This window comes from Candidatus Poriferisodalis sp., assembly GCF_965262965.1.
Taxonomy (GTDB): Bacteria; Actinomycetota; Acidimicrobiia; order Acidimicrobiales; family Poriferisodalaceae; genus Poriferisodalis.
This window is the reverse complement of sequence record NZ_OZ253573.1, coordinates 3,501,444-3,558,478: the sequence shown is the minus strand read 5'-3', so window position 1 is coordinate 3,558,478 and position 57,035 is coordinate 3,501,444. Positions and strand designations below refer to the sequence as shown.

Genomic DNA, 57,035 nt, shown 5'->3' with positions numbered 1-57,035 from the left:
CTCGCGGGGATTGTCTTGCGGAAGGGAGTGCGGCAGATCCTCGGATCGCCATTGCCCCACCGTCAGTTCCTGTCGAGCAGATGCGTTGTAGTCAGCTACGAGAGTTGCGCGTTTGAGCAGCAGCCCTCGGCACTCTGTTCGCTCTCGAGAATTCATGTCGTCGGGCTCGGCTGGATACACCTGCAACTTGACGTCGAGCGCTTCGATCTGCTCGTCGAGGTCGTAGAACAGCTCATACGCCGTGGTGCGGTAATTCCCACGGTTCACGGCGACGATTTGCTCTGTCCGGCCGGCCGGTTCAGCCCAAAGTCGAGGGGCGAAGATCCCGAACAGAGGACCTCCGACCACGATCACGACTGCTGCTACTGCGATCCAGACCTTGTACTTGCGCTTCATTCGCCCTCTCCTTGTCGGCTTCTCGCATCGGCGTCGATGTGTGGCGGTTCCCAATCCCAGATGCGCGGCTTGCCGCGGGCCGGGACCGGCTCATCTAGCGGTTCGATGTCCTCGAGCAGCCACACCCAACGGCCGACCGAGTAGTCGCCGAGGCCGTCGGTGTTGAACTGCACCAGCGCATCGGTGGGCTGGCCGGTGATCGATCCGCAGATCACCTCGTTGTAGAAGTGCGGCTCCCGGGCATGGGCTTCGTCCTGGCGCTCGAGCACTTGCACGCAGCCGCGAAGCCGGGCCGTCGCCACAACGGCGCCGTAGGCCATTTCGCGCCGCAGGGCTTCCAGGTCGCTGAGCGAGCAGCAAATGCCTGGTGCGTGACCCATGATTCGACAGAGCTCAGCGATTGTTGGCTTGCGCACTCCGGCGTGAATGCCGAAGCGTGCACCTCGCATTTCCTGCGGCGCCGGCACTGAGCATGCCTCTCGGGTCTTGTGCCCACCGGCAATGAGGAAGACGTGCGGCTGCGGCAGGGTGATCACCTTCATTGCGACACCTCGGCGGCGGTCTTGATGCCCGCTTCGTCGCGTAGCTTCGTGGCCGCGTTGCGCATCAGTTCGGACAGTTCGGTGGGATCCATTTGGTCCTGCAGCGTTCCGATCTCGTCCACCAGAATTCCTGCCGACGGCCATCGTCTGTGCTGCGGCGCGAGAGCGAGCATTGCCAACATCGCGACCTGAGGCACCTCGTTCGCTCCGAGATCCATGATGCGGCCGAAAACCCGCCCTTCGATGGCGCCGTCGGATGAGCGCTCCCGCTCGTCGACCACGTTGCCGAGCACGGTCGCTGCCACGGCCAACGCCTCGGTGTCGTGTGTGAAACGGAGCGCCTTGAAGCGGCCGACCACGATTTGGTTGACAAGCGGTGCGTTGAGCCGGCTCATGCGGTGTTGATCCCAGTCGCTGCTGTCTCGTTGGCGACGAGTCCTCGCAGCCTGAACGCCGTTTGTCGCAGACGCATCGAGAGTGACCGGTGCGTCATTGTCTGCTGCAGCCGATCCACCGCATCTGTGAGCGTCCCCAGCGGAGGCCAATCGCCTTCGTCGTAAACGAGGACTGCGAGCATCGCCACGCGGGGCTGCTCTCCTCGCAGGCAATCGAGAATCTGGCAGCTGAGCGGAGTCTCAGGCAGTCTCAGTTGGAAGCGTTCGGCACGGTTGTCTGCGATGACTCCGAGGGCAGTCGCCGCCACGCGCAAGTCCTCGATGGTGTGCTTTGCTCGCAGCTCCGCCAGACGCACGACGGAAATCGTGGCCCTGCCGCATCTGGTGGGGATCGAGGAATCCAAGGCGTCCGCCGGCCAGTCCTCGGGCCCGTAAGTCGGGAGCCCACGTTCTTTCGTGATGCGCCGGCATTCGCGCACAGCATCGTCTCCCATGCACATCCAAGCCTCCGGGCCGCTGTCCAAGGCGAAGCGTTGGCGCCGCGAGGTGGTGCTGCCGCATGCGGCACACGGTTCGGGTTTGGCAGGCGATTCCGGCACGGGCCGAATGTAAGAACCGCCATCACCTGGCAACCCAGATCGGCGCGCCGGCGTGGCCGGGATGATGGCTTCATGGCAACAACAACCCAGGCTCAAATCGCCGACGACTGTGCTTGTCGCAGCCGACAAGCCGTCCTGGTACGTCGTCACAGTCCTGCCGAGCGACGGAGTGGCTCAGCGCCACTCGACCTACGAGGCCGCTCGCCGCAATTGCAGCTTCACTGAGTGAACGCCAGCGGCGTGATGTGTGCCCACCAGGTGAACCGGTGGCAATCCTCTCGACTTCCGACGGGAGCAGTTGATGTCTGAGAGCGGAGCGCGATGAGACCCCAGAAGTCGTTGGCCTCTGTCGTGATGATCTGCCGGGCACCCACCGAGGATGACCGCCGCCGAGTCCTGGTCACCTCGGTCGACACCAGCCGGCCCGCCGTTGCGATCGTGTACGAAGATGGCCACATCGCACTTGCAGCCGAGCTGACCGATTTCGTGAATGTGCGTCCCGGCGAAGTCGAACCGCCGGTGTGATGGCGGACTCGCGACGAGACTCGCGACCGACGGGAGTGCGCCGCTGCACCGAAGCGAACTGTGATCTGCCCGTCTTCCCCACCGGTCTCACTGACCTGACAACGCGCCACCGATTCTGTGTCCGTCACGTCTGCCGGTTCGGCGACTGCGATGAACGGAACCTCGGCGGCGCGGCCGACTGGGTGTGCAGAGAGCATCTGGCGGCGTGGCAGGCCGACCGGCGAATGGCAGCGGCTCGTTTCGAGTCGCTCTACGCCGATCAGATCTTTGAGCGACCGCCGCGTCGAGGTCGCACGGGCCGCCCGCCAACAAGAAACCGAGTGGCTCCCGGCGGCCATTGATGAGAGCCACGGGCATGCGTGGCCTGGATCAAGCGGCGGTTATGTGCTGGTTAGGTCCGGGTCTTCGTCGGGAGCGGTCGGCGGCTGGTTCGCCCGAGAGCGGGACGTTCGCCAGTCCTGCACAGCCCGCTCGGCGACTGTCGAAGCCACAACGAACGGCCACTGGTCGTCATCTCCCAGGCACACATCGTCGTCTCCTCCCAGGCTCGGAGGCGGGTACTGGAGCAACGTGCCCGCGTACACCGCCGCATAGAGGAGGTTTTCGCCCAAGGTCTCGATCAGTTTCTTGGGCGACATCTCGGCCTCGCCACTCACGGCGCTGTCCGCTGCGACATCCAGCCGAGTATGACAACCGATTCCCGAGCCCTGCCCCTATGCCATCGAAGCGGGCCGAGGCCGGGCCCGTGTTGTGTGCCAGCCGCTCACTTCGGATTCGGTGATCACGGAATCTTTGATCTCTTCGCCGTGCTGCAAGCTGACCCTGCGCCTGACCTCGGTGTTGTCCAAGATGGTGCCGTTGCCGACATCGCAGGCCCCGTCCAAGCAGCTCTTGTTGCGCATCTCGGCGCCGTCGGACAGCGTGGCGAATTGACGCACGGTGCTCTCCCCTGAAACCTTGCTGCCTCGGAGGACTTTCGCTCGGTCCATGAGAATGCACTTCTCGATCACGACGCTGCCGTCGCGGACCTCGCTGGTGCGTCCGAGGCTGTTGTCGAAAGTGCTGCCCCCGGTGATCTGGGTGTCGTCGGAAAGGATGCTGCCCCGGGCTGTGCTGGCCTCGATAAGGCAGTGATGGTTGAGATTGCACTTTTCGACTGTCGACCCGGCGACGACACGGCATTCGTTCATCAGCTCGCTCGCTTCGACGGTGCTGCCGCTTCTGATCTCGCAAGCGCCTGATGCTTGGCTGTCGATCATCGTGCTGCGGCCGGCGAGAGTGCTGCCGCGCTCCAGCCGCGACCCGTCCATGGTGCTCCCGGAACGCACTTCGCTGCCGTTGGCGACGAGGCTGCCGTTGAGCACCTTGCTGTCGTTGAGCACGCGGCTGTTCTCGTCCACCCAACTGTCGGTCGAGACGATGCAACCCGGCTCGACAAGGCCGCCTTGGTCGCCGGCCTGGACGTCGAACTCCGGCAGGTCGCGTGCAGCCACGATCTCAAGGAGGTACGTGTCATTCTCCGACTCGACCAGATTGTGGCATTCAACCTCGGCCTGGGCTGCCTCATCCAACTGTGATGTCTCGCTCTGCGCAGCGGCCAGGGCCGTCCGGGTCGCCGTTGCTGACCGGGCTGCCTGCCCCTCCGCAGATTCGCCGCCGCCCGCCGAGTGCGCATAGCAGAGCCCCGACGGGTCGGTGGTTGTGTTCTCGCATTGACGTGAACCGCCTCCCACCTTGTGGCTGCACCGCACTGCGGTGGCGTTGCTGGATCTGCGTGCCATGCGGGCACCTCTCATTCAGTCGGCGAAGGGGAGAATGCCGAACTCGGTATCCGATCAGCTCAGATGTTCAGCGGTCCTGACGTTCCGCACTTCGGACAGCTCTCATCACCGCCGTACAGCACCAGATCGGCGCAGTAATCGCAGCCGGGAGTGTTGAGCGTGGGTGAGACGGCGGGCGCGTCCGCCACTGTTGGGCCACCGGCAGACTCAGCCGCCAGCGCCGCTACGGCGACGGTGCCTTCGGCTTCTTGCTCGAGTTGGGCTCTTGCTTCGGTCAGCTTTTCGATCAGTCGGACGATCTGGGAATGGTCGAGATCAGCCCCAGGCTCCCATCCCCATGAGCCACGACGCCCGACCAGAATGTGTATCTCCCCGAGCGCCGGCGGTCCCAACTGGACGAAATTCTCGTCACATTCGCCGCCACCGTGGATCTCGCACTTCTGGGCAGCCGATGGATCAGGACAGATCTTGTCCGCGAGCCAACTGATTTCCGAGCGTTGCCCAATCTCAATCGTCGACATGACTGTCCTCTCACGAGCGGATGTTCTGGGTAGGGCCGAGAGTAGGAGCTTGCACCTGGACGACAAATGGGCTCACGCGCCTCGCCCTGGGCCGGGGCTGGGGATCGATTCACGAATCTGCCGGGGCTTCTGCACAACGGTGCTCGGCTCGTTCGCGTCCCGCTGCGGTGCGTGCCTCGAGGGCTCCTTGGGAGTCGCCGAGGTTGAACCGGTGGCGTTTCCCGAGCCAGCCGCAATGGCTGCACGGACCAGCTTGGACTACGCAGTCAAGATCTCGGCCCCGCCGTCTCTGAGGCTTCGGAGGGCCGCTGTCGCTCATGCGCCGATCATCGTGATGCGAGCCTCAGTGCGGCAGGCGCCACAGAGGATGCTCGCTGGAAGGCCAAGTGTCGCACAGCGGACCTCCGCATCCGCCTGAGGCCCCCTGCACCCGCTCGCTTCACCCCAGCGGGCCGACGCCGATCATGCAAGTTGCAAGCGGCAGTGCAACCTGTCCTGCGAGCAGGTGCCGCGGTATCGCCTTCGATACTTCAAAGCGTTTGAGACTTACTGATTGCGCATTTTGGGTTTCAAAGTATTGCAAAGCGGCATGCCTCCAGGCTCGCCCAACTGCGCATCGGCAGAGGTCGATCAGCCGGGTCGTGCCAGCGCGACAGCCGCGACCCAGACCCGCGACCAGAGTTCGTTCTTCTCGGCAGTGAGCATGAGCCCGCAGCGGGCAAAATCCAGCGGCAGGTGCGCTTCTTGCATCTGTCGCCAGCCGCTGGGGCCTTCGGCCGTGTCCCAGTCAGCATCGGCCGGGATGGGCAGACGCAGATAGCCGCGCCCGTCGACCGGCACGACCCTTCGCTGGCGGCCGCACGTGTCGCCGGGGGATGCCATCTGCGGGCCGTGGTACGGGCACCGCAGTTCCTGACGTGCCGGCGGCTCGTCAGGCGGGAGGTGCTCCGCGAGACCCGGCAGCATCGGATCGGGGTTGTGCTTCACACCCCGCGAGCCTGAGCGGCGGGGCACCTGGCACTGCCGCCGTTGTCCTGTCGGCTCATTGGCTTGCCGTGGTCAATCCGATCCCGACGGCAACGACTCTTGCGGCTCCCACAGAGTCGCGCTCCAAGCTGAGCCCATCACCGCCATGGAGGCGCCGTTCCACGCACTTGGCGCCGGCGCGTGCGGCGCTGAGGATTGCTTCGGCTTCGCTGCGGAAACCACGACGTGATCGTGAGCGGCGGGTGGTCTCCCTCTGATCGTGCGGCGTGCCCACCCAATGCCATCCTTCGTAGGAGTACCGGCCTTCGTAATAGACCTGCACGTCCCATCCGTCGCTCAGCGGCGGTATCCGGAAGTCAGCGTTGCGGCGACGGTTGTGCATCACGAGGCAACGACCAGATTCGCCTCGTCCGACGGTGCGTCGCGCCGGATCTTGCCCGAGTCAGTGACACGGCCGGCGAGAGTCGCCGTTCCTCGAGTCACCCTGGCTCTGGCAACGACCTCGTGGTTCGAGAGCCAGACGCTCGAACGCAAGCACTGGAAGCTCGGGTGCGGATGCTCGATGGGGCGGAACCTCAGCACGCTGCGGCAGTAGCACTGCAACTCGCCGAAGTGCACCATCAGCCCGTTCCAGCCGTGCTCAACGTCGGCCTCGTCGACGATGAGCTGGCGGCTGAACCTCTAAAACGCGAAGAGCCGAAAAACTTCGTGTACTTAGAGGCCGCGCGGATTGGCCATCCACGGGTTGGCTGGTTCCCCGGTGTATTGGTCGGGTTGTCCGAACAAGACAACCCGTGGAGGCCGGTTTCATCATGCGCGCTTTGGAGCCTGAGGTGGTGGATGTGATCTGGGCGGCGGTGGAGCCGATGCTGCCGGTGCGGCCGGTTCGTGACCTTGGCAGGGGGCATCGGCCCCGGATATCGGACCGGCTGTGCTTTTGGGGGATCCTGGTGCGGCTGGCCACGGGCTGCTCGTGGCAGTGCGCGGAGGCGCTGCTGGGATGGCAGGTGTCGGACACGACGCTGCGGTCGCGCCGCGACGAGTGGGTCGCTGCGGGCGTGTTCGAGCGGATCGCGGCCGAAGCGATCGCCGCCTATGACCGGATCGTGGGTCTCGACCTCGATGACGTGTGCATCGACGGGTCCACCCACAAAGCTCCCTGCGGTGGGGAAGGGACCGGCAAAAGCCCCGTTGACCGGCGCAAATCAGGCTGGAAGTGGTCGATCGCGATCGACGGGGCGGGGATCCCGCTCGGGTGGGCCGCCGCGGGCGCGAACCGCAACGACATCATGCTGTTCGACCCGACCGTGGCCGAGATCGAACGGCGGGGGCTGCATCACGACACCGAGACCTTGCACCTCGACCGCGGCTACTGGGGCGCCCGCGTCGACCGGTCAGCCGCCGCGGCGGGCATCTGCGATCTGGTGCGGCCCCCCAAACGCAGACCCGGCCACGACGGCCCCGCAGAACCGGTCACAGCGCCGCTGGGGCTGCGCTGGCGCGTCGAGCGCACCAACTCATGGCTGTCCAACTACGGCCAGCTTCGACGAAACACCGACCGCAAACCCGAGCACCGCCTCGCCCAACTCGCCCTCGCCGTCGCCTTGATCATCACCATCAAACTCATCGACCACCGCAACCGCTGGCAACCCCACAACCGCCCAATCCGCTAACGCTCTTAGCAGGTGCGAACTTCAGCGGCGACGCTGTCACGTCGCCTCGCGCTGTCGGCTCGGCGTCAGCCACGGTGAGCGCCGGTCGCGGCTCGGCAAGGGCCTCGATTGCGGACTCGACGATCGCCTCGACGTCGGCTCGCGACATTCCCGGCGCGGCAGCGACCGGCGTCGCCGTCTCAGCGGTCGCCGCCGACGTCTGGGTGCCATCGCCCGCGCGGCCATCGTCGCCGCTGCACGCAGCGGCCATGATGATCACCACGACGACAGCGGATGCTGTCAACTTGCGAAACAAGAGCTTCCCTCCTCGCTGGGGCTCGGTGCCCTCCCGGATCGGGCCCACACCGCAGACATCACCGCGAGCGTGCCCACCGGGGCCGAACCGCACTCGGCCCCAACCCCCGACTGAGGATCACGGCCGCGGCCCACGGCGCACCAGATCAGCGGCCGAGCCGAAGCGCTGCGATGTGGCTGCGCCGGTCGGGCCTGCTTAGGCGCCGCCGACTCTCGATTCGCCCTTAGTGACCTCGGCTGAGCCAGCGATAATCTCGCCGTTGTAAATCCGATTTCCGTCGCTGTCGCGGAACAGCGTGCTGCCAGCAGTCTGGCCTGACCAGATGCCTGAGTCATGAAGGGGCCAGGCGATGGGGTCGGCTAGGAACAACTTGTATTTGGCGACGTTGCCTGGGCGCGATCTCTGGTTGTCGACCTCGTCGAGATCGTCGTTGCCGCTCAGATAGACGTAAAGATAGCCGGATACATCGGCATCTATGGCTTGCTGAACGGTGATGCCACTGGGCAGATCGAAGTCGCCGTCAAATTCGTTGTTCTCCCCGAGGAACTTCTCGAGGTAGTCGAGGTCGTCGATGAGATTGAGCGAGCTGATCGTGTTGTCGCTCACATCCAGCCACTTAAGGCGGGTGAGGGCGGACACGTTGAGAGCGTTGCCGTCGATGCTGTTGTTGCTCAAGTCCAGACGTTCAAGCGCTGTCAGGGATCCCAAGTTAATGTCGTCGATCCTGTTGTCCTGCAAGTACAGATTCTTGAGCGACGTCAGGGCGGACAAGTTGATCGTGTTCGTACCAGACAGATTGTTGCCGCTCAAATCCAAATATGGGAGCGCAGTAAGGCTTGCAAGCGGTGAGAGGTCGTTGGATTCAAGGCTGTTTCCGCTCAGATTCAAGTATGTGAGATCGGTGGCGGCGTAAATGCCACCGATACTTCCGATGCCCCTATTACGGGCATCGAGGCGGGTAAGGGTCGCCATGTCGCCCTCAGTGATGTCAGCTAGAGAATCGGTGCCCCGGCCCAACGCCTCATCAACCGCGGCCCGAAAATTGAGACTGTTAAAGACGACCACGTCATCCGGCGCCGCCGCTGCGGGCCCGGCGACCGTCGCAACCGCAAACAGGAGCAGCGCTACCCCTCCCCCCCCCAATACGCAACCACTTTCTCATGGCGAACCCTCTCCTAGGACCGGGCAACGAGCTGAGGTGCCCATCGACCACAGACGACACATTATCAATGTCAATCATACTTAGATGAGTACTATCTCGATGTCCGAGGGGTGAGCGGTCGCAAGCGGCCGTTGAGCGGGCACGACAGCGGTGGCGGTGGGTCTCGTTGTGCCGGCTGGGGCACTCGCGTGCGCGATGAGCGATGACGAACTGGATCATCGGTGCGCTGCGGCGCCCAATGGGAAGCGACGGTCAGAACAGCGTCGTGTCCTCACCCGACATCGCCCGAGCGTAAGCGGCCAGCGCGCTGGGTGCGTCGCGGTGCGCGGCGCTCGGCACCGGCTCAGCATTGGGCAGCCCATCGGCGAAGGACCAACTGAGGCGGTGGAGCGCGCACGGGCCGTGCGTCGCCAACGCCGCACGGTGCACAGGGGCCGGGTAGCCCTTGTTCGACTCAAATCCGTAGGGCACGAAGTCGGCCGCCAACCCCGCCATGATCCGGTCGCGTACCACCTTCGCCATGATCGACGCCGCTGCGATCGACAAGCAGCGCCGGTCGCCTTGGGTGATCGCAGTGCTGGGACGCCAGTCGACGAAATTCCACTTGCCGTCGACCAGCACACGGTCGGGCTCAGCGTCGAGCGCATCGAGGGCTCGGCGTGTTGCGAGCCGCAACGCTTCGGACATGCCCAGTTCGTCGCACTCGGCCGAGGTGGCGTGGCCGACCGACCACGCCCGCGCCCAGCCGTCAATGCGTTCGAAGAGCTGCTCGCGAATCGCGGGTCGAAGCTCCTTGGAGTCCCGGATGCCGTTGACGCGCCCGCTCGTGCCGATCACGACAGCACCGACCGTCAGCGGCCCGGCCCACGCGCCGCGGCCGACTTCGTCAACGCCGACGACCGTTGCCTCGCCCGCCTCCCAGCATCGCCGCTCGACTGCGAGGCTCGGCCGGGCACCCCCATGCGCCCCCTGCCTCACCCCGTCGAACCTAGTTCCCTGCCGAACTCGTGGCGACGGAATGCCGAAACGCCAACCACCACCGGCGTCAACGGCGGATCGGCCCCAGCACGCCGGGGCGACGAGCCCTCGTGCTGTATATAGTGCTGTATGTCGGCGACTCGAACGCAGGTCTACCTCACCGAAGAGCAGCGTCGCCGCATCGACGAACTCGCTGATGTCGAAGGCGTCACACTGGCTGAAGTCGTACGGAGGGCGCTCGACGCCTACCTGTCCTCATATTCCCCCGATGCCGTCGACACTCTCGCGCGTACATTCGGCCAGGTGACCGACATTGAGGTCCCGTCGAGAGACGAATGGCAGCGTGGCTGATCTGCTTGTCGACACCGACATCTTCATCGACCATCTGCGAGGAGCACGCGAGCTGCAGCCAAGTCGGCACCGCCTCCACTACTCGGTGGTCACGCGAGCCGAGCTCTTCGCGGGAACGACTGCGACAGCCTTTGTGTCTGAACTGCTCTCGCCATGGCGCGAACTCGCAGTGGACCGCGCCGTGGCCGAGCGAGCCGGCCGGATTCGCCGTGAATCGGGTGTGCGGCTGCCCGATGCCCTGATTGCCGCGACCGCTCTTGAGCATCGCCTCGGGCTCGTGACTCGCAATCACGGCGATTTCGGGCGCATTCGAGGGCTTCGATTGCGCTCAGCAGTCTGAAACTCACTTCGGATGCGTCCCGCCACCGATCACTCGGCGGGCGCCGGGACAGGCGCGAGCAGCGCCTCACCGCTCCATTCCGTAGCGGCGAACGCCGGATCCAGGCCCGGAACAGTCATCGACGGGGCGGCGCCGGCGGGATCGTGCGGCACCACGTCCCACAGCAGCGCCGGACGCTCACCGTGCCATCGAATGGCCCACGACACCTTGCCGATGCGGGTCGGCACATCGTGCACCTCGACAGGCTGGCCGAGCCATGACGCCGGCCAATGGGCCGCAATCCGCAGCGATGGATGGCCGCCTGCCGCATGGTGGCCGCCATCGTCGGGCACATCCGCCAACAAGCGCAACAGCGTGCGCACGAACAGGCCCCCGACGCGCAAATCGTGACCTGCGCCGTCGGTGCCCGTGTGCAGCTGTGGATGCATGAACGTCGGCCAGTTCAGGGTCGACGACGCCACCGACACCATCGCATCCAGTCGTCGGTATGCCCGAGCCGGTGCTGGACGCGCCTCCGCAAACGCCAGCAGCGCGGTCGCCATCATGTCGCAGCCGCGCGAACCATCGGCATCGACGACAAGCTGCGCGGGCTCCAGATCGGGTGCTTCGGGCATCACGAATGGCGGGGTTGGCGCCCAGGGCACCGCGGCGTGAACCCACAGCGCTCCGTCGCACTGTTCCCACCGAAGGCGTCGGTCCTCGTCGAGAGCGTTCGGCGCGTCGGCGAGCGTTTCCCACCGCAGTCGCCCCCAGCTGTCGAGATAGAACCGTTCAGCGCTTGCCGGAACGCCAGGATCGACTCGGCATTGCTGGGGCAGCGACATTGCGGCGCTGCGAAGCTCACGAGCAGCACGATCAGCCTTCAAGCGTCGCAACATGCGGTAGTCAGCGCGCAGGCCTTCTCGAATCGCCCATGGCGCCTCGGTGCGGCCATCTTGTGTCAGCAGCCAGCGTGCGGCCGACGTGGCGAACTCCCCCAGCGCCTCGGCCAGGGCCGGGTCTGGGTGCAGCGACAGAAGATGCTCCGCGAGAATCGATGTCGAGCCCGTCACCGGCAGACCGAGACTGGTTGTGCAGCCCTTCCCATCCTGGGTTTGGGCCTGCCAGATCGCCAGGTCTCGGATGGCATCGGAGTCGCCGGACTCGACCATTCCGAGCAGCTGCACCAGGTCGTCGCCCTCGGCTTGGTCCTCGATCTCCGGCGGCAGCGTGAGCATCGTGCCCTTTGTGCCCCTCGTGCCCGACCGCTCATCGATGGCGCGGGTTCCCAGCAGCAGCGACGCACGTGTCGCAAGCGCGGCCTCGGCCAGTCGACCCGAGGGCAACACCAGACGCGTCGCAGCGTCGATGCGAAGACGCCAGCCATTGGCGACCCGCTCGGCGGGAGGCAGCGTGGCGAACGCATCCGCTGCGGGCGGCATCACAGCGTCGGCAACCCGCACCGTGCGCGCCGCCCGAGACAGCATCGCCATGCGCAGCGTCGAACCGGCCACCAAAGGGAACACCGCCGCGGCGTTGGCGAGGCCCCCCTCGCATTCCACCGACACCGACTGCTCGCGCGCCGAACCCACTGCGTCATCGGCCTGCACCTCGGCGGCTGCGCCGCGAATGGCGACGCTCACGTCGGCCGTTGGCGCGCTCGTTGATGCCTCGGCTGCGGCGATGAGCTTGTCGGCACAGTCGGTGCCGCCGGCGCCGCTGACGACATCGCCTGGAAGCCGGTCGAACAACACTGTGCGCTCCCACCCTGAGGAGACGGTGAGCGTCTGTGCGTCCACTTCGAGGGCGGTGATGCGTCCCCCGTTGTTGAATCCGTCGCCGCCGACGTGCTGCTCGCTGGCGCTCAGACCGAACGGGCGGGCGGCGAGCGCCACGGCGATCGGGCCCGCCGTGCCATTCGTGATCTCGACGACGACGGCCTCGAGCGCGTCGCCGACCGAGCTCCCAGCGCGGGCAGCGGCGACTCGATGGATCACGTCGCCGCCACCGACCCTCAGCAATGTCTCGACCACCGGCATGCTGTCGATCAGGCGCTGACGCACGTTCGCCGAACGCGACGGGAAGATCCACTCGTCGCCCGCCCGTACCCACCAGTCGATCGACCAGCGTCCGACGCCGGGCATGACCATTCCGCGAGGGTCCACAGCGGTCCGCTCGCCGCTTTCTGGGAGCCCGATCAGGGTCCAGGTGCGGCCAATCGTGTTGGTGAGAACGCTGGCCGTGAACTCTTCATCGCCGACCTGCCGCCTGTAGTGGCTGCGCTGCGGCGCGTAGGCGGTCGAATTGGGATCGCGCTGGCGCTCAGCCCACCACGGTTGGACCCAGCCTTCGGGCGGCTCGGTCGGATCGGGAGGCCGCCACTGCGGGCGCTTCGGGCGGAATCGCAAGATCACGTCGTTGTCCTAGCAGCCTGTGGCGCCTGTTCCCCAACCGGCGCCGGTCGGCAGCGCCTGGCCGCGGGCCGGCCACATCAAAGAGCACGCTGCGTCGCGCTCGTACACTCCCCGCGGGTGGCTGCTGTGCGACACATCACACCGACGGTGCTCCTCCCGGTGAAGGGCTTCGAGCACGCCAAGGAGCGGCTGGCAGAGCGGCTCAGCGAGGCCGAGCGGTGGGATCTGGCCCGCACCATGGCCGAGCGAGTGGTTCGCGCCGCAGGACCGTTGCCGACCTGGATCGTCTGCGACAACGACGAGGTGGCCCAGTGGGCGCAAGATGTCGGCGTCGGCGTGTTGCGCGTGGACGCCAAAGGACTCAACCCGTCTGTCACCGAGGCCACACAGCGACTTCTGGGAAGACGCGGCGCCGCCGGTGGTGACGCCGCCGCACCCACCCATGTGGTGATCGCACACGCCGACCTGCCCCGAGCCGAGACGTTGGACGGGCTGGCCGAGGCCGGCACCGTCACCATCGTTCCCGACCGACACCTCGACGGCACGAACGTGCTCAGCCTGCCGCTGGGCACAGGGTTCGAATTCCACTACGGCCCCGGCTCGTTCGCGGCCCACTGCGAGGAGGCCCTGCGTCGCGGCTTGGACCTGCGGGTGTGCAGGGTGCCGGCGCTCGAATGGGACATCGACACACCAGACGATCTCGACGCCCTCAACCGGCTCGATGCCGCCGCCGACCGAACGGGCCGCAATGGCTGACTCTCGAGAATTCAGCGTGGATCTGCCAACTCCGGCCTCGGCTCTGGTGATCGCTGCACATCCCGACGATGCCGAATTCGACTGTGGCGCCACGCTCGCCAAATGGGCCGCGGCCGGCGCCGTTGTGCACCACTTCATCTGCACCGACGGCTCCAAAGGCACCTGGGATCCCGACTGCGATCAAGCCGCCCTAGTCCGTACCCGCCAGCAGGAGCAGCGTGCCGCCGCGGCTGCGCTCGGCGCCACCGGCGAGGTGCGCTTCGGCGGACACGTCGACGGCGAACTCGCCAGCGACGGGGCGACCCGTGCGCAAGTCGCCCGAGTTATCCGCGAGCTGCGACCCGCGGTGGTGCTCGGCCATGATCCGTGGAAGCGATACCGGCTGCACCCCGACCACCGACATGGCGGACACCTTGTCGTCGAGGGCGTCGTGGCCGCCCGCGATCCGTTCTTCTTCCCCGAGCAGGGACTGCCACCCCACCGGCCCGACGAGCTGCTGTTGTTCGAGGCTGACGAACCCGACCACGCAGAGAACGTCGACGGCTGGACGGCGACGAAGACCGCCGCACTGATGTGCCATCACAGCCAGTTCGTCACCACGCACAACATCGCCGATCCCGACGACCCCGAACAAGTGCAGCGTTTCGCCGATTGGGTCGACGCCGTGGCGGCGGCCAGCGGCGAGCCGGCCGGGCTTGCATCGGCCGAGCTGTTCAAGCGCATCAGCGACCTCTGAGCCAGCGCCTGCTCCCTCGACGGAAGCCGATCGCCGACGTCAGGACAGCGAGGCGTCGATCTCGGTGTCGTCCCAGAAGCCAGGCAGCGGGCGATCCGCCACACCTGTGGCGTAGTGCCGGAGCCTGCTCGCCGCGGCGTCATCAAACATCTCGACCGCATCGAAGATCGTCCACGCACCCAGCATCCGCAGCGCACGGTCGCCCTCGCCGGCCGCGCGAGGCAGGTGCGGCGTCAGCAGCAGCAGCTTCGCGTCCGGATCGGCCGCTGCGAGCACCGACGCTCGACCGAGTGCCTTCCACAACGTGTCGGCCCGCAGCAGTCCCGGGCGCACGGTCGTGAATGCGCCAGCCACGTCGGCCCACCACTCGCTTCCAGCCTGATCAGCAAGCAGGAAACTGAACTGCACTCCCCCGCCGCGCACCTTGGCCGGACTGCGCAGAATTTCGAAACCGCAGTGCTCCAGCAGATCCGCAGCGATGTCATGCGCTTTGCGCCCGGCCTCGACGGCATGCCGCACAAAGCTGTCCGCAGTCATCGCATCAGCAATCGCACCTGCCGATGTGCTCGAATCGGAGGTCGACACGCTCGTGTCGAACAGTGGTGGCTGCTCGGCAGGACGCTGGCGTTGCTTCCACGCCACATGAGCACTCGCAACACGGGAGCGCGCCAAGTCCACGTAGTCGGGATCGAGGTCGTAGCCGACTGCCATCCGGCCGCACAACACGCCAGCCACCAGCGTCGTGCCCGAGCCCATGAACGGATCCAGCACCAAGTCGCCTTCGTAGGTGTAGAGATCGATCAGACGGCGCGGCAGCTCCAGCGGGAACGGAGCAGGATGCCGCACTCGCTGTGCACTCTCGGGCCCCATGTCCCACACGTCGAGCGTGGCTTCCATGAATTCGTCCGTGGACAGGCTGCTTCGGCACGGCAGCCCTTCGGCTTCACGCTGGGACGCCGACCGCGCTCGGTCGAAGCGCCCCTTGCTCGCCACGATGATGCGCTCGGTGGTATCGCGCAGCGTCGGATTCGACGGGCTGCGGAACGACCCCCACGCACACGACCCGCTCGACCCCTTGCTCTTCTGCCACACGATCTCGCCGCGCAACAGCAGGCCCAGCTCTTCGAAGATGCGCGCCACGTCCCCCGAAAGGCTGCGATACGGCTTGCGCCCCAGATTCGTTACGTTCACCGCGATGCGCCCACCCGGCTCCAGCACCCGCACGCACTCGGCGAACACCTCCCGCAGCATGTCGAGGTAGTCGAAGTAACTCGTCGGGATGCGGTCGTCAGTCCCGGCAGCCAGCGCGTCCTCGTACGCCTTGCCGACGAAGTACGGCGGCGAAGTGACCACCAACGCCACGCAGGCATCTGGAAGAACAGCCATCTGCCGGGCGTCGGCGCAAATGCAACCGTCGCCCAAGCGTTCGCTCAAACCGCGATCAAACTCGGGTCCCCGCGCCACTGTGTCGTCATCAGACAACACTGGCGGAGTGAACCGCGCGTAAAACGCCGAAGCGTCGTGCCCTTCGCGCCGGGAAGCACCAAATCGCGACGTCACAGTCCGGCGAGCAGACGGCGTGAGGACGCGCGTTCCGCCCAATGCCTCCCGAGGAGTCATTTCTCACAAGGTACCGGAACAAACGCGCGCCCACCAAGAGCGCTCGTCAAACAGGCGACAAGGGGTGGGTGGCACCGAACGGGGCCCCCGCAGCCGCAGCTTGCGAGGACTGCGGGGTGTTCGGTGACAGGACCCACCCCGGACAGCCACCGCGCAGCGTCACTCAGGCGTCGTGCAAGACCACCCGCACGCGCTTGTTTCCCCTCCCCTTCGACTCCGTCTTGGTGATCTCGAATCGCCCCACCGCGCCCGTCGAAGCCACATGCGTGCCACCGTCAGCTTGGCGATCCAGCCCCACGATGTCCACCACCCGGATGTCGGTCACCGACTCGGGAATCAGGTTCACCTTCGTGCGGATCAGCTCGGGATCAGCCAGCGCCGCCGCTCGACCGAGAAAACTGACTTCGATCGGACGGTCAGCCGCGATCTCGGCGTTCACCAGATCGGTGACACCAGCGGCAAACCCTTCGGGCAGCGGACTGAACTCGAAGTCCATGCGGGCGCTCAGCGGCTCCATGTTCCCGCCGGTCACCAGCACACCCCACTCGTTCCAGATGACCCCGCACAGGATGTGCAGCGCCGTGTGGGTCCGCATCAGCCGCAAGCGTCGGCCCCAGTCGATCGTGCCCGTGACGGGCTGCCCGTTCGTCGGCGGCTCGACGCCATCGTCAAATGCGAGGCTGTGCCACACGAGGTCGCCCTGCTTGCGCACCTCGACCACCTGCCATTCGTTGCCCGATGAGTCCGCGAGCGTGCCGACGTCGTGCGGCTGCCCTCCGCCGGTGGCGTAGAAGACCGTCCGGTCCAGTGCCACCGCTCCGTCGTCACGCACCGCGACGACGGTCGCTTCGGCGGTGGTCTGATAGGCGTCTCGCAAGTAGAGCTGATCGGTCTGCATTGCAGCAGAAGATACGTTCTTCAGGCCGCCGAACCGCACGACCGTTACGGTGACGCCGTGCGTGTCGTGACCTGGAATCTGTGGTGGCGCTTCGGCGACAACTGGCGCGCCCGCCACGACGCCATCATCGCCACGCTCGAAGCTCTGGAACCCGACATCGTGTGCTGCCAGGAAGTCTGGGCCGAACGAGACGGCGAGAACCAAGCCGACGTCGTCGCGAGCGCACTCGCCATGGAGGTCGCGCACCATCCGCGCTTTGGCCGCCGCGGGCTGTCGTTCGGAAACGCCATTTTCAGCCGCACGCCGATCCTGAGCTCGAACTCGCATTCGCTGGCCGTCGGCGACCAGTCCGGTCATCGCAGCGCTGTCGTGGCGCGCATCGCTCACCCCGATTCACAGGTGGGCGAGGTGCCTGTCATCTGCACGCACCTCGAGCACCGGTTCCCGCTGAGCGAAGTCCGCCAAGGACAAGTGCGGACGCTGTGTGAGTTGGCTGCCGCCGAACACGACCCTGACGGCTTCCCGGTCGTCCTCGCCGGCGACTTCAACGCGATCCCCAGCTCCGACGAGATCCGGCTGCTGACCGGCGAGCGGCCGCCGCCGGTTCCCGATCTCGTCTTCAACGACGCCTGGACGCAAGCCGGCGACGGCCCGGGCCATACGTGGTGCGGCACCAATCCCTACCTCACCCAGGCGATGTGGCCGAACCGCCGCATCGACTACGTCTTCGTCTCGGCTCCCCGGCCGGTTCCGCTCGGCAACGTGAAGGCAATACAGATCATCGGCACCGAGCCCGTCGACGGCGTCGTTGCTTCCGACCACTACGGCCTGGCGGTCGACCTCGTCGACTGAGGCTGGAGCACTGGTTCAAGCCCAGCTCTACGACGTGTAGAGCTCCAGGACCGAGGTTGCCGCGCTGGGGCCCGCTTCGGCGAGCCCTGGGGGCAGATCGGCCGCGTTGACGATGCGGGTCTGCGCTCCGAGGCGCAGCAGCATCTGCTGGAGAACCCGGACGCTGCGAATGGCGTAGGTGACGGTGCACCGGCCGCCGTCGGGGCGAACCGAACGTGACGGGTACGCCTCGACACGCCACAGGTCGTCCTGGGGAATCGACAGCACGACGTCGGTGGCGCCATCGGCTTCCGCGTGTGCCACAAACCCGGCGTTCGGCGCCTCGGGCGGGCGACCATGGACCTCGCCGGTGTCGGTGCACTCCTCGATGCGATCCGCCCGGAACGACCGAAGATCGGTGCGGAGATGGCACCAGCCGCGCACGTACCAGTGCCCGTCATGGAGCGCGACCGCCAGTGGGTCCACTCGCCGCTGCGACCCCTCGTCAGCGTTGGGCGTGTAATAGCGGATACGCACCGTCGTGCCCGCAGCGAGCGCCGCATTGAGCACATCGAGGCACCGGGGGCGTTCCAGCTCGATCGAGACGCGGACGCGCTCGCCGTAGGCCGCGCTCAGCTTGTCGAGTGCGGTCGCCAACGCGCCGCTGCGGTCGGCGCCGCGCAGCGAGAGCGCCGATTGCCCAGCCACGAGGATGCCGAATGCTTGGGGCACCGACAGATTCAGCGCCCGATCCAGCATCGCACCAGGCTCGACATGCACCCAGGCCTCGCCATGGGCGGCCCCGCCTTGGGGACGACCGCCTGGCTCGCCGTTCAGGTCCTCGCTGCCGAACACGACAATGCCCAAGTTGTCGTGCATGCCGGCGCCGACCACCTCATAGCACATCGCCGCGGCCAGCAGGTCGTACACCGCAGAAGCGCTCATCTCGAACCGTTCAGCGATCTCGGCGATGGTGGCACCGCCGCGTTCGACCACCCAGGGAACAATGGCCAGCAGGCGTTGCACCTTGGTCGAGGTACTGACGCCGCTCACGATGGTTCCCCGCCTGCGAGTGCGGACAACCAGTCGACGATGTCGCTCACCAGCTCGGGCGGCTCGAGCACCACCGCATGACGGCCCATGTCCAGCAGCCACGTGCGAAACGCCGTGCGATTGCGGACGGCGATTTCCAGCGTCACTGATCCGTCGTCGTCACGTGCGACGATCTCGCCCCGTTCCGCAGTCGGCTGCTGGGCCACGACGTTGTCGATGCGCACCCGGGCAACGAAGTCGTCGCCGACATCGATCTGCATGGGATCGGACGGCAGCAGGCCCGCAACGTCGATGTCGGCGCGCTCGGTGAACGCGCCTGGCTCGCCGACGGTGACACCGCCTTCCATGCGATCTACCCGGAACGTCTTGGCGACGTCGCCTTCGAGCGCCGCCAGATACCAGTGCGGCGACCTGCCCAGCAGGCCCAGCGGCGACACCTTCCGGTCACGGCCCGAATACCGGAATCGGACTTCGGCCCGGTCGGCCGCAGCGGCAGCCAACGTCGGCAACAGTGCCCGGGCTTGCGCATCTGCCGCTGACGCGGTGTCGAGCTCGACGCCCGCAGACGCGCTCGAAGCGGCGACCGCGTGGGCTACGGCACCGTCAGCTGCGTTGGTCAGCTTGGCGACCGCCTCCAGATCCCAGGTCTCGCCGATGTCGACGTGTGCGGCTGCGAACTGCAGCGCGACTTGCTCTTCGGGCGTCAAGCTCAGATCGGGCAGGAAGTAGTCGCGGCGGCGGATCGTGTACGACGTGGCGCCGTCGTGCTCCATGGACTCGGTGATGCGCACGCCCAGATTGCGAATCACCGCCTTGTCCCGTTCGAACGTGGCACGGGCGCTCTGGCGCAACAGGCGATCTGCGGTGCCGTCCGGTGCGTAGAGGCCGGTGTCGCGCCAGATTTCTGCGCGGGTCTTGGGCACATCTCGCGCCAGCAGGTACATCATCAGTTCCATGACGCGTTCGGTCGCGTCCGGTCGCTGCGCACCCGAGCCAGCTGCCACGGTTGGAGTGTAGGAGCGACGTCAGCGGCGTCCGGGAAGGTTTCCTGCGGCCGCCTGCGCGTCGCTCAGTGCCGCCCACACCCGCTCGGGGGTCAGGGGGAAGCTGTCCATCCACACGCCGGTCGCTTCGGCCAGCGCTGCCGCCACGGCAGGCGCATACGGGATCACCCCCATCTCGGCCATGCCGCGGGCCCCGAACGGCCCGAGCGGGTCGGCAAGTTCGAGCACCACGCTCTGCGTCGTCACCGGGATGTCACCGATTCCGGGAATCAGGTAGGTGCTGAAGCGGGGGTTGAGCAGCCGGCCATCCTTGGCGCGCAGGTGCTCGCTGAGCACATGGCCGTGCGCCTGGGCCACGGCGCCCTCGATCTGGCCGACCACGAAACGGGGGTTGATGGCCCGTCCCACATCGTTGGCGGTGATCACCCGATCGATGCGGATGTGGCCGGTGTCGATGTCGACCGTCAACTCGACATGCTGCGCGACATAGCCGTAGGTGAAGTTGGGAGTGCCCTCGCCGGTCTCGGGGTCCAGTTCGGTCGTCGGCGGCGGGATGAAGCGAAAATGCCCGATCGCCGGCCGATCCCCCTCGCGCCACGCCTTCTCGGCTTCCTCGGCTGCCCCCAGGATCGAATTGCCGGCCATCCAGGTCATGCGCGACGCGGAAGCCGAGCCCGAGTCTCCCGACGTTCCGGTGTCGCTGAATCGCCCCACCACCGACGCCGGGTCCACACCGGTCGCCTCGGCAGCCATCTGCAGGAAGGCGGTGTGCGCGCCCTGACCCACGTCTGCGCCGGCGTGCGCGAGCTCGGCCCCCGAGGGTGTGTCGTCACCGGGCTCGCCGTGCAGGACGATCGTGGCCTCGCAGCGCTCGGGGAAGCCGAGGGAGAACCCGACGTTCTTGAACGCGCAGGCGAAGCCCCGCCCGCGCCGCAACGACGACGGTCGCGCGGGCAGCGAACCGAACGGGCTGAACAGCTCTGCGCCGTCGGCGTCAGAATCGCCGTCGGGGTCGGCGTCGCTGGGGCTCGCCGGCAAAGCTGCGGCGTGGGCGCACGCCTCGATCACCTCGGGCATGGTCACGCCCGCTGGCATCGGCGTGTGGGCAATGCTCGGCGAGCCCTCCCGCAGGGTGTTGATGCGGCGGATGTCGATGGGATCCATGCCCAGCGCTTCGGCCAGCTTGTTCACCTGGCATTCAACGGCAAAGGCAGCCTGCGGCGCGCCGAAGCCCCGAAATGCGCCGCCCGGCGTGGCGTTGGTGTACACGACGTGTGTGTCGATGGCAGCGTTCGCCAGCTCGTACGGCCCGCCGAGGCCGAGGTGCAGGTTTCCCATCACCTTGTTCGAGGTGTAGTTGTAGGCCCCCGCGTCGAGCCACGCCTCCGCCTGCACTGCGGTGATCTTGCCGTTGCGATCGGCTCCCCAGCGCGCCCAGATACGCCCCCGGTGGCGTTTGTGGTGGCCGACGATCGACTCCTCGCGCGACCACTGCATCGCCACGGTCCGCTCGATGCCTCGCTCGGCGAGGCGGTACGCCCCAAGCGCCAGGATGATCTGCAGCGACATGTCCTCCCGGCCGCCGAACGCGCCGCCGATGGCCGGATATCGCACCCGAATTCGTTCTTTCCGCAGCGCCAGTGCGTGCGCGATCTGTTCGCGGTCCTCATGCACCCACTGCCCGGCGATCTCGACGTTGACGGTGCCGTCGGCGTCAATCCACGACGTGCCTGCTTCAGGCTGAAGAAATGCGTGCTCCTGGTACGGCACTTCGTACGTCGCTTCGACAGTGACCGCAGCCGCAGCCCAGCCCGTTTCGAGGTCGCCCTTACGGGTGCGCATCGACTCGTACAGATTCGATCCGATTCCCTCGTAGCCGTGCACGAGCGGTGCGTCGGCCGCGAGCGCCGCATCGAGATCTGCAACGACACCCAGCGGCTCCCACTCGGCTTCGATGAGGCTCGCGGCGGCCCGGGCCTGGGTGAGGTTCTCGGCGATGACGAGCGCCAGGTGGTCGGCCTCCCAGCGCGACACATCGCACGGGACCGAGCTGGCTCCGCTGTGTGAGAGACCGACGAAGACTGGCTGGTCGAACTTCGTCAGCCCGTATTCGTTGCACGGAACATCGGCGGCGCCGAGCACGGCGACGACACCCGGCGAGCGCTCGGCCGCTCCGAGATCCAGGTGCGTCAGCCTCGCGTGCGGCTGATCGGTGAACACCACGAACGCCCAGAGCGCGTCTGCGGGAATCCGGTCCGCCGGATAGCCGGCGGTGCCCGCAACCTTCGCAGGGCCGTCAGCTCGCGGAGGTGACGCTCCGAGTCCGCCCGAGGCTTGATCGGGCATCTCCAGCTCGATCGCTGCGCCCGGTGACCCGGGCGGCGCCCCCATGGCACCCCTCATGGCGCCTCCTGTGGCGCCTCATTGGCACTGGCCGCCGCCGCAGCCACCGAGACTGCCTCGATGATCGAGCAGTAACCGGTGCAGCGGCAAAGATTCCCGGACAGGCCGATCTGGATCTGGGACGGTGTCGGTTCATCCACCTCGTCGAGCAGCGCGGCCGCGCTGACCACGAAGCCCGGTGTGCAGAACCCGCACTGAGCGCCACCGGTATCCACCATCGCCTGCTGGAACGGATGCAGATTGCCGTCAGGCGACGCAATCCCCTCCACCGTGGTGATGCTGGCCCCAGCCGCACGGCCTGCGGGCACTAGGCACGAGAAGACGGCCGCGCCGTCGAGGTGCACAGTGCATGCGCCGCATTCTCCTTCGGCACAGCCCTCCTTGGTACCCGTCAGCGCGAGGTCGTCGCGCAGCCAGTCCATCAATGTCTTGCCCGACGCACCTGCGGCACTGCGGCTGAGCCCGTTGACCGTCGCGGTGATGACGTCGGCCGGCTCGGAAATCGTGACTCGCACCGGCGGCGGGGCGTGCTCACCACCCATGGTCACCATCAGCCTCGGTGGCCGGAGGGGCCAACGCTGCGCCTGCGTGCCGTTCGCAAGTGCGGCGATGGCACGCTCGACCACGACGCCGACAGTGTGCGATCGGTACTCGGCGCTGCCGCGGATGTCGTCGATCGGTGTCGCCGTCCGTCTCGCTGCGTCGACAATGTCCGCCGACGCCTCGGCCAGATCTCGACCGCGGGCTGCGTCGGCAGCCTCGGGCACGGTCACGATGGTCGCCGCGACGCTGCCGAGCGCGACGACGAGGTCGGCCGTCGTCCCATCCGCCGCCACGTCGACGACGACCGCGGCGTGCACAACAGAAATCGCTTGCGCCCGTCGAAGGCCCAGCTTGACGAACACACCCCGCCGGTCCGCGATGGCGTCGGCCCGCGGCCCATCGAGAGCGTCGAAGGACACCGATGTGACGATCTCGTCAGGCTCGAGGACTGTCTGGCGGAATCCGGCAATGAAGTCCTCGATCCGCACTGCGCGTTCGCCCCGTGCCGATGCGATCGTCACATCGGCGGCGAGGGCCACCAGCGCGGAGATGGTGTCGTTGGCGGGACTGGCCGTGACGATGTTGCCGACCACTGTCGCCCGGTTTCGCAGCGGCGGCGAGCCCACTTCCAAGCAGGCCTGCGCGAGCGGCAAGCCGGCCGCCAGCATCGGAGCCGACTCGATGACATCGGCGTGCGTGACGAGCGGACCGATCGTCACTCGGCCATTGTCGTAGGTGATCTGATCGAACCCATGGAGCCCTGAGAGATCCACCAGCACGTCGACGCCGGTGCGGACCCCACGAGCGATCTCCAGCATCAGATCCGTGCCGCCTGCGATCAGGCGTGCGGCAGCACCGTGGGTCGCCAGCAGATCCATGGCTTCGTCGAGGCTGTCGGGTGCGATGTAGCGATGTGGGAGCGCAGCAGCTCGCTGTACCGCATGAAGCTGAAACATGGCGTCTACAAGGGTGTCAGATGCGCAGCCCGCAAGCGACCCCTTCAGCCGAGCTCGTGGCGTTGCAGCTTTCCGAGGGCATTTCGGGGAAGCGCCGCTCTCCGGTGCGTGCGGCGGGGCCGCTTGTAGAACGCCAGGCGCTCACCCACGAAGTCCTTCAGCTCGTCGTCGTCGAAGTCTCGCTCGGCAACCACGTACGCAACCACCACCTCGCCCCACTCGGGGTCGGGCTCTCCTCCAACCGCGCACTCGGTGACGTCCGGGTGCTCGGCGATGACTTCCTCGACCTCGCGGGGGTACACGTTGAAGCCACCGCTGATGATGAGCTCCTTTGCGCGCCCGACGATCCGCAGGTAGCCGTCCGCATCGAGGCTGCCCAAGTCGCCAGTGCGGAACCAGCCGTCTTCGAAGGACTCGGCGTTCGCCTCGGGCCGCTCCCAGTACCCGCCGAACACGTTCGGTCCACGCACCAGGATCTCTCGCGCCGACGCCGACGGCTGGGTGGAGACCCCCGTCTCGTCACTCGCCTGCCGCTCGGATTCGCTGCGGTCGAGTCGCAGTTCGACGCCTGGCAATGGAATCCCCACCGTGCCCGCTCGACGTTGCCCATCGTGCGGGTTCGACACCAGCATCACAGTCTCGGTCATTCCGTAGCGCTCGACGACGTGCTGCGCGCTGGCGCGGCGAACTGCGTCGTGCAGCTCTGCTGGCATCGGCGCCGAGCCCGACACACACAGCCGCAACGCCGACAGCTCCGCTGCCCGCGACGAGGCGACGAGACGCGAATACATGGTCGGCACCCCGAAGAACAGCGTCGCATCGTGAGCATCGATGGCGTCGAAGACGGTATCGGGCTCGAACTCGGGAATCAGCACTGCTCGGGCGCCGACGGTGAGCGTTCCATGGAGCCCGACACCGAGGCCGTGCATGTGGAAAAGCGGCAACGCCAACACCAGCACGTCGTCGGGCGTCCACCGCCACGCCAGCTCCAGCGCTCGCACCGAGGCCAGCAGATTGGCGTGGCTCAGCACCGCCCCTTTGGGCTGCCCTGTCGTGCCCGAGGTGTACCCGATCAGTGCGGGATCGCTGCCTCGGCGCTGCGCGCACTGCGCCAGGAGTCCGTCGTCGGGCGCTGTGGCTGCACCCACCCGCAGACCTGCGGCATCAAAGGCGGCCACCATCACCGACGAATCGGCGTCATGGATCCACTGCGACCACTCCTGCGGCACGCCAGCGCCCACAGAGCCCTCGATGAGCGCAGCGCGTGGACGACAGTCCGCGACCACGCCTTCCACCTCGGAGGCTCGATAGGCGCCATTGAGCGGGACGACGACTGCGCCCATGGCCAGCAGCGCCGCGTGCGCTGCGACGAGACGCGCCGAACTCGGCCCGCTCATGAGCACCCGATCACCGGGCTCGACGCCGCCAGCCGCCAGCCGTGCAGCGATCTCTTGGGAACGTTTCAGCAGCTGCGCGCCGTCGAGCCAGCCTTCGTGCGGATCGCAGATCACGGTGCGTTGCGGGTCGGTCGTCCAGCGATTCAGCCACACCGCCGGCAAGGTCTCGCCGGCAGCCAGATCAACATCGGCAGCGCTGTGCCGGGACGGCAGATGGCGGTGCCAATCCGATGACGATTCGGCCGTGCGCTCGGTCGACATCAGAGGCGATCAGCGGCAGCGCTGTGTCGGCAAACGCTCGACATCGTTCATAGGACCGTTCTATCTCCGGACTCATCGAGGCGTCGACCGGTGTAGCCGACGAGCGAGGAACTCGCCACGGGACTGCTGGCCAACCCTCGGCTCGACAGCCAGCGGTAGGCCTTGACTGCTTCGGGCAGCGGCCGGCCCGCTTCGCGTTCGAGCACCAGCCCGTATGCGTCGAGCGCGTTGAGCAAGGTCCGGGCTTGGTTCTCTTGCACCTCAAGACCCGTGAGCCGCCGCAGGCGCAGGTGCGCGTGCCCTTCTTCGACCACGATCGGGCGGATCCGCAACCGGGTTCCGTCGGCAGATCGCACGATGGAGAGTTCTTCCACATCGAAGCCCAACTCATTGAGCCGCTCGATTCGCGCGTTGATCCGCCAGCGCTCATCTGAGGACACAACGTCCTCGCGGGTGAGCTCGGTCCACAGCCGCCGGTACCGATCGACGAGCTCCCCAGCGACCTCGAGGAGATCAATTCGGTCTTCGAGCAGTCCGCCGCTGATGGCGTCGTACAGGCCTCCCGCAATGTTCTCAACGCCCATTTCCAGGTCGTGTTCGCGCCGCGCGTCGCTCAGCTGTGGCTGGCACTCGGCCGTCTCCGCGTCAACGAGATACGCCATGAGTGCGCCGGCGTCGCGCCGGAACAGCAAGTTGGCGAGCGAGATGTCGCCCCAGAAGATGCCTTCGAGATGAAGCCGCGACAGCAGCACCACCGCGGCATCGAGCAGACGATCGCGCAGCAGGGCCGCCGATGTCGTGCGAAACACGTGTTGGTAGGGCAGCGAGTAGTCCAAGTAGCGCGTCACCAGCACAGCGTCGAGATCGGTGCCGTCGCTGGCGCGCCGACCGGTCACGACGCCCACCGCCCGCACCGCCGGCAGCCGCTCGTCCTCGAGGTGACGCAACACCCGGTACTCGTGCTGCGCCAGGCTGTACTGAGTCTCCTTGAGCGCGTACACCCGCTCGTCGTAACCGACCATGCGAACGACGTGGCGGCTTCGCCCTCGGCGGACCTGAACGAGCCGATCTGTGAGATCGTCCCAGTCCTTCAGGGGCCGATCCCACGCCAGGTCCAAGAAGTCGGGATGTCGCTGCCGGGTGACCACCGACAAGTCCACGACTACCCTCCGAACAAATGCACCCCCAACGGGATTCGAACCCGTGCCGCCACCTTGAGAGGGTGGTGTCCTTGGCCGCTAGACGATGGGGGCAACGGCGGCGTGTCGTGCCGCTGAGCGAGCGGCCAGCATACCGACGACCCGATGAGCGTCGCCCCGAGCTGGCCGCCCTAGCTGGCGTCGACGGGCGGCCAGATCTCAGTGTCGGGATGCAGGCCATACCAGGCAAACCAGAACGACTGCGATGACACGATGCGCGGCAGCGCAATGTCCAAACCGGAGTGTCTGTCGAGACCCGTGACGAGCAGTTGGTCATGCAGGACGCCGTCGGGAGCGAGCTCGACGGGAGCCTCGTGACGCCATGCGTCTGCCTGCACGCCCTCGGTCCCCGCAGCGCTGTAGACCCGAGCGCCGCCCTGGTTCGGCACGATCACCAGCGGCTCGCCGCCCAGCACGTACACGAACGGTCCGGCTTGGCCCAGCTCGGGAAGGCTCAGCGCCAGCGAGTTGCCGTTGCGGTCGATGGTCACCACCTCTTCTTTTAGGTCGAACCAGTCGGGAGTCTCGAACGTCGGGAACCACAGCTCGGAGACCGAGTAATACGTCCTGTAGGCGGCACCCGGCGTGTAGTCGTACGCGATCGGCGGACGCTCGGGCATCTCGGGGAAGTACGTCGGCGGGGGTGTGTCGAGCGTCGCGGTGTCGGGGTGGTCGCCAATCCAGTCCTCCCAGCGCGCGGTGGCGACGGGGAACTGTTCGAGCCGGGTGCCCGCCAGCGGCCCGGCGAACGCGGTGCCTGACAGGTGGTTCCACAAGCTCTCGGTCTCGTTGTCGATCATGATCTTGTTGGAGTCCATCAGCAGGCCAGATGTCTGGAACGTCAGCACTCGGCCATCGGGCAGGCGCCGGTCGAACATCAGCGCGGTGAGGCACAGCGTGCAGTAGCCGAGCGCCACTGGCACCTCGCCGACGACGTCGTTCGCCAGCTCGTGGCGGGCCAGGAAACGCACCGGGTACGCGACCGCTTCGGTATCGATCACGACGCCAAGGACCAACTCTTCGGGCGTCATGAAGTCGGCCTGTGCCGGTGTGAGCCGGTCCGGGTTGTTCAGCTCGGGAATCCCGCCGCGCCGGACACCGCCCCACTGGATCGCAGCAAGCGTGACGCGGTCAGTGACCTGTGCCAGCAGGTCCTCGTACCGAAAATCCACATACGCGTAAAGAACCCCCTTCCAGTCCTCGTAGTCGTCTCCGGGGTCAATCGCCTGGCTGCGCGACCATGAGCCGTAACGGACGTAGTCGGTAGTGAAGTCCTCGGAACTCTCCACCCCGGTCAGCGTCTCGAGCGCTCCCATCGCCTGCAGCGTGACGTCCCGGGTGCCGCCGAAGCGCATCACGTCCAGAATCCACGGAACCCACCGCTCGTCCCCCGTCCCGCCCATCTCGGCTGCGATGTTTGCGGCGAATGTCGTGTTGGGCAGGTTGAGGAACTCGTCGATCTTCTCCTCCAGAGACAGCTCGAGAAATGGTCGGCCGTCGTCGGTACGGGGAAAGAACGGCTCTGTCGTCGGTGTGGGCTCCGCGGTGCCCGGAGCCGCGTCGTCCTCGACGTCGACCTCGGTTTCGACCTCGACCGCAGCGTCGGTGCCGGCCGCCGATCCGGTCGTCGTTGTCGCCGGAGCCTCAGGAGTGGTGTCGTCGACGTCAGACTGCGTCTCGCCGGAACCGGTTGAACATGCCGCCGCCAGCACACTCGTGGCGACCAACGCGCAGATCAGCGTTCGCATAGTCCGCCGATACTACGGTTGGTGCCCCGCAGCGCAGGGTCGGGCCTGGTGGACTAAAACGGCACCGGGGCACCGGTCGGAGACACTGCGACCCGCCCGCACTGCGCACCGAAGGGGGCAGACAAGATGACCACCCAACCAGGCTCCGAGATGATTCCGGACAACCCGAAGGGCTACGTCTGCCTGACCTTCGACTTCGACGGACCGTCACTGTGGATCGCCCGCCGCCAAACGACACCCACGCCGATCTCCCGTGGCGAATTCGGCGCCGTCGCCGTGCCGCGCATCCTGAAACTGCTGGCGAAGCACGAGATCCCCAGCACCTTCTTCATCCCGGGCCATTCCATCGACACGTATCCGGATGCCGCCCGGATGGTCGTCGACGCCGGTTGCGAGATCGGGCTGCACGGCTACGCCCACGAATACAACCCGCGCCTGAGCGAAGATGAGGAGCGGGCAATTCTCGAGCGCACCTTCGCCCAGATCGAGTCGCTCACCGGCTCGCCCCCGAAGGGATACCGCGCGCCGTCGGGCGACATCAACCCGTGGACGCTGGACCTCCTGGGTGAATACGGCCTCAGCTACGACTCGTCGCTGATGGGGCACGACTACGCGCCGTACTGGCTGCGCACCGGTGACCAATTCCCCACCGACGGACCGATGGAATTCGGGGACCAGATCGATCTCGTCGAGCTCCCATTCAGCTGGCACCTCGACGACTACGTCCATCTGGAGTTCGTCACGTTCAAGAACACGATCCTGACCGGGCTCGAGAACCCCGGCACGATGTTCGACACGTTCCTCTCGGATGTGAAGTGGATGGTGAACGAAGTCCAACACGGTGTGTGCACGGTCACGTTCCATCCCCAGGCCATCGGCCGAGGCGGACGTCTGTACGAGATGGAGCGCTGGATCGAACAGATGACCGATCTCGGCGTCGCCTACGCCCGCATGGGCGATGTAGCCGACGCCTGGCGAGGCGGCCGCCAACTCGGCATCGAGTAGCACACGCTCATCGTCGAGGTTGGAGTTGCGGCGCGGGTGCGATTGTGTTGCGCTGTCTTGTGGCCATACCACAATCCGTATATTGGATTGTTCACAAACTGTATATTCAGCAACTATCAAAGTGAACAACACGAGTGCTTCCGATGACGTCCACTGCTGAGACAGCACTCACGCCAGATGGCTATACGCCGCGGATCGTGGACGCCGAAGTCACTCGGGCCCTGAGTTCATCCGGATTTGTCGTGCTCGAGGGCCCTCGTGCCTGCGGCAAGACCTGGACCGGTCTGCGATTCGCCCGCAGCGCCCTGCGTCTCGACACCGATCTCGACGCGCGGACCATCGGCGCAGTGGACCCATCCATACTCCTACGAGGTGACTCGCCACGCCTGCTCGACGAATGGCAGTTCATGCCGACGCTGTGGAATCACGTCCGCCACGCCTGCGATGCCGCCGCAGAGCGGGGACTGTTCATACTTGCCGGCTCCGCCCAGCCAGCCGACGACATCACCCGCCATACCGGTGCAGGGAGAGTGCGGAGGATCCGGATGCGTCCGATGTCGCTCTACGAGTCGTCGGATTCGACCGGCGAGGTGTCCCTGGCCGGACTCCTGCATGGCGAGCCGGCAAATGGCGGCCCGCCAAATGTGAGTCTGTCCGACATCGCCGGCTTGACGTGCCGGGGCGGATGGCCCGGTCAGCTTGACCTGCCGCTCGATGAGATCCAGCAGAATCTGCGCAACTACCTGTCGGAAGTCGCACGCACCGACATCAGAAGGCTTGACGGCGCTGCGGCGCATGATCCGCATCGCGTCGAGCTACTTGTGCTCTCACTGGCGCGAAACATCGGGACAGAAGCCCGCGCTGGGACACTCGCCGCCGACGTCGAACCGGACGCTCTGCATCGCCACACCGTTCGTGCCTACCTCGATGCGCTGCGGCGGCTCTTCGTCGTCGAGGAACAACCGGCATGGTCGGTCAGGATGCGATCTCGGGCACCGCTTCGGAAATCCCCAAAGTGGCACCTCGCTGACCCATCGCTGGCAGCAGCAGCCCTCGGCGCGAACCCCGAGCGGCTGCTCAGCGACCCGGCCACACTGGGCCTTCTGTTCGAATCGCTCGTCGTCAGAGATCTTCGCGTGCTCGCTCAGCGCCACGACGGACGCGTCTTGCACATGCGCGACGCTGCCGGTCTCGAAGCCGATGCGATTGTCGAAATGCCCGATGGCACTTGGCTGGCCGTCGAAGTCAAGCTGGGCGGCAGCGAGGCGATCGACACCGCTGCCCGATCACTCAATCAGCTGCGAGACAAGGTCGCAGTCGAGCGCGCCAACCAGCTCGCTGGACTCGTCGTCATCACTGCCGTCGGCTACGCCTACACCCGCGCCGACGGTGTCCGGGTAGCACCCCTCACCACACTCGGCCCCTGACGACGCGCAGCCGCCCATTGCACAACATCAAGCAACGGAAACCAGTTCGGCCGGCTACAAGTCCATCCCGTCGAGCATGCGGCTGATCAGCATCTTCTGGACTTCGGAGGTGCCTTCGTAGATCTGGTACACCCGCACGTCGCGGTAGATCTTCTCAACGGGATAGTCGTTGAGGAAGCCGTATCCGCCGTGAATCTGGATGGCCTTCGACGCAACCCGCTCGGCCATCTCCGAGGCGAAGAGCTTGGCCATCGACGCCTCCCGAGCACATTCGAGGCCTTGGTCGCGCATCTGGGCTGCGTGCAGGTAGAGCTGCCGAGCAGCCTCGATCTGGGTGGCCATCTCGGCGAGCGTGAACGAGATCGCCTGGTGCTCGAAGATGGGCTTGCCGAACGCCTCGCGCTCGCGCGCGTAACTATGGGCCGCCGCCATTGCCGCGCGCGCTCCACCGGTGGCCTGCGCCGCCACGCCGATGCGGCCGAGCGACAGGTTCGCCAGTGCGATGCCGAGTCCCCGGCCGGTCTCGCCGAGCACATCGGAAGCCGGCACCCGCATGTCCTCGAAGACAACCTGGCAGGTGTCGTTGGTGCGGTGGCCGAGCTTGGATTCGGTGCCGATCACCCGGTAGCCGGGGTTGTCGGTCGGTGTGATGAACGTCGTGATGCCCCGCTTGCCCGCGTCGGGATCGGTCACGGCCACGATCATCGCCACGTCCGCCGTCGAGCCACCGGTGATGAAGGCCTTGTGGCCGTTGAGCACGTACTCGTCACCATCGCGCACGGCTCGCGTCCGGATCGCCGCCGCATTCGAGCCTGTGTGCGGCTCAGTCAGATGAAAACAGCCCAGCCACTCCCCGCTCGTCAGCTTGGTGAGGTACTCGCGTTTGTGCTGCTCCGAGCCTGAGTTCTGGATGGCCATGGCAACCGGTGAGTTGTTCGCCGCCATCATGTTGCTGATCCCGCCGTCGGCGGCCGAAATTTCCTCCATGGCGAGTGCGTAGGACACGAAGTCCGCGCCCGAGCCACCCCAGCAGGGGTCGATCATCACACCCATCAAGCCGACGTCGGCCATCTGGCGGTACAGCTCCCGAGGTGCGCCGCCGGCCCGATCCCAGTCGGCAGCGTGCGGCGCGATCTCCCGCTGAGCAAAGGCGCGGGCGACATCGCGAATCTGGCTCTGCTCGTCGGTCAACTGCACTGAATTCTCCTCGTAACAGACGCCCCGATACGCGTGCATCAGCCGACGTAGGGCTGGGCACCGATGGGCCGCAGCGACCTAACGTACCGCCATGGGTGAACGCATCTCAGAAGCTGGATTCGATCTCGATCAGGTGGACCGCCTGCTCACGACGACGCGAGCGGTGCGCAAACGACTCGACCTCGATCGCTGGGTCAGCGACGAACTCATCTTCGAATGCATCGATCTCGCCGAACAAGCACCCACGGGCGGCAACGACGCAAGCCGTCGCTGGATCGTGATCCGCGACCAAGAGCTCAAGAACCAGCTCGGGGAGCTCTACGCAGAAGTCGGAACCATCTTCATCAACGCCCGCGGGCGTCTCGACGGCACCGGTCACCCCAAAGAACACATCGTCAGCTCCAGCGCCTACCTCGTCGAGAACTATGCGAAGGCCCCCGCGCTCGTGATGCTGGCCATCTGGGGCATTCACGACGACAGCGGCCGGCCCGGACTGTTCGACAGCGCCATCCCCTCCGCGTGGAGCTTCAACTTGGCGCTGCGCTCCCGCGGTCTTGGCACCGCCTACGCGACCATGCTCAACAACAAGTCCGAAGAGGTGGCCGAGCTGCTCGGGATGCCGCCAGGCCTCACGACGCTGGTGTGCTTCCCGGTGGCCTACACCAAGGGCACCGACTTCTCGCCCGCGCCCCGCAGGCCGGCAAGCGAGGTCACCTACTTCGACCAGTGGGGCTTCACACGTCAGCGGCCGAGTGACGACGGCACCGCCCGCGTTGCCGACGGGCAGGGTGTCGTGGCTGAGATCGATACCGACGCCCGGCCCCGGGCCGTCTGGAACGTCATCTCCGACATCGACATGCCCGCCCAGTTCTCCGAGGAGTTCCTCGGCGCCGAATGGACCTCCGACGGCCCGCCAAGCGTTGGTTCGACCTTCAAGGGCCGCAACTCCATCCCCGACGTATTCGACTGGGAGACCGACTGCATCGTCACCGCATGGGAAGAACGCACGGCATTCGAGTGGAGGGTCACCGACACCGAGAACCCCGGTGCGGTCTGGCGCTTCGACCTCGCCGAGCAAGGCGGCGGCAGCCGACTGCGCTTCTCGATGCTGATCGGTCAGGAGAACAACGGCACCGTGCCGATGGCGCTGCGCGATCCTGCCAAGGAGCAGCGCGTGCTGAACCGGCGCCGGGAAACCCTGCGAGCCAACATGCAGCGCGTCGTAGAAGGCGTCAAGGCCATCGTCGACAGCGACTAATCCGTACCCCTATTGCCGACCAACTTCGCCACAATGACAATTCCCGCGAGTGTTGCGGAAACGACGATGCACAGCAAGATGAACCGCGAGTTCGTCAGCCCGAGTGCGTCCTGCACCCGTGGATACAACCGTCGCCAGAATGAGGCCATAGCAATGAAGCCGATGAGCGACAGTCCCGTGCCGGATTTGCGAAGCCGAGATGCCGTTGATACCGGCCTCTCTTGAGAACGGGATGTGCGTCGTCTTCGCTCACGACCTGAAGCTGGCGAACTGTTAGACAAGGAAAGACCAACTTTGCTTAAGCACAGCCGAGAGATCTGGGCGTTGCAGCAACCCGCCTCCGCGGTGAAGACCAGGCCCATTCGCTTCCTCACCGACTGACGAGCGTGAATTGCCGAAAGCATACATCAATTGGTCGATGTCGAGCGGCATCCCGGAACGCCGATACAACTAGTGGGGCGCGACTCCTAACGCTATCCTTGGGGTCCCTCGATCGTGACTTCCAGTTCAAAGAACGCCGTTCTTCCGTCCTCGGTACAAATGGCAGCTTCATCAGCACAATCTGTCGCAGCTGGCAACGCGATAGTTACCGCTCCATCTGAAGCTGGCCTGACCGTAATCTCCCAATTGGTGTTAATACCATCCCCCACGCGTCGCGCACCTGTGACGGTACCACCGGCCACGACGAATGCATGATCGCGCAATGTGACGTAGCTAAGGGGAAACTCCTCGCTGAAATGCAACCTAAATGTCAGCAAGGATGAGGAGCCATTGTGTGTCGAAGGAACGTCGGAGAAGCTGGCAAACAATGCAGGAGGCGTATTGGGATTGCCGGAGCAGTCGTAGTATGGCGCCGCCCCAATACCAGTCAACAGCAAAGGACTAGGTGGCGGATAAACCACAGTGCAGTCGCCTTCGGGCGACCACAATTCGTCGATTACATAGCTAACTGCCTCCTGTCCCGCAGGAAGGCAGGTTATAAGCACAACACCATTAATTGCTAATCCCGCCGGTGTCAAGGATGACCCTACTCTAGCAGCGCGTATGATTCCACGTGACGCCAAGCCACAAAGCGTGTCAACCACCACTTCACCAGTAGTCTCAACAACGGTCCTGAAGTCGATCTCACCTTCGAGGATGCGCGACCAGAATTCAGTCACACCGGGGACACAAGAGATTGCTATTGTCTCAAGTGCGGCATCAATGGTTACCGCATACCAGCCTCGCCCGACATCTTCCAGAGGAGTCGCCCCAACTCGAGATGACTCGACAAGTTCACACATCGTGGATACTAGGACGCTACCAATATGAGCTTGGTACTCGTCCGGTAGGTCATTACCGCTCCGTACAGTGCAGCCTCCGATGTACGTCATCGTTTGTGTGTCGTCGCACGGCGTGACGCAGTCGCCGTTGGGCGCGTGGGTTCGCGCATTGCCTCCGCTATCTGGGGTGCAAGGGATCTGATTACACCCACTACCGTCTGCATTCTCCACTTCGCCATCTCCACAGTCGGGGACGCATTCCATTGCGTCGCCTTCGTCTGCCTGCGAGCGCAGGGCTCTGACGAACCCGGCACCGCACGGCGTGCAGAGTTGCCCGGGAGTAATGGCCGTAATGATGCCAGATTCCGCATCCACACACCGTAACTCCGGTGGAACCGGGGGCACGCAGAGCGGAGGGCTCTCGGCAGTATCCAACTCATGTTGGGCGGGGCATGTGTACAGAAAACAACTGTGAGGTTGAGTAGCTGTGTCGAGGTCATAGCCTTCGGCGCAGCTCAACTGGAAACACGTTGGCGTTTGAAGCGCCGTGTCAAGCTCGTAGCCCACTGGACAAATATACGTTGAGCAGGTCACCGGAGTCGTCGCTGGCGTGACTTCGGTGTCTCCGTTGTTGCACGAGTAGCGCACAACGCCTGGCAGAATCCTGCTGCAGGTATTGTCGCTACTGTTTAGCGTCCATGTGATGCCGTCACATACCGGGGTGCCGGGGCCCAAGTCAGTACCTGCCGGCCGCTTGCAGTGGTTGGTGTTCGTGTCCAGTGCATATGTGGCCGGACAAGTGCGTATCGGATCCTGAGTTTCGACTTGGTCTACGAGCACCGTTTCTTCAATGATAACTGGCTCTTCTCATCGAAGCTGGGACTTGGGTGATGTGAGGGTCCACCGTTGAGGGAGGGGCCTCGCCGATTCTTGTGACTCGTTGAACAGTCCAAGACTCGGGAGGCCCCTGGTGGTTGAAGCTAGTTCTGTGGTGTTGCTGGGCGCGGATTGCGTGGAGATCACGCGGGTTCGTGTCGATGGCGGCGAGACCGTGCTGTGGGTGCAGACCCCCGACGCGCAGAGAGTTTTGTGTGGGGCGTGCGGTGTGCGGGCGCGTTCGAAGGGCCGTCGGGAGGTGCGGCTGCGCGACGCGCCGGGTCGCGATGGCGGGGTGTGCGAGGTGCGGTGGCGCAAGCGCATCTGGTGGTGCCCGAACGCGGGGTGCGAGACGCGCACGTGGACTGAGGAGTGCGAGCTGGCCGCGCCGCGGCGGGTCCTGACTTGCCGGGCTGAGCAGTGGGCCGCCGCTCGCCTGGAAGCGGTGGAAGGCAGTGTGGCGTCGACGGCTCGCCGGCTGGGGGTGGCGTGGGCCACGGTGTGGTCCGCGGTCGCTGCTTGGGCATGCCAGGTCGTCGGCGATCCCGGTCGGGTGGGGCCGGTGGCTCGGCTGGGGCTCGACGAGACCGTGATGCGCTCAGCGTCGCGGCTGGCGCGTCGCCGCTATGTGTCCGCCGCTGTCGATGCGGCCACCGGGCAGGTCATCGACATCTTCGACGGCCGCAACGCCGCTGACCTGCACAGATGGCTCGAACAGCAGCCCGCCGGGTGGCTAGCGGCCATCGAGGTCGTGTGCTGTGACCCCCACGAGGGCTACCGCAGCGGCATCACACGCGCACGCCGCGACACGCACCTGAGCGACAGCGTGAAGATCGCAGCCGACGCGTTCGGGATCGTGCGCCTCGCGAACCAGGCGCTCGACGGCGCCCGCCGACGCGTCCACAACGAGACCACCGGGCACCGAGGCCGCAAACGCGACCCGCTCTACCATGCTCGCAAGCTGCTGCTCACCGGCGCCGAACGGCTCGACGCCGCCGGGTGGGACAAGATGCTCGCCGCGCTCGACGCAGCCGACCCCACCGACGAGATCCGCGAGTGCTGGGTCGCCAAAGAACACGTCCGCGACATCTTCCGCGCCGACGATCCCCTCGACGCGCAACAGCATCTCAACGAAGCGATCGCCTGGTGCGAGCACCCCAGCGCCCCGCCCGAGCTCGCCACCCTGGCCCGCACGCTGCGCCGCTGGCACACCGAGATCGCAACCGCCGTGCGCACCCGCACCAGCAACGCACGAACCGAAGCAGCCAACGCCCGCATCAACCACGTCAAACGCTCAGCACGCGGCTTCCGCAACCTCCGCAACTACCGGCTCCGCATACTGCTCGCCGCCGGCCGCCAACCATGCCAAACTCAACCCGTCACTCCAATCCGAACCCGACGTCCCAGCTTGGTTGCGTAGAGCCTGATAACTGAACGACAACACTCCCATCGGGTTTGCGGTTCGTAGTTGTAGGCATCGACGGTTTCGTAGTTGAACACATCGCGAGTCTCGTAGTTGTAGGCATCGACGGTTTCGTAGTTGAACACATCGCGAGTCTCGTAATTGTAGGCATCGACGGTTTCGTAGTTGAACACATCGCGAGTCTCGTAATTGTAGACGTCATGCCATTCATAGTTGTAGACATCACGTGTCTCGTAGTTGTAGACAGCTTGAGTCTCGTAGTTGTAGACATCGCGCGTTTCGTAGTTGTAGGCATCGACAGTTTCCGTAACAGTTTCTGTTACATTTCGGTATGCCCATCGGATACATCCAGATCCAAATTCAACGTCATATTGGGCGCAATATCGTTCGCGTCTTGTGTACGTTTGGGTAACCGTTTCCGTGAACGGGGCGACACGAACCGACTCGGTAAATGGAGCCACCCTGACACGCTCTGTTAACGGTGCTACACGCACCTGTTCGGTGTATGGAGCAACCCGCACCCTCGTGTTGTATGGCGCTACCCGGACTCTTTCCGTATACGGCCGAATTCGGACTTGGCCGGTGAACGGAGCAACACGAACAGTCTCGGTGTAGGGCTCGATTCGGACTTGGCCGGTGAACGGAGCAACACGAACAGTCTCAGTGACTTCGTACTGCACCTCATCCACCGTTGTGCGCGTCTCCTCGACCTGAACCGTTCTTTGGCATTGGCCCGCCGTCAGCGTCCAATCCCCGCCTGTCGGGCAACTAACGGACGTCGGGTGCGCAGTGTGCTCCGCATTCGTTGTACAGCGCCGACCGCTGGCTGACACCATGACGGAAGTGCCATGAGCTGAGCAATCGGTATCAGCATCTACGACTTCACGCTTCTCGCATCGCGCTGGCAACGCAACGGGGTCACTTTGTTCGACGAGATCAAACCCTTCGATACAGAAAGGGCTCGCGACGTATGTAGATGTCGTCGGGGTAACTGTGTCGCGGGTCGCGGCAGCAGTGACGCGTGTCGCTTCAATGGGAGTACTTGTCGGCGCTTCGCTCTCCGTCGAGGATGTGGACTTAGTCGTTGAGGTCTCAGTCGAGAAGGCCGGGGTGGAAGGGTCGGCTACCCCCCCCCGTCTGACACAGCAGCCGCGGGAGTGAGCGGCAGGAAGAACAGGCAGGACAGGGTCACAACGACCGCGACAAGTACTTTGCGCATCAGACTCTTCCAAACCTCGGTGACCAGAGATGAACTCGGGGCATCGTAACAGTTCATCAATTCTGCATCAAGCGCGAGAGGGCCGGCGGGCTACAGCCCGCCGGCCCTGTTGTGCCGACCCGAAGGTCAGCTGGTATCCGTCAGATACGGCGTGTGCCTAGCGGCAGCCGCCGTCGTCCTTGTCCCAAGCGCAGTTCGTAGACTTGCCATTGACGTCCACGACGTCACCGACCTGGTTCCAAGTCTGCACGGTGGCGTCGAACTGGCTGAAGTCCGAACCCTCGACGAAGTACGCATCAGCGTTGCCGTTGAGCTGGGTGATGATGCCGTCGAGAAGCATCGGGTGGTAGACGTCGATCGAACGCACCGCCAGGATGAAGTTCGTTCGGTTCAGACCGCCCGGAAGATCAGCCGCAATGCGCAGCGCCTCGCCGTACGGATAGCCGTAGGTATAGCCGATGGCGTACAGCGACACCTTTGAGTCCAAGCCACCCGCTTCGAGGTTGGCGTTCACGAACGACATGAACGGCTCATCGACGAACTTCGGATCGGTGGAGTCCTTCGACCCGCCGCCGATGATCCACCAGTTATCGGCGAATTCACCAGCCGGCTTCATGTAGGCCTCGATGCCCTTGCACACCGACGGCGTGAACAGCGCGCCGCCCTTGGCGTTGATGTCGTCGTACAGGCCGCTCTGACCGGCTTCCTGGATGGCCAGCAAGCACGGGTTGCCCGCCGTCATCGAAATGAACACATCAGGCTCGAACGCCAAGATGGTCGTCACCTCGTTGGTCAGCGTCGGCGCAGCCGGGTCGTGACGCACCGGCAGGTACTCGCTCACCACGTCGGGGTTGGCACCTGCCCACTCCTCGAAGCCGAGCTCGTAGGCCAGACCGAAGTCGTTGTCCATCACGAGGCCGGCAACCTTCACCGGCAGCAGATCAGCCAGGTTCTCCTTGATCCAAGCACCCCACAGGATCGACTCGGTCGAGTACGACATCTGCATGATGGTGGTCCACGGGTGGTTGACGGGGTCGCCCCAAGCGGGGTGGCCGGTCATCACGAACGGGTGCGGGATGCACTCGGCATTGATCTTGTCGTACACCGCGAGGGTGTTGGGCGAGCCCAAGGTCAGGATCGAGAAGACATTCTCGGCCTCGATCAGCTCGTCCACGAACTCGATCGTCTGAGCGGCCACGTAGGCGTCGTCCTTGACGATCAGCGTCAGGTCACGCGCCGAGCCGTCGACCGTGATCGGGTCGTTCTCGTTGATCCAGTTGAAGTAGTTCTCCCAGCCGTAGGCGATGTTGCCGTACGCAGCGAGGTTGCCCGACTGAGCCGTGGTGTGGCCGATGCGAATCTGCGAGTCGGTGATGCCCGAGGTGTCCGACCAGTCGGCGGGACACGCGTTCATGTCGATCTCGAAGCCCTCAGGGCCGCGCAGGATGCCGTCGTCGCCGACGCCGTACTCACCGGCCTCGATCTTCTCGGTCAGCGTTGCAACAGCCTTGGCGCGGCGAGCAGCGGCCTCGTCGAAGATGCCTTCGAGGGTGGAGCGATCAATCATCATCTCCTCCTCGGCCATCTCGTCTTCGGCCATCTCGTCTTCGGTCATCTCCTCTTCTTCGGTCTCGCCGGCAACAGCCGCCTCGATGTCCTCCTCGGCAGCGGCACCGCCGAGAGCACCAGTGGCACCCTCGTCTTCGTCCTCTTCCATCGCCTCGTCTTCGCTTGCCGCGGCGGTGGTCTCAGTCTCGGTCTCGCCGGCACCGTCCGCGTCATCATCGCCCCCACCGCACGCAGCGGCGACGAGTGAAAATGCGAACAGCAACGCCAGCAAGCGCCACATTCGATGTTTAGCCATGGTGTTTTCCCCTCTAATGGCATGAAGCCGGCTGGTGGCTCCTCCAAGAGTCACTCGCGCCGGCAAGTACACAAGCTAGTTCACAGGTACGGGCCGCATACCAGAGTGCGGGATGTCAGTTTCGAAACGATTTCAGAATTGCAGGCTGCGCTCACTCAGGAGCCCGACGACGCCGTCTGAAGAGCCCGATGAGGCCCCGAGGGAAGACGAACGTCAACGCGATCAGAACGACGCCAAAAACGAATTGCTCTTCATCGAGCAAGCTCAGGAATTCGCTGACAGGACCGAGGCCGCTGATCCCGCCGCCGAGCTCGCCAAGCCAGGAGAACACCTCGCGAATCGCCACGCCAAGCACGGACCCCCACAGCGAACCAAGGCCGCCCAGCACAGCCATGGCGTACAGCACCAGCGACTCTTGGAACGGGAACGACTCCTGCGAGGTGAACGGCACGAGGATGATGCTGAGGGCGCCGGCGAGGCCAGCCAACGAGGCGCTGACGGCAAATGTCGTGACTCTTGTCGCTACCAAGTTGACGCCATACACGGCCGCTGCTGTGTCGTTGTCACGCAGCGCACGCATGGCCCTGCCCGGCCGGCTGTTGATGATGTTGTACGTCAGCCACATGGCGAGCGCCACCACCGCCACACAGACGAGGTAGCGATATAGGCCTTCGGCCCACCGGCTCGTGCCGAACCACTCCGGCGCCACCAACTCGGCACCCACTGCTCGACCGCTGACGCCACCCGTGAATGCAGGAAATCGCTTGGCGAGCGGCTGGAACACGATCGCGAGGCCCATGGTGACAAGCGCGAGGTGAATCCCCTTGATGCGCAGTGCCGGCAAGCCGATCACACCGCCTGCAACTCCTGCCACCGCCACGCCCGCCACGATGGACACGATCCACGGCAACGAAAGGTCGTCCGCTGCATATGCGGCGCCGAACGAGCCGAGCGCGACGAAGACACCGTGGCCCAGGCTGATCATGCCGCCGTATCCCGTCGCGATGTTCACACCGAGCACAGCAAGCACCATGACGACGAGCTGCGTGTTTTGCCGCAGTTCGGTCACGGTGCTCATGAACGGCACGGCCACGAGCCAAGCGAGGAGCAGGATGGCTCCGATCCACGTCAGTGGACCGGCACGACGAAGGCGCGCAGTGCCAGAAGGCGATGTTGCGCGGACCCGAGCCTCCGCTGTCGCGGCGAGCGCAGATCCGGTTGGCGACCCCGTGGGCGGCGGAACAGAGATGGCTTCCGAAGTCGCCTCAACAGCTTCGGGGGTAGGCCCTGCGGGTGTCTCGGCTTGCGGTGCAAACACCGAGAAGACGCTGGCATCGGCGCCCGCGACCTCGTCGTCATCGGGGCGCGGCAGCGGCGACGGCCAGTCGTCGTCGCTCACACCCGCTCGATTCGCTGCGTACCGAACAGACCCGCAGGCCGCACGATGAGCACCGCAACCATCGCCAGCATTGCCGGAAGCACGCTCAGCTCGAACCCGATGAACGGGACATACGCGGGGATCAGCGTCTGACTCAAGCCGATGACCACGCCACCGATCAGTGCGCCCTTGGGAGAGTCCAGCCCACCGAGAGTTGCGGCAGCGAAGGCATACACGAGTACTCGCACCATCATCGTTGGCTCGAGCAGCACCGAGTTTGCGCTGATGTTGGCAGCAATCGCGCCCAGCCCCGCTGCAAGCGCCCAGCCGTACATCAACGTGGGACCCACTCGAATCCCGTTCAGTTCCGCAGAGACGGGGTCGATCGAAACTGCACGAAATGCCAAACCCGCCCGCGTCCGCTGCAGCAGCAGCGCCAACAGCACGAGCAGAACGATCAAGATCATCCATGCGCCCACCGTCGAGAAGCGGAGTCGCGCGCCGCCGATCGCGAAGTGGTCATCGGCGCCGGAGGGGAAGATCGGAGGGAAAACCCTCGGTCCCGTACCCCACCACTGCCCCATCAGCGAATTCAGCGCCAGCAAGATGCCGATCGTGACGTTGACCAGGGCTAACTCGGGCGCGCTTCGTAGTGGCCGGATGAGCACCCGTTCGGTAGCTGCGCCCGCTGCGACGCCGAAGATGATGGCGCCGACGATCGCGAACGGTGTTACCAGCGGCGCCCCGATCCAAGATGCGAGTCCGCCCCCGGTGACCCCTGGTGCGGCACCGCTGAGGAGGACGAAAGCGACGTACGCCGAGAATGTGGCCATCTCGCCCTGTGCAAAGTTGAGCAGCCCGGTCGAGCGGAAGATGATGACCAGCGCCAGTGCGAGTGATGAGTAGATGGCGCTGTTGAACAGAGCATCGAAGACTCGCTGGAGCAGCAGAACCATGTCCATTTCAGCCGCTCAGCCTCTCTCATCGCCTGCGGCCGGGAGCCGCTGCGTTCGGAGCACGTAGCGGCTGATCGTCGCGGTGCGGCTAGTCCGACGACGCGCCGACGCTTGCAGTCTCGCTCGACGCTTCGGCGTCTTCGGTCGGGTCGGAGAACACGAAGAACTTCAGCCCGATGACAACGATCGCCACGATGGCGATGACGCTCAGCACCATTGCGAGCACACTCTGGGTCGGCCAGCCGACAAGCCAGTAGCCGACAGATGTCTCAGAGGCGTTAATAGCCGGTTGGGAAACGTCGCACAACGTCGCCACGTCCAAGTTGGCGACCTCGCCTGTTGGGAACGTCGCACAGAAATCACCAGCCGAGCCTTTGAAATCTTGTGACTTGAGCGCCTCGGTAACTGCGGGAATGGCCTGGATTTCATTACCGTCGCGGTTGAGCGTCACTGCTTCACGGGCCAGGTGGCTGACGTGGTGCGCGCGAAGCGCGATGTTCAAAGCGAACGTCTGGACGTAGGCGAAGCCCAGCACGCCGAGCACTCCGGCGATCTTGGCCTGTGATGCCACCTTGTCTGCATTGTCGCCACGCAAACCGGCTTTGACCGCGCGCAGCTCGTTCATCGAGACGAATACGACGACCGGCGCGAGCACAACGATTGCGAACCTCAACCCGAACGCCAACGTGCCGACAATCAGGTTGTCCATGTTCATCAGCACCCAGCCGGCGATCAGGAGCACAGGTCCCGCCACAGCGAAGCGCATAGCCCACATCGAGCGGTTCGATTCCGGGCCGGGATCGAATCCCGCCATCGGCGAGACGGGCTCGTCATCGGGTGTCAGGGGAACGACCTGGATGATCTTCTTCTGGATTGCGGTGATCATCGAGGCGATGCCGCCCGGAGCGAAGAATGTGAACAGGATGAGGATCAAGCCGAAAATGGCCGCGGACAACGGGCCGTCACCGTCGAGGTTGTAAAAGCCCAGCGGGATGGAGATGCGCTTGGTGAGGTCGCGCACCCACACCACGAACAAGCCTCCGAAGACGGAACCCTGCAGCGTGCCGACGCCGCCGATGACCAATCCGATGATCAGATCGACTGCGAGCAAGAAGGTGAAGTCCTGGCCGGCCACGAAGCCTTTGTCGAGGCACCACATGAGACCCGCCAGCGAGCCCAACGACGCACTCAGCGCGAAATTGACGGTTTTGTACATCGGCAGGTTGACGCCGTAGACGGCGGCACCAGCCTCATTGTCACGGATTGCGAGCACAGCTCGGCCGGGCCGACTGCTCATGATGTTGCGCACGAGGGCCAAGACGACTACCACCATGAGCAGCAGGATCCAGTACCGGTAGGCGTTGGCGCCGCGGGCGCCGTCAACACCTGGCAGCCACTCCATGAAGCCCGGCCGGTCGACCTCCTCGATGACATCTCGCCCATTGGGGCCGCCAGTTCGACGGGCAATGCCAAGCTCGTCGATGTTCACCAACGTGGGGAACACCGCCGCCTGGGCGATCGTGACCAAGGCCAAGTACAAGCCCTTGACCCGCAAGGCCGGCAAGCCGACGACGATGCCGATAGCGAACCCCACGATGACGGCGACCGGGATGACCATCCAGTAGTCCCAGAGTTCGTCTTGGACCATGGATGCGGTGACGAAGGCACCGATGCCCATGAAGGCCGAGTGGCCCAGCGCGAGCATGCCGTTGAAGCCCACGACAAGGTTGACGGCCAGCACAGCGACCATCAGCACGAGGGCGCGATTCATCTTGCCGATCTCGAACGGCTGGAGCACCAGCGGAACCAGCACGGCGAGGGCTACGGCATAGCCCCAGCCCAAGAACCGCCACTGACGGTGCTGCTTGCCGCCCTTCTCAACGATGAGCAATGGTGAACTCATGAGTATGCAACTCCCCTTCGGGTCGTTGAGCTAGACGCGCTCGATACGGCGGGTTCCGAAGAGACCCGCGGGACGGAACAACAACACGATCAAGATCAGCAGGAACGCCATGGCCAACTGCAAGATCGAGAAATAGGCCTGACCGAGCACGACCACGCCGAACCAAGAAACCAATACCGACTTGACTAAGCCGACTGCCAAGCCACCGACGATGGCTCCCCCGAGGCTGTCGAGGCCGCCAAGAGCCGCTCCGGCCAACGCGTAGATCAGGATGGCCAGCATCATGTTCGGGTTGACACCGCCGAGTGCAGGCGAGACCAGCGCGGCGCCCAAGGTGCCGAACACCGACGCCAGCGCCCAGCCGAAGCCGAGTGTGCGCCCGGTGTTGACGCCGACCAGCCGTGCGGACTCTGCATTCGACGACACCGCCCGGAATGCGAGGCCTGCCTTGGTCTTGCCCAGGATCAGGGCGAGCGCCACCAGCGCAACCGCCAGCGAAGCCCAGATGCCGATGGTTCGATAGTGCAGGCGGGCACCGAGGACTTCCCAGAATGTGCGTCCGACCAAGTCACAGGTCTCTGCATCGACGGTTCCGGCTGCGACCTCCTGCAGCGACCCGTCAACCTCGACACAAGAGAGCATGCCGTCACTGCTCTTCTTCAGCTCGCTGCCGTTCGGCACCCAGCCAGGGAACGCGCCGAACGGATCGTTCACACGGCGCACCTGGTAGTTCCAGATGTCTCCGGCAACAGCGTTGATGAGCAAGAACAAACCGAGCGTGATGAGCACCACTGGCAAGTGGTCGTCGGGGTCGAACGGTCGCACGAGTGCCCGCTCGACGGCTGCGCCGATGATTGCGCTCACCCCCATCGCTATGAGGATCGACAACCAGAGCCACAGGCCCTGCTCGACGTTCAGCACATAGACGAAGAACGCACCGAGCATCGCCAACTCGCCGGTCGCGAAGTTGATCAGCGTCGTCGCCTTGAAAATCAGCACCAACGCCAGCGCCACCGCCGCATACACGGCGCCGTCACGCAGTCCGTTGAAGATGAAATCCGGGAGGATCTCGAAGTTCCAGTTCACTTTCTGCCCCAGTCCCTTCGGATCACGCGCCCAAGTACGCTTCCTGCACAGCAGGATCGTTCTTGAGATGGTCAGCCGGTCCATGCAGAGCGATCTCGCCGCTCTCGATCACGTAGCCGTAGTCGGCCATGTCCAGTGCCAAATTGGCATTCTGCTCGACGACGAGCATCGTCAGCCCGGTTTCCTTGTTGAGCTGTGTGAACCGCTCGAACAAGTCCTCGATGATGAGCGGCGCGAGACCCAGGGACGGCTCGTCGAGCAGCAGCAGCCGGGGCCGGCACATCAACGCCCGGGCCACCGCGAGCATCTGCTGCTCACCGCCGGAGAGCGAGCCCGCCATCTGGTCTCGGCGTTCTTCGAGCCGGGGGAAGATCTCGAACCAACGGTCGACATCGGCCGAGACCTCGTTGTCCCTGCGGGTGTACGCACCGACCTTCAGGTTGTCCATGACCGACAGCTCAGCGAACGTGCCTCGACCCTGAGGCACGTGTGCGACGCCTCGCCGCACGATGTCGGCCGTATGGGCACGGGTGATGTCGGTTCCTTCCATTGTGATCGTGCCGGAAGTTGTGCACATGTTGCACAGCGCCCGCAGCGTCGTGGTCTTGCCGGCGCCGTTGGCGCCGAGAATCACGACGACGTTGCCGTGGGGCACCTCGAAGTTGAGGCCACGAAGGACCTCCACCGCGCCGTAGCGCGCGTGGAGATCCACGGCCTTCAGCATCATCTCTGTCATGAAGAACTCCCCAGGTACGCCTCGATGACCTCCGGGTCGTTGCGCACGACATCGGGGGGACCGTCAGCGATCTTGCGGCCGAAGTTGAGCACGACGAGGTGCTCGCTGATGTTGAGCACCATGCGCATGTGGTGCTCAACCAGCAGGACCGACAGCTTGTGCCGGTCGCGAATGTCCTTGATGTCTTGTGCGAGCGAATCGACCTCTTGGTGTGTGAGGCCCGACGCTGGCTCGTCGAGCATGATGAGGCGCGGGTTCGAGATGAGTGCCCGGGCAAGTTCGATCCGCTTCAGCGTGCCGAATGGCAGACCTGCGGCGGGGAGGTAGGCATATTCCTCGAGGCCGAGCTCCTCGAGAATGTCCCAAGCCCGCCGGCGCAGCGCCTTTTCCTCGTTGCGGGTGTTCAGCCTGAACGCAGCAGTGAAGAAATTGGCCTTGGTGTTCGTGTGATCACCCACCATCACGTTTTCGATGACGGTCATTCCGCGCCACAGCGCCAGGTTCTGGAATGTCCGGTACAGACCGACGCGACTGATCCGGTGCGCCGACATTGCGAGCAGATCATGCCCGTCGAAGGTGATCGAGCCAGTCGTCGGGTCGTAGATCCGACTGACCACGTTGAACAACGTGGTCTTGCCCGCACCGTTCGGCCCGATGAGTCCGAGAATCTGCCCCTCGTCGAGCGTGAAGGACAAATCGTCGAGCGCACGGATGCCGCCGAACTGCACGGAGATGTCTGAGACTTCGAGCAACGCCACGCGTTGAACCCCCTCACGGTCGGCGCCGGTCAGATGACCGGCCGCAGGCAAGTTATCAGGTCAGTTCCTCCGGGCGAGGTTCCGGCTCAGCCCCTCCCCGCCAATATCAGCGGGTGATGGTAGGTCACAAACACGCCGGGCGTGCAAACCGGGCGAGCAACGTGGAGAACTCACCGAAATCTGAGCGCAAACATCGCACGACGGTTGTCGCACAAGCGCCGCCGGGAGGGTTCGGGGAGGAGGACTTGAACCCCCAATGACTGGACCAGAACCAGTTGTGTTGCCAATTACACCATCCCCGAGGGCGCCAAGAAGGCTACCGGCGGGCATGGGAGCCGGGAAGCCGGATTTCTCTGGTCAGTCGCCAAGCCGATCCCGCGCTGCGCGCAGCCGCGCCAACGTCGCGTCGCGTCCGAGCAGCGCGAGCGACTCGAACAGCGGTGGACCCACGGCGCGTCCGGTGACAGCGACGCGCACTGGAGCCTGCGCCTTGCCCAGCTTGAGGCTGAAGGTCTCACCGATCTCGCGCAACAGAGCGTGCAATGCGTCAGCAGTCCACGGCACTTCGGCAAACGCAGCGACGGCCGCGTCGAGAATCTGGGCCGCAGGCGGCGCCGTGGTCTTGCGCCAGTCGTCGGGATCGATCTCAGGCTCGCAGAACAGGAACGCGATGCGATCCGGGGCATCCGACAACACGCGCGTTCGCTCTCGTATCAGGGGTGCAACCGCACTCAATGACTCTTGGTCAACGTCAACTCCCCACGATTCAGCACTCACCCACGGTTCGATCGCCGCGGCGAATCCAGCATCGTCGAGCGCCCGCAAGTACTCGCCGTTCATGGCCGTGAGCTTGTCCATGTCGAACATGGCGGCGGCGGCGTTCACGTCTGCGAGATCGAACAGCTCGACGATCTCGGCGAGCGGTCGAACCTCGATTCCGTCCGGCGGCCCCCACCCCAGCAGGGCGAGATAATTCGCCATGGCGGAGGGCAGAACGCCCCGGTCGCGGTAGCTCGTCAATGAGACGTCGTCCCGCCGCTTGGAAAGCTTGCGACGCTGGCTGTTCACGATGAGCGGCAAGTGAGCGAATGCCGGCACGTCGGCCGATCCCAGCGCAGCGCGCAGCAGTACCACCTTCGGCGTCGTATTGAGCAGGTCCTCGCCGCGCACCACGTGCGTGATGCCCAGGTCGAGGTCGTCGACTGCATTGGCCACAAAAAACGTCGCGCGGCCATCGCTGCGTCGCACCACGAAATCCTCGATGGCGGCGTTCGGAAACTCGACGCGCCCTCGAACGACGTCATCGAAAGCTGTGACGCCTTCATCCGGCACTGAGAAACGCACGGCGCCCTCGTCGTGGTAAGCACGTCCCTCGTCCAGCCAGCGCTCGACGGCAGCGTCGTACAGATCGTTTCGACGGCTCTGATAGATCGGCTCGCCGTCGAAGTCGAGTCCCAGCCAATCAAGCATCTCGAAGATCTCCGAGACATGATCCGCGGTTGCAAGTTCGGTGTTGGTGTCCTCGATGCGCAGGAGCATCTCGCCGCCGCAGTGCCGGGCGTACAGCCAGTTGTACAAAGCAGTGCGCGCGGTACCCAGATGGGGGAGGCCGGTTGGAGCCGGAGCGAAGCGCAGCCGCGGACGGCCCCTCAGCACTGGCCGGTACGGCAGTTCGGGTCTGACGGATCGACCCAGCGGCCGACGGGCCTGCCCGCGAGTGCGAGCAAGCGTTGCAGTGGCGGCGTGGACAGGTCCACTTCGAGCGCATCGAGTCCCGGCCACGTCCACACGGCCGGCGCTGCTGCAAGCACACGATCCACCAGCAATTCGTCGAGTCCGGCACCGGCGCTGATCGCCTGCTGCAGGTCGTAGCCGAGAACGGTCAGCTCGACGACTCGCGTCCACAGCAGCTCACGCAGTCGCGGGCTGAAGCCTGCTCCCGCATCGAGGCTCGCAGCGACTGCGAGCACCGTGCGAATGCTCTCCACGACGGGCTGCGTCGGGTCGGGTCGCTTCGCGGAGGTGCTGCCGAGACCCAATCCGAACCTGGCCGCAGGTCGTGCCAACTCGATGGACGGCGGAGCAGGCTGTCCGCTCATCTCAGCTGCGGCGGCCATGTTGCTGTTGGCGACGCGCTCGAGCAGATCGGCGATGGTGTGGTCGCCCAAGGGGTGCGCCAGCGGCATGGTCAGGTGTTCCCACGCCGGCAGACGCATCCGCGCGGCGAAGTCGGTGCAGGCTCGGCGATGCAGGCGCAGCAGCTCTCGATCGGTGTGCGTACTGGAAGTTGTGCTGCTCATCACCATCAGTGTCTCCTCACGCCGATCCCCAACGCCGCCTCCGACTTCACGTGCACGTGTCCGATCAACCGACGCCGGACGGAGCGGGCGTCACGCTCGCGAACTCGGTGCTCAGCCATCGGGGTCCCGAGTCAATGAGAGCGGATCGGACCGGTAGCGCTGGGCAATCTCGGCCGGCGTCAACGCGAGCACCTCGGACGCCACGCAGGCGACGAGCCTTCGTACTTCGTTGTAGTGGTGCGCTTCAGCAGCCCCTTCGAACAGGCTCTCGCGCCGCGTCACCAGCTCTGCGGGCGGTTGATCATCGAAGTAGCCGAAGGCCGTGTAGGCCGTTTCCAGATCGTGCACGACAGGCGCTCGACCGAAGATCGATGCTCGCTTGAGGGCGACTGCAACGCAGCCAGCGTCGACATCGCGCCGATCTTCGCCTTCGACGAGCAGCACGCGTTCATCGAACAGGTGCACGAGCCCGTAGGCGTATCCCTGATCCGGTCCCGGGTGCCCACGAAGGGCCCCGATCGGCTGTCCTGCATCGAGATCGCCCGGCCGCGCAGCGACCCAACGACGCGGCGTGACCTCCGGAGAGGCGTACGCGCGAACTTCGTCCAGCGGATGAACACGAACGTGGCGCGGCGCAGCCATCGCAGCGCAGTCTAGGAAACGACGCCGACGCGAACGCCGGTCACTGGCGCCCGCGCGCTGTGGCGGTCACTGGCGCTTGCACGCGGTGGCGGTCATTGGCGCTTGCGCGCTAGGGCATAGATCATCGAATCGCGCAATGCCAGCCAGGATGCCTCGATGATGTTCTCCGAGACACCGATGGTGGTCCACGTCGATTCGCCGTCAGTGGAGTCGATCAGCACCCGCGTCACGGCTTCGGTTCCCCGATCTGCATCCAGCACTCGCACCTTGTAATCGGTCAGCCGGACGTTTGCCAGCTCGGGATAGACGTCCCCGACCGCTCGTCGAAAGGCATTGTCGAGGGCGTTCACGGGTCCGTCGCCCTCGCCAACCGTGACGCGACGCTCGCCCGCGACCACGATCCGCAGCGTCGCCTCGGTGTCGAACTCGGCTTCGCGACCCCGTTCAACCAAGACCCGGAACGACTCGACATTGAAGTAGTCGAACGTCTGGCCCGCAGCCCTCCGCAGGAGCATCTCCAGCGATGCGTCGGCGACTTCGAAGTGGTAGCCGGCGTGCTCGAGCCGCTTCAGCTCATCGACCACGCCGGCCATATCGGCGCGGTCGATCTCGATGCCCAGCTCGCCCGCCTTCAACTCCACCGACGCGCGGCCTGACAGGTCACCGAGCAGGAACCGCGTGCTGTTGCCCACAGCAGCAGGATCGACGTGCTCGTAGCTGTCGGGGCGGCGGGCGATGGCGCTGGTGTGCAGCCCTGCCTTGTGCGCGAAGGCCGACGCGCCGACGTACGGCTGCTGATTCTGAGGAGGCATGTTCACGAGCTCGGCGACGTGGTGCGCCACTGAGGTGAAGCGCGCCAAGCAATCGCGAGACACCGTCTCGATACCCATTTTGAGCGTGAGGTTGGGCACCAGCACGGTGTTGTCGCAATTTCCCGTTCGCTCGCCGTAGCCGTTGACGGTGCCCTGGACGTGCGTCGCTCCGGCAACAACACCCGCAACGGCGTTGGCCACCGCGCAGCCGGTGTCGTTCTGGGTGTGCATGCCGATCTGCACCCCGTCGAAGTGCCGCACCACGTCACCCACGATCGCTTCCACCTCGTGCGGCAGCGAGCCGCCGTTGGTGTCGCACAGCACCAGACAGTCAGCGCCGTTGACCGCCGCGGCCTCCAACACCCCGAGGGCGAATTCGGGATTCCGCTTGTATCCGTCGAAAAAGTGCTCTGCGTCGAAGAAGACACGCAGCCCTTCCCTCTTGAGGAACTCCACCGAGTCACCCACCATGGCGATGCCCTCCGACAGCGGCTGCCGGAGCGCTTCGGTGACGTGATAGTCCCACGACTTGCCGACGATGCACACCGTGGAGGTGCCGGCGCCAAGCAGCGAGCTGAGCGTCTGGTCGTCGTCAACGCGACCGCGAGGCCGCCGCGTCGAACCAAACGCCACCAGCGTGGCGTGCTGGAGCTCAAGTTCGGTGGCCGCACGCTCAAAGAAGGCCTCGTCCTTGGGGTTCGATCCGGGCCAGCCGCCTTCGATCCAGTGAATTCCCATCGAGTCCAGCTGGCGGGCAACCTTCAACTTGTCGTCGGGCGAAACGGAAATGCCTTCGAACTGCACCCCGTCGCGCAGCGTTGTGTCGAAGATCTCCACCCGCTCGGGCCACGCCGGATGCCGCACGCCTTCGCGGTCGAGGGGCGGTGCGTCACCGGGTTCGGGAGAGTTGTCGTGTACAGCCATCGCGCTCACCCGTCCGTCAGGCCAGCGTGGATGGCCTTGGCGATCTCGTCGGTGCCGATGTCGGGCACCTCGTCGTGCGAGACGGCGGCCTCACAGGCAGCTCGAACTCGTGCAGCACACTCGGCCTCGCCCAAGAACTCGAGCATGAGCACGGCCGAGAGAACAGCTGCAGTGGGGTTCGCCAGACCTTGACCGGCGATGTCAGGAGCCGAGCCATGGACGGGCTCGAACAGCGAAGGCGACGTTCGGTCCGGGTTGAGATTGGCCGAAGCCGCCAATCCGATGCCACCTGAGATTGCCCCGCCCAAGTCGGTGAGAATGTCGCCGAACAGGTTGTCGGTGACGATCACCTCGTAGCGGTGCGGATCTTCCACGAAGTGGATGCATGCAGCATCGACGTGGTTGTACGCCGTGCCGACATCTGGATACTCGACGGCGACCTCGTTGAACGTGCGCTCCCACAGGTCACCCGAGAACGTCAGCACGTTGGTCTTGTGAACCAGCGTGAGGTGACGCCGCTCGCGCTGGCGAGCCAGCTCGAAGCCGTAGCGGATGACGCGTTCAGCGCCCATGCGGGTGTTGACCGAGCCCTGCGTCGCAATCTCGTGTGGGGTGCCCTTGCGAAGGAAGCCTCCCTCGCCCGCATATGCGCCCTCAGTGTTCTCGCGAATGACCGTGAAACTGTGTCCGTCGGGCAGGGTGAACGGACGAAGGTTCACATAGAGATCCAGCGAAAAGCGGGCCTTCAGCAGCAGGCCTCGCTCGATGACGCCGGGTGGTACCTCAGGCGTGCCGACTGCGCCCAGCAAGATCGCGTCATAGGCGCGCAGCTCATCGAGCGTGTCGTCGTCGAGCACCGTGCCGTCGCGGAGGTAGCGCTGACCGCCCAGATCGAAATCGGTCGTCGAGATATCGGCGCCGGCGGCAGTGATGACATCGAGCGCAACGGAAATGACCTCAGGCCCAATGCCGTCTCCCCCGATGACTGCGATGCGATGGGTCACTGTCTCATTCCCTTTCCCGGACATCAGCTGCTTCTTCGACGCCCGCCGAGGCCCTTGTAGGCCATTTCTGTCGGATGAGTGTGCCCCGAGAAGCCCTCGGTAACCTCACGCAGGTGCCCCAGACCCATCGAATCTCACGCGAGGCCCATGATCGCCTCAGCGCCGAGCTCACCGATTTGGCCGGTCGAGGCCGCATCGACATCGCCACACAGATCGAGACCGCTCGCCTGCTGGGCGACCTGTCGGAGAACGGCGACTACCACGCCGCCAAGGAAGAGCAGGGAAAGATGGCGGGCCGCATCATGCACCTGACCTCCATCTTGGAGAACTGCGAGATCATCGAGGTGCCCTGCAACGGAGTGGTCGCTCCCGGAAACGTGATTTCGATCCGCTTCGAGGGCGACGACATCGTTGAGCAGTACCTGTTCGGTTCCATCGAGGAGCGCCGGCCCGGCATGGATATCGTCTCGCCCGGCTCGCCGATGGGTCAAGCCCTCGAAGGCGCGCAAGCCGGTCAGACCGTCAGCTATGAAGCCAACGGCAACACGCTCAGCATCGAGATCGTCGCCATCGAGTCCTGATCGCCGCCTGAATGCGGGCAGCGTCGACGTCGGCTGTTCCAACGCTGCCGCCGTTGCCGTTGGCAGAGGGCATGTGCAGGGTCCATAGTGATGGGGTGACCAACACCAGTACGCCGCAAGGCCCAGCGGTCGGGCCGCGAACGCTCAGCCAGAAAGTCTGGGACCGCCACCTCGTACGCGCTGGCGACGGACTGCCCGACCTTCTCTATATCGACCTTCACCTCGTGCACGAGGTGACCTCGCCGCAGGCGTTCGAGGGCCTGCGCATATCCGGGCGAACCGTGCGGCGCCCGGACCTCACCGTGGCGACCGAGGACCACAACGTCCCGACTGCAGATCTGCACCTGCCGATCGCCGATCCGATCTCGGCCAAACAGGTCGAGGTGCTGCGGACCAACTGCGACGAATTCGGCATCACGCTGTATCCGATGGGCGACCCTGGTCAGGGCATTGTCCATGTCATCGGGCCGGAACGCGGCCTGACGCTGCCGGGCATGACCGTGGTGTGCGGGGACAGCCACACTTCGACGCACGGTGCCTTCGGCGCGCTGGCGTTCGGCATCGGGACATCTGAGGTCGAGCACGTGCTGGCCAGCCAGACGCTGCCCCAGACGCGTCCCGCCACCATGGAAGTACGGGTCACCGGGGCGGCGCCTGCCGGCGTGACCGGCAAGGACATTGTGCTCGCCATCATCGGACAGATCGGCACCGGCGGCGGCATCGGGCACGTCATCGAGTACCGCGGCGAGGCCATCCGGGCACTGTCGATGGAGGGCCGGATGACGGTGTGCAATATGTCCATCGAAGCCGGCGCCAAGGCTGGTCTCATCGCCCCCGACGACACCACCTTTGAGTACTTGCGAGGCCGACCCGGGGCGCCATCAGGCGCCGATTGGGCCGCCGCCGTCTCGGACTGGCGCTCGCTGGCCACCGACGAGAGGGCGACATTCGACAAATCGGTGGCGATTGACGCCTCCGCGCTGCGGCCCCACGTCACCTGGGGCACGAACCCCGCTCACGTCATTCCCATCGATGCTGCGGTTCCGGGGCCCGCTGACTTCGACGACCCCGTCGACGCCGCGACTGCGCAGCGAGCCCTTGACTACATGGGTCTCGAGGCGGGCGTGCGGTTGTCCGACGTGAAGGTGGACACCGTCTTCATTGGAAGCTGCACGAATTCGCGGATCGAGGACTTGCGAGCGGCTGCAGCAGTTGCCCGCGGGCGCAAGGTGGCCGACGGTGTGCGGACGCTGGTCGTTCCAGGCTCATTCGCCGTGAAGGCCCAAGCCGAAGCCGAGGGTCTGGACGCGGTGTTCACCGAGGCCGGCTTCGACTGGCGGGAGCCGGGCTGTTCGATGTGCCTGGCCATGAATCCCGACAAGCTGTCGCCCGGCGAGCGATCGGCTTCGACCTCGAACAGGAATTTCGAGGGACGCCAAGGGCGAGGCGGGCGGACTCACTTGTGCTCCCCCGAAGTCGCTGCGGCGACTGCGATTGCGGGTTCATTCGCCACGCCCGAAGATCTCGGCTGAGCACAGCTGATTCAACTGTTACAGCCACACCCACACCGAAGAGGGCACAAACATGGAGCCAGTACGCGTGCACGAAGGCCGGGCAGTCCCGCTCGATCGCTCGGACGTGGACACCGACCAGATCATTCCCAGCGATTGGTTGAAGCGGGTCGAACGCACCGGCTTCGGCAAGGGGCTGTTCAGCGAGTGGCGAGACGAGCGCGACTTCGTGCTCAATGACGAGCGATACGCCGGCGCATCAATCCTGGTGGCGGGATCCAACTTCGGCACGGGCTCGTCGCGAGAGCACGCCGTGTGGGCGCTCATGGACTACGGGTTCGTGGCAGTGGTGTCGCCTCGGTTCGGCGACATCTTCCGCAACAACTCCACAAAGAACGGCCTGGTGCCGGTTCAGGTATCCGACGAGACGGCCACGAGACTGCGCTCGGCCCTGGCTGAGGATCCCGACCTGTCCGTGACCGTCGATGTCGAACGCCGGATGCTGAGCGTGCCGGCGGTGGGCATCGAGGAGCCGTTCCCGATGGACGACGCCACCCGGGAGCGCTTCCTCGAAGGTCTTGACGACATCGGCATCACTATGCGCAGCGTGGACGCGATCGACGGCTACGAGACGGGCCGGCCCGATTGGATGCCGACCACGTAGTTGCGCATCGGCTCAGGCAGGCCGCATCTCGACATCGAGTCGCTTCAAGCCCCGCAGCAAGAAGCTGGGGTGGTACTCGAAGTCGTTCGAGCCTGAGAGCTTCACCGACGCCAGCCTTGTCGAGAGTTCCTCCGCCGCGACGCGCCCTTCCAGGCGTGCCAGTGCAGATCCCAGACAGAAATGGATACCGCGGCCGAACGCGAGGTGGTTCATCACGCCCTTGCGCATGGGGCAGAACGATTCAGCGTCGTCGAACGCCGATTCGTCACGGTTCGCCGAGGTGAACATCACCACGACGTGCGAGCCGGCAGGGAGCTCGACGCCGGCCACTTGAGTGTCTTTCGTCACGACGCGGAACATCCCCTGCGTCGGTGTCGACATTCGCAGCGTCTCTTCGACGACGGCCTTCGCTCGAGACGCGTCTGCTCGTAGCGCATCCCACTCGGTGTGGTGCTCCCCCAGCAGCCGCATCATCTCGGTGAGCATCTTGGTGGTGGTCTCATTGCCGGCGACCAGCAGCTGCTCGATGATGCTGAGCATCTCTGACATCTCCAGCGGCGCTGTCGATAGGGCTTCGCCGCCCTGAGGGTTGTGGTCACCCTCGTGGCGGTCAATGCGGGCGTTCAGCAGATTCGTCAGGAGGTCGTCGGCGGGCTCGGTCCGGCGCTGTTCGAGCTGTGCGGCGAAGTACTTCTGGAACTTGATCACCTCTCGCTCGGCGTCCAAGCGTTCCTCGACGGAGATGTTCGTGCCGATACCGGCAATGGAGGCGTCGCTCCAACGCTTGAAGTCGGCCAAGCGGTCATCGCGAACGTTGAGCGCTCGGGCGATGACCGCCACCGGCAGCGGTACTGCGAACGCCTCAACGAAGTCGATCGGGTCGCCGGGGGCGACCGCGGCGAGCATCTCATCGATGAGCGTCGTCGTGATCTCACGAATCGCTGGCTCAAGGTCGTTGATGACTTTGGGCGTGAACGCCTTGCTGACGAGGCGGCGGAACCGGGTGTGGTCGGGAGGATCCGCCGTGAGCATCGTGCCGACGCGGTCGTAGCCGCCTTCAGCCTCGTAGAGCTCCCTGGTACGACGTGCGAGCTCAGAGTTGCCCCGCCCGCCGACATCGAATCGGGACGAGAACGTCTCGTGATCCCGCACCACCTCGAGCACGTCGTCATACCTCGTGATGAGGTACAGCGGAGGTCCTCCGGCGCCGGCAGCAAAGACCGGCGCCGACGCTCGCATCTCGGCGTAGTACGCGTGCGGGCACTGCTGTGCGGAGGGGTCGAACAATCCGAATTCCGCCAACTCGACTTCGCCGGGAGTCGTCGGATGCGTTTCAGACATATGGCCCTGGAACCCTGGTGAGTCGATGCCCGGCACCGGCTCACCGTACTGTTAGGAGACTGAACTGTTGGGAGACTGATGTGAACGGGAAAGCCGTCCAGCAGCCGTCGGTCGCTGCTCGATCCGTTGTGGTCTCGTCCGGCTGCATTCGGTGCGACCCTGCTGGCTGTTGTCGCCCTGCTCGGCGCAGGGTGTGGCGATTCGAGCAGCGAAGCACACGACCCCATCGGCGATGGCTCGCTAGGTGTGGTGCGGGTTGAGCGCGGCGACGCCATTCAGATACGGACCATGACGCGCCTCAGCGGACCTGTCAGCCATGGCCTGACCACCTACCACCAAGCCTCTGTATTCGCCGTCGAGGACTACGGCACGATCCAAGGCGTCACAGTGGAGGTGACCGGCCTCGACGAGCAATGCACCCCTGAGGGCGGCCAGCAGGCGGCACGCACGGTGATCGCCGACCCGGCCATTGTCGGTGTGGTGGGAACGTCGTGCTCAGCAGCTGCTACGGGCGCTTCGCCGGTGCTCTCCGACGCGGGTCTGACGATGATCTCTCCGTCGAACT

At 65.2% G+C, this 57,035-nt stretch carries 54 protein-coding genes and 2 tRNA genes (2 of these 56 cut by a window edge); 15 read left to right on the top strand and 41 right to left on the bottom strand.

Annotated elements, in window-relative coordinates; translation table 11 throughout:
* The 4 genes in view from ACQY5K_RS16975 to ACQY5K_RS16960 are tightly spaced (each overlapping or abutting the next) and all read right to left on the bottom strand, a layout consistent with a single transcriptional unit that may run on beyond the window.
* Positions 1-396, bottom strand: partial view of a hypothetical protein gene (locus tag ACQY5K_RS16975; RefSeq protein ID WP_428117734.1) — the 5' portion only. It extends 6 nt beyond the left edge of the window; only the first 396 of its 402 coding nucleotides appear in the window; it begins with the start codon at positions 394-396; its stop codon lies beyond the left edge, outside the window.
* Complete coding sequence (locus ACQY5K_RS16970) at positions 393-938, bottom strand: hypothetical protein (RefSeq protein WP_428117733.1); 546 nt, start codon at positions 936-938, stop codon at positions 393-395. Before ACQY5K_RS16970 ends, ACQY5K_RS16975 begins: the two co-directional genes overlap by 4 nt.
* On the bottom strand, positions 935-1,333 hold the full coding sequence (locus ACQY5K_RS16965) for a hypothetical protein (RefSeq protein ID WP_428117730.1): 399 nt from the start codon (positions 1,331-1,333) through the stop codon (positions 935-937). Before ACQY5K_RS16965 ends, ACQY5K_RS16970 begins: the two co-directional genes overlap by 4 nt.
* Positions 1,330-1,932: a hypothetical protein gene (locus ACQY5K_RS16960; protein ID WP_428117728.1), complete on the bottom strand. Its 603-nt coding sequence runs from the start codon at positions 1,930-1,932 to the stop codon at positions 1,330-1,332. The genes ACQY5K_RS16965 and ACQY5K_RS16960 overlap by 4 nt, the downstream gene beginning before the upstream one ends.
* A gap of 321 nt (positions 1,933-2,253) precedes the next feature.
* On the opposite strand from ACQY5K_RS16960, the gene ACQY5K_RS16955 reads away from it, so the two are divergent.
* Positions 2,254-2,457 carry a hypothetical protein gene (locus ACQY5K_RS16955; protein ID WP_428117726.1) on the top strand — a complete coding sequence of 68 codons (204 nt, stop codon included), beginning with the start codon at positions 2,254-2,256 and terminating at the stop codon, positions 2,455-2,457.
* 380 nt (positions 2,458-2,837) lie between these two features.
* On the opposite strand, the gene ACQY5K_RS16950 is transcribed toward ACQY5K_RS16955, so the two are convergent.
* The 6 genes from ACQY5K_RS16950 to ACQY5K_RS16925 all read right to left on the bottom strand — a co-directional run bounded on the left by ACQY5K_RS16950 (position 2,838) and on the right by ACQY5K_RS16925 (position 6,367).
* Positions 2,838-3,113 carry a hypothetical protein gene (locus tag ACQY5K_RS16950; RefSeq protein ID WP_428117724.1) on the bottom strand — a complete coding sequence of 92 codons (276 nt, stop codon included), beginning with the start codon at positions 3,111-3,113 and terminating at the stop codon, positions 2,838-2,840.
* 57 nt (positions 3,114-3,170) lie between these two features.
* Positions 3,171-4,238, bottom strand: coding sequence for a hypothetical protein (locus ACQY5K_RS16945; protein WP_428117722.1), 1,068 nt, complete (start codon positions 4,236-4,238; stop codon positions 3,171-3,173).
* A gap of 59 nt (positions 4,239-4,297) precedes the next feature.
* Positions 4,298-4,759, bottom strand: a complete 462-nt coding sequence (locus tag ACQY5K_RS16940; protein ID WP_428117719.1) for a hypothetical protein — start codon at positions 4,757-4,759, stop codon at positions 4,298-4,300.
* 630 nt (positions 4,760-5,389) lie between these two features.
* Positions 5,390-5,746: a hypothetical protein gene (locus tag ACQY5K_RS16935; RefSeq protein WP_428117717.1), complete on the bottom strand. Its 357-nt coding sequence runs from the start codon at positions 5,744-5,746 to the stop codon at positions 5,390-5,392.
* Between the two features lie 55 nt (positions 5,747-5,801).
* Positions 5,802-6,131: a hypothetical protein gene (locus ACQY5K_RS16930; protein ID WP_428117715.1), complete on the bottom strand. Its 330-nt coding sequence runs from the start codon at positions 6,129-6,131 to the stop codon at positions 5,802-5,804.
* Positions 6,128-6,367 carry a hypothetical protein gene (locus tag ACQY5K_RS16925; RefSeq protein WP_428117713.1) on the bottom strand — a complete coding sequence of 80 codons (240 nt, stop codon included), beginning with the start codon at positions 6,365-6,367 and terminating at the stop codon, positions 6,128-6,130. Before ACQY5K_RS16925 ends, ACQY5K_RS16930 begins: the two co-directional genes overlap by 4 nt.
* A gap of 173 nt (positions 6,368-6,540) precedes the next feature.
* Between ACQY5K_RS16925 and ACQY5K_RS16920 the strand changes: the two genes are divergently transcribed.
* The gene (locus ACQY5K_RS16920) at positions 6,541-7,419 is read left to right on the top strand and encodes an IS5 family transposase (protein ID WP_428117710.1); all 879 of its coding nucleotides are present in this window, start codon (positions 6,541-6,543) and stop codon (positions 7,417-7,419) included.
* Here the strand turns inward: ACQY5K_RS16920 and ACQY5K_RS16915 are convergent.
* The 3 genes from ACQY5K_RS16915 to ACQY5K_RS16905 form a co-directional block, all read right to left on the bottom strand.
* Positions 7,370-7,714, bottom strand: coding sequence for a hypothetical protein (locus ACQY5K_RS16915; RefSeq protein WP_428117708.1), 345 nt, complete (start codon positions 7,712-7,714; stop codon positions 7,370-7,372). The genes ACQY5K_RS16920 and ACQY5K_RS16915 overlap by 50 nt on opposite strands.
* A 195-nt stretch (positions 7,715-7,909) precedes the next feature.
* Complete coding sequence (locus tag ACQY5K_RS16910) at positions 7,910-8,857, bottom strand: leucine-rich repeat domain-containing protein (RefSeq protein WP_428117705.1); 948 nt, start codon at positions 8,855-8,857, stop codon at positions 7,910-7,912.
* A 271-nt stretch (positions 8,858-9,128) separates the two neighbouring features.
* Positions 9,129-9,854 carry a ribonuclease HII gene (locus tag ACQY5K_RS16905; protein ID WP_428117701.1) on the bottom strand — a complete coding sequence of 242 codons (726 nt, stop codon included), beginning with the start codon at positions 9,852-9,854 and terminating at the stop codon, positions 9,129-9,131.
* A 129-nt stretch (positions 9,855-9,983) separates the two neighbouring features.
* Here ACQY5K_RS16905 and ACQY5K_RS16900 point away from each other — a divergent pair, with 129 nt between their 5' ends.
* Both ACQY5K_RS16900 and ACQY5K_RS16895 read left to right on the top strand, forming a co-directional pair.
* On the top strand, positions 9,984-10,205 hold the full coding sequence (locus tag ACQY5K_RS16900; protein WP_428117698.1) for a CopG family transcriptional regulator: 222 nt from the start codon (positions 9,984-9,986) through the stop codon (positions 10,203-10,205).
* Complete coding sequence (locus ACQY5K_RS16895) at positions 10,198-10,545, top strand: type II toxin-antitoxin system VapC family toxin (RefSeq protein ID WP_428117696.1); 348 nt, start codon at positions 10,198-10,200, stop codon at positions 10,543-10,545. Before ACQY5K_RS16900 ends, ACQY5K_RS16895 begins: the two co-directional genes overlap by 8 nt.
* 29 nt (positions 10,546-10,574) lie before the next feature.
* On the opposite strand, the gene ACQY5K_RS16890 is transcribed toward ACQY5K_RS16895, so the two are convergent.
* Positions 10,575-12,938: a hypothetical protein gene (locus tag ACQY5K_RS16890; RefSeq protein WP_428117693.1), complete on the bottom strand. Its 2,364-nt coding sequence runs from the start codon at positions 12,936-12,938 to the stop codon at positions 10,575-10,577.
* Between the two features lie 117 nt (positions 12,939-13,055).
* Between ACQY5K_RS16890 and cofC the strand changes: the two genes are divergently transcribed.
* Positions 13,056-13,694 carry a 2-phospho-L-lactate guanylyltransferase gene (gene cofC / locus ACQY5K_RS16885; protein WP_428117690.1) on the top strand — a complete coding sequence of 213 codons (639 nt, stop codon included), beginning with the start codon at positions 13,056-13,058 and terminating at the stop codon, positions 13,692-13,694.
* Entirely contained in the window at positions 13,687-14,430 is a 744-nt protein-coding gene (locus ACQY5K_RS16880) for a PIG-L deacetylase family protein (protein ID WP_428117687.1), read from the top strand. Before cofC ends, ACQY5K_RS16880 begins: the two co-directional genes overlap by 8 nt.
* A 39-nt stretch (positions 14,431-14,469) precedes the next feature.
* On the opposite strand, the gene ACQY5K_RS16875 is transcribed toward ACQY5K_RS16880, so the two are convergent.
* Positions 14,470-15,816, bottom strand: a complete 1,347-nt coding sequence (locus ACQY5K_RS16875; RefSeq protein ID WP_428117685.1) for a DNA-methyltransferase — start codon at positions 15,814-15,816, stop codon at positions 14,470-14,472.
* Positions 15,817-16,213: 397 nt separating this feature from the next.
* Complete coding sequence (locus ACQY5K_RS16870) at positions 16,214-16,948, bottom strand: alanyl-tRNA editing protein (RefSeq protein ID WP_428117683.1); 735 nt, start codon at positions 16,946-16,948, stop codon at positions 16,214-16,216.
* Positions 16,949-17,005: 57 nt separating this feature from the next.
* On the opposite strand from ACQY5K_RS16870, the gene ACQY5K_RS16865 reads away from it, so the two are divergent.
* Entirely contained in the window at positions 17,006-17,800 is a 795-nt protein-coding gene (locus tag ACQY5K_RS16865) for an endonuclease/exonuclease/phosphatase family protein (RefSeq protein WP_428117681.1), read from the top strand.
* A 27-nt stretch (positions 17,801-17,827) separates the two neighbouring features.
* On the opposite strand, the gene ACQY5K_RS16860 is transcribed toward ACQY5K_RS16865, so the two are convergent.
* From ACQY5K_RS16860 to ACQY5K_RS16825, 8 genes are all read right to left on the bottom strand, one after another.
* Positions 17,828-18,832: a helix-turn-helix transcriptional regulator gene (locus ACQY5K_RS16860; RefSeq protein ID WP_428117679.1), complete on the bottom strand. Its 1,005-nt coding sequence runs from the start codon at positions 18,830-18,832 to the stop codon at positions 17,828-17,830.
* Complete coding sequence (locus ACQY5K_RS16855) at positions 18,829-19,836, bottom strand: helix-turn-helix transcriptional regulator (RefSeq protein WP_428117677.1); 1,008 nt, start codon at positions 19,834-19,836, stop codon at positions 18,829-18,831. Before ACQY5K_RS16855 ends, ACQY5K_RS16860 begins: the two co-directional genes overlap by 4 nt.
* A 21-nt stretch (positions 19,837-19,857) precedes the next feature.
* Positions 19,858-22,239, bottom strand: a complete 2,382-nt coding sequence (locus tag ACQY5K_RS16850) for a xanthine dehydrogenase family protein molybdopterin-binding subunit (RefSeq protein ID WP_428117675.1) — start codon at positions 22,237-22,239, stop codon at positions 19,858-19,860.
* The gene (locus tag ACQY5K_RS16845) at positions 22,236-23,738 is read right to left on the bottom strand and encodes an FAD binding domain-containing protein (protein ID WP_428117672.1); all 1,503 of its coding nucleotides are present in this window, start codon (positions 23,736-23,738) and stop codon (positions 22,236-22,238) included. The genes ACQY5K_RS16850 and ACQY5K_RS16845 overlap by 4 nt, the downstream gene beginning before the upstream one ends.
* Before the next feature lie 44 nt (positions 23,739-23,782).
* A complete protein-coding gene (locus ACQY5K_RS16840; RefSeq protein WP_428117670.1) occupies positions 23,783-25,396 on the bottom strand; it encodes a class I adenylate-forming enzyme family protein in 1,614 nt (537 codons plus the stop codon).
* A 47-nt stretch (positions 25,397-25,443) separates the two neighbouring features.
* Positions 25,444-26,556: a DUF4032 domain-containing protein gene (locus ACQY5K_RS16835; protein ID WP_428117667.1), complete on the bottom strand. Its 1,113-nt coding sequence runs from the start codon at positions 26,554-26,556 to the stop codon at positions 25,444-25,446.
* A gap of 20 nt (positions 26,557-26,576) precedes the next feature.
* Positions 26,577-26,649 (bottom strand) — tRNA-Glu (locus tag ACQY5K_RS16830).
* Between the two features lie 77 nt (positions 26,650-26,726).
* A complete protein-coding gene (locus tag ACQY5K_RS16825; protein WP_428117665.1) occupies positions 26,727-28,343 on the bottom strand; it encodes a DUF3179 domain-containing (seleno)protein in 1,617 nt (538 codons plus the stop codon).
* Positions 28,344-28,469: 126 nt separating this feature from the next.
* Between ACQY5K_RS16825 and ACQY5K_RS16820 the strand changes: the two genes are divergently transcribed.
* Complete coding sequence (locus ACQY5K_RS16820) at positions 28,470-29,348, top strand: polysaccharide deacetylase family protein (protein ID WP_428117663.1); 879 nt, start codon at positions 28,470-28,472, stop codon at positions 29,346-29,348.
* A gap of 143 nt (positions 29,349-29,491) precedes the next feature.
* On the top strand, positions 29,492-30,775 hold the full coding sequence (locus ACQY5K_RS16815) for an ATP-binding protein (RefSeq protein WP_428117660.1): 1,284 nt from the start codon (positions 29,492-29,494) through the stop codon (positions 30,773-30,775).
* Between the two features lie 54 nt (positions 30,776-30,829).
* On the opposite strand, the gene ACQY5K_RS16810 is transcribed toward ACQY5K_RS16815, so the two are convergent.
* Entirely contained in the window at positions 30,830-31,972 is a 1,143-nt protein-coding gene (locus ACQY5K_RS16810; RefSeq protein WP_428117657.1) for an acyl-CoA dehydrogenase family protein, read from the bottom strand.
* Between the two features lie 91 nt (positions 31,973-32,063).
* Between ACQY5K_RS16810 and ACQY5K_RS16805 the strand changes: the two genes are divergently transcribed.
* On the top strand, positions 32,064-33,230 hold the full coding sequence (locus tag ACQY5K_RS16805; RefSeq protein ID WP_428117655.1) for a nitroreductase family protein: 1,167 nt from the start codon (positions 32,064-32,066) through the stop codon (positions 33,228-33,230).
* A 473-nt stretch (positions 33,231-33,703) separates the two neighbouring features.
* Here ACQY5K_RS16805 and ACQY5K_RS16800 read toward each other — a convergent pair whose 3' ends face one another.
* The gene (locus ACQY5K_RS16800) at positions 33,704-34,390 is read right to left on the bottom strand and encodes a hypothetical protein (RefSeq protein WP_428117653.1); all 687 of its coding nucleotides are present in this window, start codon (positions 34,388-34,390) and stop codon (positions 33,704-33,706) included.
* A gap of 1,090 nt (positions 34,391-35,480) precedes the next feature.
* Between ACQY5K_RS16800 and ACQY5K_RS16795 the strand changes: the two genes are divergently transcribed.
* The gene (locus ACQY5K_RS16795) at positions 35,481-36,788 is read left to right on the top strand and encodes an ISL3 family transposase (RefSeq protein WP_428117650.1); all 1,308 of its coding nucleotides are present in this window, start codon (positions 35,481-35,483) and stop codon (positions 36,786-36,788) included.
* Here the strand turns inward: ACQY5K_RS16795 and ACQY5K_RS16790 are convergent.
* The 14 genes from ACQY5K_RS16790 to ACQY5K_RS16725 form a co-directional block, all read right to left on the bottom strand.
* Positions 36,740-36,964 (bottom strand): hypothetical protein, encoded by a 225-nt coding sequence (locus tag ACQY5K_RS16790; RefSeq protein WP_428117648.1) that lies wholly within the window; start codon positions 36,962-36,964, stop codon positions 36,740-36,742. The genes ACQY5K_RS16795 and ACQY5K_RS16790 overlap by 49 nt on opposite strands.
* A 1,203-nt stretch (positions 36,965-38,167) precedes the next feature.
* Entirely contained in the window at positions 38,168-39,874 is a 1,707-nt protein-coding gene (locus tag ACQY5K_RS16785; protein WP_428117645.1) for an ABC transporter substrate-binding protein, read from the bottom strand.
* Positions 39,875-40,025: 151 nt separating this feature from the next.
* Positions 40,026-41,273: a branched-chain amino acid ABC transporter permease gene (locus ACQY5K_RS16780; protein WP_428117643.1), complete on the bottom strand. Its 1,248-nt coding sequence runs from the start codon at positions 41,271-41,273 to the stop codon at positions 40,026-40,028.
* A complete protein-coding gene (locus ACQY5K_RS16775; RefSeq protein ID WP_428117640.1) occupies positions 41,270-42,214 on the bottom strand; it encodes a branched-chain amino acid ABC transporter permease in 945 nt (314 codons plus the stop codon). Before ACQY5K_RS16775 ends, ACQY5K_RS16780 begins: the two co-directional genes overlap by 4 nt.
* 82 nt (positions 42,215-42,296) lie before the next feature.
* Complete coding sequence (locus ACQY5K_RS16770) at positions 42,297-44,111, bottom strand: branched-chain amino acid ABC transporter permease (protein WP_428117637.1); 1,815 nt, start codon at positions 44,109-44,111, stop codon at positions 42,297-42,299.
* 30 nt (positions 44,112-44,141) lie between these two features.
* Entirely contained in the window at positions 44,142-45,197 is a 1,056-nt protein-coding gene (locus tag ACQY5K_RS16765) for a branched-chain amino acid ABC transporter permease (RefSeq protein ID WP_428117635.1), read from the bottom strand.
* 22 nt (positions 45,198-45,219) lie between these two features.
* Positions 45,220-45,933 (bottom strand): ABC transporter ATP-binding protein, encoded by a 714-nt coding sequence (locus tag ACQY5K_RS16760; protein WP_428117632.1) that lies wholly within the window; start codon positions 45,931-45,933, stop codon positions 45,220-45,222.
* On the bottom strand, positions 45,930-46,691 hold the full coding sequence (locus ACQY5K_RS16755) for an ABC transporter ATP-binding protein (protein WP_428117629.1): 762 nt from the start codon (positions 46,689-46,691) through the stop codon (positions 45,930-45,932). Before ACQY5K_RS16755 ends, ACQY5K_RS16760 begins: the two co-directional genes overlap by 4 nt.
* Positions 46,692-46,921: 230 nt before the next feature.
* A tRNA-Gln gene (locus ACQY5K_RS16750) sits at positions 46,922-46,993 on the bottom strand.
* 55 nt (positions 46,994-47,048) lie between these two features.
* A complete protein-coding gene (locus ACQY5K_RS16745; protein WP_428117627.1) occupies positions 47,049-48,347 on the bottom strand; it encodes a glutamate--tRNA ligase in 1,299 nt (432 codons plus the stop codon).
* Positions 48,341-48,991: a hypothetical protein gene (locus ACQY5K_RS16740; protein ID WP_428117624.1), complete on the bottom strand. Its 651-nt coding sequence runs from the start codon at positions 48,989-48,991 to the stop codon at positions 48,341-48,343. The genes ACQY5K_RS16745 and ACQY5K_RS16740 overlap by 7 nt, the downstream gene beginning before the upstream one ends.
* A gap of 111 nt (positions 48,992-49,102) precedes the next feature.
* A complete protein-coding gene (locus ACQY5K_RS16735) occupies positions 49,103-49,633 on the bottom strand; it encodes a hypothetical protein (RefSeq protein ID WP_428117621.1) in 531 nt (176 codons plus the stop codon).
* 92 nt (positions 49,634-49,725) lie between these two features.
* Complete coding sequence (gene cimA, locus ACQY5K_RS16730; protein WP_428117618.1) at positions 49,726-51,369, bottom strand: citramalate synthase; 1,644 nt, start codon at positions 51,367-51,369, stop codon at positions 49,726-49,728.
* A 5-nt stretch (positions 51,370-51,374) separates the two neighbouring features.
* Positions 51,375-52,397 (bottom strand): 3-isopropylmalate dehydrogenase, encoded by a 1,023-nt coding sequence (locus tag ACQY5K_RS16725; protein ID WP_419920846.1) that lies wholly within the window; start codon positions 52,395-52,397, stop codon positions 51,375-51,377.
* Between the two features lie 89 nt (positions 52,398-52,486).
* Between ACQY5K_RS16725 and ACQY5K_RS16720 the strand changes: the two genes are divergently transcribed.
* From ACQY5K_RS16720 to leuD, 3 genes are all read left to right on the top strand, one after another.
* Positions 52,487-52,954 carry a GreA/GreB family elongation factor gene (locus ACQY5K_RS16720; RefSeq protein ID WP_428117615.1) on the top strand — a complete coding sequence of 156 codons (468 nt, stop codon included), beginning with the start codon at positions 52,487-52,489 and terminating at the stop codon, positions 52,952-52,954.
* Between the two features lie 95 nt (positions 52,955-53,049).
* Positions 53,050-54,486: a 3-isopropylmalate dehydratase large subunit gene (gene leuC, locus ACQY5K_RS16715; protein ID WP_428117613.1), complete on the top strand. Its 1,437-nt coding sequence runs from the start codon at positions 53,050-53,052 to the stop codon at positions 54,484-54,486.
* Between the two features lie 52 nt (positions 54,487-54,538).
* Positions 54,539-55,129, top strand: coding sequence for a 3-isopropylmalate dehydratase small subunit (gene leuD, locus ACQY5K_RS16710; protein ID WP_419920849.1), 591 nt, complete (start codon positions 54,539-54,541; stop codon positions 55,127-55,129).
* 12 nt (positions 55,130-55,141) lie between these two features.
* Here the strand turns inward: leuD and ACQY5K_RS16705 are convergent, their stop codons facing one another.
* Positions 55,142-56,506, bottom strand: a complete 1,365-nt coding sequence (locus tag ACQY5K_RS16705; protein WP_428117610.1) for a cytochrome P450 — start codon at positions 56,504-56,506, stop codon at positions 55,142-55,144.
* Positions 56,507-56,596: 90 nt separating this feature from the next.
* On the opposite strand from ACQY5K_RS16705, the gene ACQY5K_RS16700 reads away from it, so the two are divergent.
* Positions 56,597-57,035, top strand: the beginning of a protein-coding gene (locus ACQY5K_RS16700) for a branched-chain amino acid ABC transporter substrate-binding protein (RefSeq protein ID WP_428117608.1). The gene runs 845 nt beyond the window's last position; the window shows 439 of its 1,284 coding nt (coding positions 1-439); the start codon lies at positions 56,597-56,599; the stop codon falls past the right edge of the window.

What these genes read in the sequence shown, in the direction of transcription:
- ACQY5K_RS16970 (WP_428117733.1), bottom strand. Translation starts at nt 938, where the DNA reads ATGAAGGTGATCACCCTGCCGCAGCCGCACGTCTTCCTCATTGCCGGT.
- ACQY5K_RS16965 (WP_428117730.1), bottom strand. Translation starts at nt 1,333, where the DNA reads ATGAGCCGGCTCAACGCACCGCTTGTCAACCAAATCGTGGTCGGCCGC.
- ACQY5K_RS16955 (WP_428117726.1), top strand. Translation starts at nt 2,254, where the DNA reads ATGAGACCCCAGAAGTCGTTGGCCTCTGTCGTGATGATCTGCCGGGCA.
- ACQY5K_RS16945 (WP_428117722.1), bottom strand. Translation starts at nt 4,238, where the DNA reads ATGGCACGCAGATCCAGCAACGCCACCGCAGTGCGGTGCAGCCACAAG.
- ACQY5K_RS16940 (WP_428117719.1), bottom strand. Translation starts at nt 4,759, where the DNA reads ATGTCGACGATTGAGATTGGGCAACGCTCGGAAATCAGTTGGCTCGCG.
- ACQY5K_RS16925 (WP_428117713.1), bottom strand. Translation starts at nt 6,367, where the DNA reads ATGGTGCACTTCGGCGAGTTGCAGTGCTACTGCCGCAGCGTGCTGAGG.
- ACQY5K_RS16900 (WP_428117698.1), top strand. Translation starts at nt 9,984, where the DNA reads ATGTCGGCGACTCGAACGCAGGTCTACCTCACCGAAGAGCAGCGTCGC.
- ACQY5K_RS16880 (WP_428117687.1), top strand. Translation starts at nt 13,687, where the DNA reads ATGGCTGACTCTCGAGAATTCAGCGTGGATCTGCCAACTCCGGCCTCG.
- ACQY5K_RS16875 (WP_428117685.1), bottom strand. Translation starts at nt 15,816, where the DNA reads ATGGCTGTTCTTCCAGATGCCTGCGTGGCGTTGGTGGTCACTTCGCCG.
- ACQY5K_RS16870 (WP_428117683.1), bottom strand. Translation starts at nt 16,948, where the DNA reads ATGCAGACCGATCAGCTCTACTTGCGAGACGCCTATCAGACCACCGCC.
- ACQY5K_RS16850 (WP_428117675.1), bottom strand. Translation starts at nt 22,239, where the DNA reads ATGAGGGGTGCCATGGGGGCGCCGCCCGGGTCACCGGGCGCAGCGATC.
- ACQY5K_RS16845 (WP_428117672.1), bottom strand. Translation starts at nt 23,738, where the DNA reads ATGTTTCAGCTTCATGCGGTACAGCGAGCTGCTGCGCTCCCACATCGC.
- ACQY5K_RS16840 (WP_428117670.1), bottom strand. Translation starts at nt 25,396, where the DNA reads ATGTCGACCGAGCGCACGGCCGAATCGTCATCGGATTGGCACCGCCAT.
- ACQY5K_RS16825 (WP_428117665.1), bottom strand. Translation starts at nt 28,343, where the DNA reads ATGCGAACGCTGATCTGCGCGTTGGTCGCCACGAGTGTGCTGGCGGCG.
- ACQY5K_RS16820 (WP_428117663.1), top strand. Translation starts at nt 28,470, where the DNA reads ATGACCACCCAACCAGGCTCCGAGATGATTCCGGACAACCCGAAGGGC.
- ACQY5K_RS16815 (WP_428117660.1), top strand. Translation starts at nt 29,492, where the DNA reads ATGACGTCCACTGCTGAGACAGCACTCACGCCAGATGGCTATACGCCG.
- ACQY5K_RS16805 (WP_428117655.1), top strand. Translation starts at nt 32,064, where the DNA reads ATGGGTGAACGCATCTCAGAAGCTGGATTCGATCTCGATCAGGTGGAC.
- ACQY5K_RS16785 (WP_428117645.1), bottom strand. Translation starts at nt 39,874, where the DNA reads ATGGCTAAACATCGAATGTGGCGCTTGCTGGCGTTGCTGTTCGCATTT.
- ACQY5K_RS16775 (WP_428117640.1), bottom strand. Translation starts at nt 42,214, where the DNA reads ATGGACATGGTTCTGCTGCTCCAGCGAGTCTTCGATGCTCTGTTCAAC.
- ACQY5K_RS16770 (WP_428117637.1), bottom strand. Translation starts at nt 44,111, where the DNA reads ATGAGTTCACCATTGCTCATCGTTGAGAAGGGCGGCAAGCAGCACCGT.
- ACQY5K_RS16760 (WP_428117632.1), bottom strand. Translation starts at nt 45,933, where the DNA reads ATGACAGAGATGATGCTGAAGGCCGTGGATCTCCACGCGCGCTACGGC.
- ACQY5K_RS16740 (WP_428117624.1), bottom strand. Translation starts at nt 48,991, where the DNA reads ATGAGCAGCACAACTTCCAGTACGCACACCGATCGAGAGCTGCTGCGC.
- ACQY5K_RS16735 (WP_428117621.1), bottom strand. Translation starts at nt 49,633, where the DNA reads ATGGCTGCGCCGCGCCACGTTCGTGTTCATCCGCTGGACGAAGTTCGC.
- cimA (WP_428117618.1), bottom strand. Translation starts at nt 51,369, where the DNA reads ATGGCTGTACACGACAACTCTCCCGAACCCGGTGACGCACCGCCCCTC.
- ACQY5K_RS16725 (WP_419920846.1), bottom strand. Translation starts at nt 52,397, where the DNA reads ATGTCCGGGAAAGGGAATGAGACAGTGACCCATCGCATCGCAGTCATC.
- leuD (WP_419920849.1), top strand. Translation starts at nt 54,539, where the DNA reads ATGGAGCCAGTACGCGTGCACGAAGGCCGGGCAGTCCCGCTCGATCGC.